At 42.8% G+C, this 57671-nt stretch carries 63 protein-coding genes and 1 riboswitch (2 of these 64 only partly in view); of the genes, 16 read left to right on the forward strand and 47 right to left on the reverse strand.

Going from position 1 to position 57671, the window contains the following annotated elements:
• Positions 1 to 330, reverse strand: the 5' portion of a protein-coding gene (locus MHH54_RS17595) for a GtrA family protein (RefSeq protein WP_223251280.1). It extends 54 nt beyond the left edge of the window; 330 of the gene's 384 nt are visible here — the first part of the coding sequence; its start codon is at positions 328 to 330; its stop codon lies off the left edge, out of view.
• 455 nt (positions 331 to 785) lie between these two features.
• Between MHH54_RS17595 and MHH54_RS17600 the strand changes: the two genes are divergently transcribed.
• The 5 genes from MHH54_RS17600 (at position 786) to MHH54_RS17620 (ending at position 4536) form a co-directional block, all read left to right on the forward strand.
• A complete protein-coding gene (locus tag MHH54_RS17600) occupies positions 786 to 926 on the forward strand; it encodes an anti-repressor SinI family protein (RefSeq protein ID WP_003215413.1) in 141 nt (46 codons plus the stop codon).
• Positions 927 to 1225: 299 nt separating this feature from the next.
• Positions 1226 to 1915, forward strand: coding sequence for a class I SAM-dependent methyltransferase (locus tag MHH54_RS17605; protein ID WP_106029471.1), 690 nt, complete (start codon positions 1226 to 1228; stop codon positions 1913 to 1915).
• Positions 1908 to 2576 carry a glycosyltransferase family protein gene (locus tag MHH54_RS17610; protein WP_106035726.1) on the forward strand — a complete coding sequence of 223 codons (669 nt, stop codon included), beginning with the start codon at positions 1908 to 1910 and terminating at the stop codon, positions 2574 to 2576. Before MHH54_RS17605 ends, MHH54_RS17610 begins: the two co-directional genes overlap by 8 nt.
• Before the next feature lie 107 nt (positions 2577 to 2683).
• On the forward strand, positions 2684 to 2998 hold the full coding sequence (locus MHH54_RS17615; protein WP_003215154.1) for a DUF485 domain-containing protein: 315 nt from the start codon (positions 2684 to 2686) through the stop codon (positions 2996 to 2998).
• Positions 2995 to 4536 (forward strand): cation acetate symporter, encoded by a 1542-nt coding sequence (locus MHH54_RS17620; protein WP_003214799.1) that lies wholly within the window; start codon positions 2995 to 2997, stop codon positions 4534 to 4536. The genes MHH54_RS17615 and MHH54_RS17620 overlap by 4 nt, the downstream gene beginning before the upstream one ends.
• A gap of 46 nt (positions 4537 to 4582) precedes the next feature.
• Here MHH54_RS17620 and MHH54_RS17625 read toward each other — a convergent pair whose 3' ends face one another.
• Positions 4583 to 4726: a hypothetical protein gene (locus MHH54_RS17625; protein ID WP_003215361.1), complete on the reverse strand. Its 144-nt coding sequence runs from the start codon at positions 4724 to 4726 to the stop codon at positions 4583 to 4585.
• Positions 4727 to 4877: 151 nt separating this feature from the next.
• Here MHH54_RS17625 and MHH54_RS17630 point away from each other — a divergent pair, with 151 nt between their 5' ends.
• Complete coding sequence (locus tag MHH54_RS17630; protein WP_342500489.1) at positions 4878 to 5216, forward strand: DUF4288 domain-containing protein; 339 nt, start codon at positions 4878 to 4880, stop codon at positions 5214 to 5216.
• 30 nt (positions 5217 to 5246) lie between these two features.
• Here MHH54_RS17630 and MHH54_RS17635 read toward each other — a convergent pair whose 3' ends face one another.
• From MHH54_RS17635 to MHH54_RS17650, 4 genes are all read right to left on the reverse strand, one after another.
• On the reverse strand, positions 5247 to 5621 hold the full coding sequence (locus MHH54_RS17635) for a nuclear transport factor 2 family protein (RefSeq protein ID WP_003215339.1): 375 nt from the start codon (positions 5619 to 5621) through the stop codon (positions 5247 to 5249).
• Between the two features lie 134 nt (positions 5622 to 5755).
• The gene (gene thiE, locus MHH54_RS17640; protein WP_003214635.1) at positions 5756 to 6424 is read right to left on the reverse strand and encodes a thiamine phosphate synthase; all 669 of its coding nucleotides are present in this window, start codon (positions 6422 to 6424) and stop codon (positions 5756 to 5758) included.
• Positions 6411 to 7235 (reverse strand): hydroxyethylthiazole kinase, encoded by an 825-nt coding sequence (thiM, locus tag MHH54_RS17645; RefSeq protein ID WP_342500490.1) that lies wholly within the window; start codon positions 7233 to 7235, stop codon positions 6411 to 6413. Before thiM ends, thiE begins: the two co-directional genes overlap by 14 nt.
• Before the next feature lie 17 nt (positions 7236 to 7252).
• The gene (locus MHH54_RS17650) at positions 7253 to 8140 is read right to left on the reverse strand and encodes a LysR family transcriptional regulator (protein ID WP_003214744.1); all 888 of its coding nucleotides are present in this window, start codon (positions 8138 to 8140) and stop codon (positions 7253 to 7255) included.
• A 165-nt stretch (positions 8141 to 8305) separates the two neighbouring features.
• Between MHH54_RS17650 and MHH54_RS17655 the strand changes: the two genes are divergently transcribed.
• Entirely contained in the window at positions 8306 to 8689 is a 384-nt protein-coding gene (locus MHH54_RS17655; RefSeq protein WP_003215226.1) for a CidA/LrgA family holin-like protein, read from the forward strand.
• Positions 8683 to 9363 carry a CidB/LrgB family autolysis modulator gene (locus MHH54_RS17660; RefSeq protein ID WP_050944523.1) on the forward strand — a complete coding sequence of 227 codons (681 nt, stop codon included), beginning with the start codon at positions 8683 to 8685 and terminating at the stop codon, positions 9361 to 9363. Before MHH54_RS17655 ends, MHH54_RS17660 begins: the two co-directional genes overlap by 7 nt.
• A 37-nt stretch (positions 9364 to 9400) precedes the next feature.
• On the opposite strand, the gene MHH54_RS17665 is transcribed toward MHH54_RS17660, so the two are convergent.
• The gene (locus MHH54_RS17665; protein WP_003214788.1) at positions 9401 to 10582 is read right to left on the reverse strand and encodes a class I SAM-dependent rRNA methyltransferase; all 1182 of its coding nucleotides are present in this window, start codon (positions 10580 to 10582) and stop codon (positions 9401 to 9403) included.
• Positions 10583 to 10700: 118 nt separating this feature from the next.
• Here MHH54_RS17665 and MHH54_RS17670 point away from each other — a divergent pair, with 118 nt between their 5' ends.
• Entirely contained in the window at positions 10701 to 11084 is a 384-nt protein-coding gene (locus MHH54_RS17670; protein WP_003214664.1) for a VOC family protein, read from the forward strand.
• An 83-nt stretch (positions 11085 to 11167) separates the two neighbouring features.
• Here MHH54_RS17670 and MHH54_RS17675 read toward each other — a convergent pair whose 3' ends face one another.
• From MHH54_RS17675 to MHH54_RS17685, 3 genes are all read right to left on the reverse strand, one after another.
• Positions 11168 to 11896: an amino acid ABC transporter ATP-binding protein gene (locus MHH54_RS17675; RefSeq protein ID WP_003215369.1), complete on the reverse strand. Its 729-nt coding sequence runs from the start codon at positions 11894 to 11896 to the stop codon at positions 11168 to 11170.
• Positions 11893 to 12537, reverse strand: a complete 645-nt coding sequence (locus tag MHH54_RS17680; protein ID WP_003215015.1) for an amino acid ABC transporter permease — start codon at positions 12535 to 12537, stop codon at positions 11893 to 11895. Before MHH54_RS17680 ends, MHH54_RS17675 begins: the two co-directional genes overlap by 4 nt.
• A gap of 69 nt (positions 12538 to 12606) precedes the next feature.
• Complete coding sequence (locus MHH54_RS17685) at positions 12607 to 13371, reverse strand: transporter substrate-binding domain-containing protein (RefSeq protein ID WP_034620276.1); 765 nt, start codon at positions 13369 to 13371, stop codon at positions 12607 to 12609.
• Between the two features lie 527 nt (positions 13372 to 13898).
• On the opposite strand from MHH54_RS17685, the gene MHH54_RS17690 reads away from it, so the two are divergent.
• Positions 13899 to 14984 carry a Rap family tetratricopeptide repeat protein gene (locus MHH54_RS17690; RefSeq protein WP_342500491.1) on the forward strand — a complete coding sequence of 362 codons (1086 nt, stop codon included), beginning with the start codon at positions 13899 to 13901 and terminating at the stop codon, positions 14982 to 14984.
• Positions 14985 to 15003: 19 nt separating this feature from the next.
• On the forward strand, positions 15004 to 15144 hold the full coding sequence (locus MHH54_RS17695; protein ID WP_169901775.1) for a hypothetical protein: 141 nt from the start codon (positions 15004 to 15006) through the stop codon (positions 15142 to 15144).
• A 48-nt stretch (positions 15145 to 15192) separates the two neighbouring features.
• On the opposite strand, the gene MHH54_RS17700 is transcribed toward MHH54_RS17695, so the two are convergent.
• The 5 genes from MHH54_RS17700 to MHH54_RS17720 form a co-directional block, all read right to left on the reverse strand.
• The gene (locus MHH54_RS17700; protein ID WP_003215004.1) at positions 15193 to 15825 is read right to left on the reverse strand and encodes a GTP pyrophosphokinase family protein; all 633 of its coding nucleotides are present in this window, start codon (positions 15823 to 15825) and stop codon (positions 15193 to 15195) included.
• A gap of 94 nt (positions 15826 to 15919) precedes the next feature.
• Positions 15920 to 16933, reverse strand: coding sequence for an ABC transporter permease (locus MHH54_RS17705; protein WP_003214920.1), 1014 nt, complete (start codon positions 16931 to 16933; stop codon positions 15920 to 15922).
• Entirely contained in the window at positions 16930 to 18426 is a 1497-nt protein-coding gene (locus MHH54_RS17710; protein WP_003214731.1) for a sugar ABC transporter ATP-binding protein, read from the reverse strand. Before MHH54_RS17710 ends, MHH54_RS17705 begins: the two co-directional genes overlap by 4 nt.
• 69 nt (positions 18427 to 18495) lie before the next feature.
• Positions 18496 to 19614, reverse strand: a complete 1119-nt coding sequence (locus MHH54_RS17715) for a sugar ABC transporter substrate-binding protein (protein ID WP_003215324.1) — start codon at positions 19612 to 19614, stop codon at positions 18496 to 18498.
• A 168-nt stretch (positions 19615 to 19782) separates the two neighbouring features.
• Positions 19783 to 19892: riboswitch (SAM riboswitch) on the reverse strand.
• 116 nt (positions 19893 to 20008) lie between these two features.
• Entirely contained in the window at positions 20009 to 21436 is a 1428-nt protein-coding gene (locus tag MHH54_RS17720) for a right-handed parallel beta-helix repeat-containing protein (RefSeq protein WP_342500492.1), read from the reverse strand.
• A 368-nt stretch (positions 21437 to 21804) separates the two neighbouring features.
• Here MHH54_RS17720 and MHH54_RS17725 point away from each other — a divergent pair, with 368 nt between their 5' ends.
• On the forward strand, positions 21805 to 22896 hold the full coding sequence (locus MHH54_RS17725) for a branched-chain amino acid aminotransferase (RefSeq protein ID WP_003215056.1): 1092 nt from the start codon (positions 21805 to 21807) through the stop codon (positions 22894 to 22896).
• Between the two features lie 313 nt (positions 22897 to 23209).
• On the opposite strand, the gene MHH54_RS17730 is transcribed toward MHH54_RS17725, so the two are convergent.
• From MHH54_RS17730 to sigY, 13 genes are all read right to left on the reverse strand, one after another.
• A complete protein-coding gene (locus MHH54_RS17730; RefSeq protein WP_342500493.1) occupies positions 23210 to 23608 on the reverse strand; it encodes a hypothetical protein in 399 nt (132 codons plus the stop codon).
• A 119-nt stretch (positions 23609 to 23727) separates the two neighbouring features.
• Positions 23728 to 25056: a 6-phospho-beta-glucosidase gene (locus MHH54_RS17735; protein ID WP_106032057.1), complete on the reverse strand. Its 1329-nt coding sequence runs from the start codon at positions 25054 to 25056 to the stop codon at positions 23728 to 23730.
• A complete protein-coding gene (locus MHH54_RS17740; RefSeq protein WP_003215078.1) occupies positions 25053 to 25379 on the reverse strand; it encodes a PTS lactose/cellobiose transporter subunit IIA in 327 nt (108 codons plus the stop codon). The genes MHH54_RS17735 and MHH54_RS17740 overlap by 4 nt, the downstream gene beginning before the upstream one ends.
• Before the next feature lie 26 nt (positions 25380 to 25405).
• Positions 25406 to 26755 carry a PTS cellobiose transporter subunit IIC gene (celB, locus tag MHH54_RS17745; RefSeq protein ID WP_003214998.1) on the reverse strand — a complete coding sequence of 450 codons (1350 nt, stop codon included), beginning with the start codon at positions 26753 to 26755 and terminating at the stop codon, positions 25406 to 25408.
• A gap of 14 nt (positions 26756 to 26769) precedes the next feature.
• The gene (locus MHH54_RS17750) at positions 26770 to 27075 is read right to left on the reverse strand and encodes a PTS sugar transporter subunit IIB (protein WP_003214824.1); all 306 of its coding nucleotides are present in this window, start codon (positions 27073 to 27075) and stop codon (positions 26770 to 26772) included.
• A 122-nt stretch (positions 27076 to 27197) separates the two neighbouring features.
• Complete coding sequence (locus tag MHH54_RS17755) at positions 27198 to 29141, reverse strand: BglG family transcription antiterminator (RefSeq protein WP_137054198.1); 1944 nt, start codon at positions 29139 to 29141, stop codon at positions 27198 to 27200.
• A gap of 236 nt (positions 29142 to 29377) precedes the next feature.
• Entirely contained in the window at positions 29378 to 29992 is a 615-nt protein-coding gene (locus tag MHH54_RS17760) for a sortase (RefSeq protein ID WP_342500494.1), read from the reverse strand.
• Positions 29993 to 30064: 72 nt separating this feature from the next.
• Positions 30065 to 31447, reverse strand: a complete 1383-nt coding sequence (locus MHH54_RS17765) for a copper amine oxidase (protein ID WP_339160728.1) — start codon at positions 31445 to 31447, stop codon at positions 30065 to 30067.
• Positions 31448 to 31573: 126 nt separating this feature from the next.
• The gene (locus tag MHH54_RS17770; RefSeq protein WP_003214702.1) at positions 31574 to 31687 is read right to left on the reverse strand and encodes a hypothetical protein; all 114 of its coding nucleotides are present in this window, start codon (positions 31685 to 31687) and stop codon (positions 31574 to 31576) included.
• Positions 31688 to 31770: 83 nt separating this feature from the next.
• Positions 31771 to 33141, reverse strand: coding sequence for an NADP-specific glutamate dehydrogenase (gdhA, locus tag MHH54_RS17775; protein ID WP_003214886.1), 1371 nt, complete (start codon positions 33139 to 33141; stop codon positions 31771 to 31773).
• Positions 33142 to 33453: 312 nt separating this feature from the next.
• The gene (locus MHH54_RS17780; RefSeq protein WP_003214995.1) at positions 33454 to 33666 is read right to left on the reverse strand and encodes a hypothetical protein; all 213 of its coding nucleotides are present in this window, start codon (positions 33664 to 33666) and stop codon (positions 33454 to 33456) included.
• Complete coding sequence (locus MHH54_RS17785) at positions 33663 to 33974, reverse strand: YxlC family protein (RefSeq protein ID WP_003215253.1); 312 nt, start codon at positions 33972 to 33974, stop codon at positions 33663 to 33665. The genes MHH54_RS17780 and MHH54_RS17785 overlap by 4 nt, the downstream gene beginning before the upstream one ends.
• Positions 33971 to 34504 (reverse strand): RNA polymerase sigma factor SigY, encoded by a 534-nt coding sequence (sigY, locus tag MHH54_RS17790; RefSeq protein WP_226804431.1) that lies wholly within the window; start codon positions 34502 to 34504, stop codon positions 33971 to 33973. Before sigY ends, MHH54_RS17785 begins: the two co-directional genes overlap by 4 nt.
• A gap of 474 nt (positions 34505 to 34978) precedes the next feature.
• On the opposite strand from sigY, the gene MHH54_RS17795 reads away from it, so the two are divergent.
• On the forward strand, positions 34979 to 36016 hold the full coding sequence (locus MHH54_RS17795; protein WP_226804433.1) for a pectate lyase: 1038 nt from the start codon (positions 34979 to 34981) through the stop codon (positions 36014 to 36016).
• 57 nt (positions 36017 to 36073) lie between these two features.
• Here the strand turns inward: MHH54_RS17795 and cydC are convergent, their stop codons facing one another.
• From cydC to MHH54_RS17870, 15 genes are all read right to left on the reverse strand, one after another.
• Complete coding sequence (gene cydC, locus MHH54_RS17800) at positions 36074 to 37807, reverse strand: thiol reductant ABC exporter subunit CydC (protein ID WP_342500926.1); 1734 nt, start codon at positions 37805 to 37807, stop codon at positions 36074 to 36076.
• A complete protein-coding gene (gene cydD / locus MHH54_RS17805; RefSeq protein ID WP_342500495.1) occupies positions 37797 to 39533 on the reverse strand; it encodes a thiol reductant ABC exporter subunit CydD in 1737 nt (578 codons plus the stop codon). Before cydD ends, cydC begins: the two co-directional genes overlap by 11 nt.
• Positions 39533 to 40549: a cytochrome d ubiquinol oxidase subunit II gene (cydB, locus tag MHH54_RS17810; RefSeq protein WP_003215337.1), complete on the reverse strand. Its 1017-nt coding sequence runs from the start codon at positions 40547 to 40549 to the stop codon at positions 39533 to 39535. Before cydB ends, cydD begins: the two co-directional genes overlap by 1 nt.
• Entirely contained in the window at positions 40536 to 41951 is a 1416-nt protein-coding gene (locus MHH54_RS17815; protein WP_003214979.1) for a cytochrome ubiquinol oxidase subunit I, read from the reverse strand. Before MHH54_RS17815 ends, cydB begins: the two co-directional genes overlap by 14 nt.
• A 321-nt stretch (positions 41952 to 42272) precedes the next feature.
• A complete protein-coding gene (gene isdG, locus MHH54_RS17820) occupies positions 42273 to 43394 on the reverse strand; it encodes a heme oxygenase (protein ID WP_342500496.1) in 1122 nt (373 codons plus the stop codon).
• A 1-nt stretch (position 43395) separates the two neighbouring features.
• Positions 43396 to 44409 (reverse strand): iron ABC transporter permease, encoded by a 1014-nt coding sequence (locus MHH54_RS17825; protein WP_050944543.1) that lies wholly within the window; start codon positions 44407 to 44409, stop codon positions 43396 to 43398.
• Positions 44406 to 45344, reverse strand: a complete 939-nt coding sequence (locus MHH54_RS17830; RefSeq protein WP_342500497.1) for an ABC transporter substrate-binding protein — start codon at positions 45342 to 45344, stop codon at positions 44406 to 44408. The genes MHH54_RS17825 and MHH54_RS17830 overlap by 4 nt, the downstream gene beginning before the upstream one ends.
• Before the next feature lie 18 nt (positions 45345 to 45362).
• Positions 45363 to 46115: a class B sortase gene (gene srtB / locus MHH54_RS17835; RefSeq protein WP_342500498.1), complete on the reverse strand. Its 753-nt coding sequence runs from the start codon at positions 46113 to 46115 to the stop codon at positions 45363 to 45365.
• 26 nt (positions 46116 to 46141) lie between these two features.
• Entirely contained in the window at positions 46142 to 46912 is a 771-nt protein-coding gene (locus MHH54_RS17840) for an ABC transporter ATP-binding protein (RefSeq protein WP_342500499.1), read from the reverse strand.
• The gene (locus MHH54_RS17845; protein ID WP_340990417.1) at positions 46899 to 47885 is read right to left on the reverse strand and encodes an iron ABC transporter permease; all 987 of its coding nucleotides are present in this window, start codon (positions 47883 to 47885) and stop codon (positions 46899 to 46901) included. The genes MHH54_RS17840 and MHH54_RS17845 overlap by 14 nt, the downstream gene beginning before the upstream one ends.
• A 33-nt stretch (positions 47886 to 47918) precedes the next feature.
• Positions 47919 to 48806: a heme ABC transporter substrate-binding protein IsdE gene (isdE, locus tag MHH54_RS17850; protein WP_342500500.1), complete on the reverse strand. Its 888-nt coding sequence runs from the start codon at positions 48804 to 48806 to the stop codon at positions 47919 to 47921.
• Positions 48807 to 48881: 75 nt separating this feature from the next.
• Positions 48882 to 50699 (reverse strand): NEAT domain-containing protein, encoded by a 1818-nt coding sequence (locus MHH54_RS17855; protein WP_342500501.1) that lies wholly within the window; start codon positions 50697 to 50699, stop codon positions 48882 to 48884.
• A gap of 18 nt (positions 50700 to 50717) precedes the next feature.
• Complete coding sequence (gene isdC / locus MHH54_RS17860) at positions 50718 to 51371, reverse strand: heme uptake protein IsdC (protein ID WP_342500502.1); 654 nt, start codon at positions 51369 to 51371, stop codon at positions 50718 to 50720.
• 20 nt (positions 51372 to 51391) lie between these two features.
• On the reverse strand, positions 51392 to 51850 hold the full coding sequence (locus MHH54_RS17865) for an NEAT domain-containing protein (RefSeq protein ID WP_034620280.1): 459 nt from the start codon (positions 51848 to 51850) through the stop codon (positions 51392 to 51394).
• A 370-nt stretch (positions 51851 to 52220) separates the two neighbouring features.
• Positions 52221 to 52553 carry a helix-turn-helix domain-containing protein gene (locus tag MHH54_RS17870; protein ID WP_050944548.1) on the reverse strand — a complete coding sequence of 111 codons (333 nt, stop codon included), beginning with the start codon at positions 52551 to 52553 and terminating at the stop codon, positions 52221 to 52223.
• 176 nt (positions 52554 to 52729) lie between these two features.
• Here MHH54_RS17870 and MHH54_RS17875 point away from each other — a divergent pair, with 176 nt between their 5' ends.
• From MHH54_RS17875 to ribD, 3 genes are read left to right on the forward strand one after another with little or no spacing between them, the layout of a single operon-like run.
• A complete protein-coding gene (locus tag MHH54_RS17875; RefSeq protein WP_106035738.1) occupies positions 52730 to 53623 on the forward strand; it encodes a VOC family protein in 894 nt (297 codons plus the stop codon).
• On the forward strand, positions 53601 to 54362 hold the full coding sequence (locus tag MHH54_RS17880; protein ID WP_003215082.1) for a GTP cyclohydrolase II: 762 nt from the start codon (positions 53601 to 53603) through the stop codon (positions 54360 to 54362). The genes MHH54_RS17875 and MHH54_RS17880 overlap by 23 nt, the downstream gene beginning before the upstream one ends.
• The gene (gene ribD, locus MHH54_RS17885; RefSeq protein ID WP_034620282.1) at positions 54349 to 55440 is read left to right on the forward strand and encodes a bifunctional diaminohydroxyphosphoribosylaminopyrimidine deaminase/5-amino-6-(5-phosphoribosylamino)uracil reductase RibD; all 1092 of its coding nucleotides are present in this window, start codon (positions 54349 to 54351) and stop codon (positions 55438 to 55440) included. Before MHH54_RS17880 ends, ribD begins: the two co-directional genes overlap by 14 nt.
• A 64-nt stretch (positions 55441 to 55504) precedes the next feature.
• Here the strand turns inward: ribD and MHH54_RS17890 are convergent, their stop codons facing one another.
• From MHH54_RS17890 to MHH54_RS17905, 4 genes are all read right to left on the reverse strand, one after another.
• Positions 55505 to 55873 (reverse strand): VOC family protein, encoded by a 369-nt coding sequence (locus MHH54_RS17890; RefSeq protein ID WP_106029449.1) that lies wholly within the window; start codon positions 55871 to 55873, stop codon positions 55505 to 55507.
• Positions 55874 to 56115: 242 nt separating this feature from the next.
• Positions 56116 to 56910 carry a polysaccharide deacetylase family protein gene (locus tag MHH54_RS17895; protein WP_223251279.1) on the reverse strand — a complete coding sequence of 265 codons (795 nt, stop codon included), beginning with the start codon at positions 56908 to 56910 and terminating at the stop codon, positions 56116 to 56118.
• A 125-nt stretch (positions 56911 to 57035) separates the two neighbouring features.
• Positions 57036 to 57365, reverse strand: coding sequence for a PTS lactose/cellobiose transporter subunit IIA (locus tag MHH54_RS17900; RefSeq protein ID WP_003215418.1), 330 nt, complete (start codon positions 57363 to 57365; stop codon positions 57036 to 57038).
• Between the two features lie 19 nt (positions 57366 to 57384).
• Positions 57385 to 57671, reverse strand: the 3' portion of a protein-coding gene (locus MHH54_RS17905) for a PTS sugar transporter subunit IIB (RefSeq protein WP_050944552.1). Its footprint extends 37 nt past the window's final position; the window shows 287 of its 324 coding nt (coding positions 38-324); its start codon lies beyond the right edge, outside the window; it ends in the stop codon at positions 57385 to 57387.

Consider the following 57671-nt stretch of genomic DNA (forward strand, 5'->3'; position numbering starts at 1 on the left):
ATTCACGACCACAATCACAAAGTTGACAAGAATTTTTGCGACAGTTTCATTGAGCGCCATTTGGGTCACAAATAAAATCATCAGCCCTAGATCTACACCTAGAGACATGAGACGAACACTAAAAAATGAAGAAAGCTCACGCATAAGGCTTTTCGTATCATGGGCCTTTTGCTTGAAGACATACTTCTTATTGGTGATATAAGCAAAGAGAACAGCAAATACCCATGAAACAACTGTAGCTGTTTTATAATCCATGGAAAACATCTCAACGAATAAGTAGAAGCTGACTATGTTGACGATGGTTGTACACACACCCATCACAAGATACATGACAACTTCTTGATACTTTTGAAAAAGGCTATACATGTCTTTCTTCATTCCTTCTTGGTGGTTTCTGTTTCTTTTAGAATATCATCTTGAGAAGAACTTCCCAAACGAACAATATGTACGTCCTGCACAGATGAAATTTGTTCTACTCGATGGCATATGTCACCTAATTGGTTTATATAAGCCAAATGTTTTAGGTCTTTTTCATTATTTTAATTTATAATCTTTTAACTGACTTTACAATTGTTTATTATTAGAAGTAAGAAATCAATATTTATGGGTTTTTTAGTCATTTTTTTAGGAACGTGGTAGGTGATAGATTTTACAAAATAGGTTAAATGTCATCATTTTTCGACAAAATCTATTTTGCGCTGTTTTCATCCACACGTACAGTTACTAGACGGTTTGTTCAAGTCATTGGTTGCAGATGAATATGTCTTATTGAACTGGAGGATATTATGGATACGCAAGTGAAAAGAAGAGTTGACGAAGAGTGGGTTTATTTGATTCAGGAAGCGAAAAAAATTGGACTAGCCATCGAAGAAATACAAGCTTTTTTAACATCCAACGGTGATCAGAAGATGATAAACAAACCGTAAATCAACGCCGTTATCCTTTGTCTTTCAGACTGCTTTGGCTAAAAGTTCTGACTTGTCAATTGACCTTTTAAAAATCCTTTCATGACGATACGCTACAGTAGAACACCCCTTCATACCAATCCCTTCCACTCATGGGGTTCTGTCTTTCTATATTAGGAGGACAGTCCGTTTCCCGTTCTTTATATGATCCCTTTTTTAGCTACTATTCATAAAAATTGTTCTTCTCTCGTTATAAAACCAAGCTCCCCACCCATATATTAAGCATGAAAACAATGAGAAAGCAGAAAGGTGGGTAGAGCGTGAGTTCAGATTCCCTTTCCTATTATCACCAAAAAAAGGATCAGTATTATCATGGCGTGAACCCGGTCATTGTCAGCCGTATTCGTGAGGAATGGACGTCTTTATTGGATATCGGATGCGGCACAGGCAAGCTTGGAAAAGTCCTGAAACAAAAGGGCCGGACCATTTATGGAATTGAATCGTTTGAGAATGCAGCAAAAGAGGCTGAGCAAGAGCTAGATCATGTGCTATGCGGAAATATTGAACAGATGACGCTCCCTTACGAACAGGAACAATTTGACTGCATTATATTCGGAGATGTCCTTGAACATTTATTGGACCCGTGGGCCGTTTTAAAGAAGGTCAAACCTTTCCTTAAAAAAGAAGGAGCCATCCTGTCATCCATTCCAAATATCGGTCACATATCAACCGTTTTAGAATTATTAGCCGGCAGATTCACTTATACAGATGCAGGATTAATGGATCAAACTCATTTACGTTTCTTCACTCTTCATGAAATTCATGCACTCTTTCATTCAGCAGGCTTTCGTATTCGCGAACTCGAAACCATTCGCGTACAGCATCCTTCCTACGCGAGCGTAATGAGTGATTTACATGAATTACTCATGAAGCATGGCATTCGTTCAGATTTTCATGAGGCCGCTACCGCCTATCAGTATGTGGTTGAGGCGGTTCAGCTTCATGAGTAACCCCACCATCCTGTTTGTTTTATGTGTAAATGATGAGTCTATGTTTCAGGCTTGCTTTCGGCAGCTCGCTTCACTTCCTGCTCCCCATGGATATCATGTGGAGGTTTTGCCGATTAGACATGCATCCAGTATGACCTCTGCTTATAATGAAGCCATCACTCATCCAGCTCAGTTTAAAATTTATCTTCATCAAGATACCTTGATTGTCAAACAGCATATGCTGCTTGAGTTGATCCCGCTTTTTTTACAAAATCCATCACTTGGGATGATTGGGGTCATAGGTGCAGAAAGCGTGCCTGACAATGGAATCTGGTGGGAAAGTCCTGATTGCAGGGGGAAAGTCATTGAATATCGTCACGACACCTATCAGCTGCTTTCGTTTGAAAGTGGTCGTCAACAGGCAGAAACGCAAGATTATATGAACGCTTCGGCGATTGATGGTCTTTTCATGGCGACGCAATATGATGTGAAGTGGCGTGAGGACCTCTTTGATGGCTTTCATTTTTATGATGTTTCGCAATCCTTTGAATTCATGCAACAGGGCTATGAGGTTGGCATTGCGAAACAAGAAGAGCCTTGGTGCATCCACAAATGCGGAGATCATTTTGATGCGGAAGCATATGAAAAAGCGAGACAAACATTTCTTGCAAATTATCGATAGAAAGCACCCTTTTCGGGTGCCTTTTTTATGATATACTGTCATAAACAGCCAGATCGTCTCATATGCATTGGAGTACCTTGTCCCTAATTCGTACAAAGGAGGAAACAATGGCAGACAAAAAAGTTCATTATAAGAAGGTTGCCGCTTCAGAGGATTTTCGAAAACTTCTCGAGGAAAAACGCAGATTTATCGTACCGATGACGATTTTCTTTTTTCTCTTTTACTTTTCACTTCCGGTTGCTACATCCTACTTCACCTTTTTGAACACGCCGGCAATTGGCGCGATCTCATGGGCGTGGTTATTCGCCCTCACACAATTTGTGATGACTTGGGTATTATGTGGACTTTATGCGAGGAAAGCAGCTCAGTTCGACAAATATGTAAGCGCTTTAAAAATTGAATCAAGAGGTGATGACGAATGAGCATGACCGCTTTTATTTTATTCATAGCGATCGTAGGGCTCACATTGGTCATCACGTATTTTGCTGCGAAAAAAACGAGCAATGCGAGCGATTTTTACACAGCAGGTGGAGGTCTGACTGGATTTCAAAACGGACTTGCCATCGCTGGGGACTATATGTCTGCCGCATCATTTTTAGGAATCGCTGGAATGATCGCGTTAAATGGATTTGATGGCTTTTTCTATAGCATTGGCTTTCTAGTGGCGTATCTTGTCGTACTTTACGTTGTAGCCGAACCGCTTCGAAATCTAGGAAAATATACGATGGCCGATATGATTGCTGCACGATTTAAGCGTCCTGCCATTCGAGGAGTTGCTGCGTTTAACACAATCACAGTCTCTACTTTTTATATGATTGCACAGCTTGTTGGGGCAGGTGCATTAATCAAGCTGCTTCTTGGCATTGATTACTGGATTGCGGTACTGATCGTCGGTGTCTTAATGACCATTTATGTCGTGTTTGGTGGCATGATCGCAACCAGCTGGGTACAGATTACAAAGGCTGTGCTTCTCATGCTTGGGACACTGATTATTTCACTGCTTGTATTTGCAAAGTTTGATTTTAGCCTGCTGAAGATGTTTGAGGAGATGAAAACAGCGACCCCGCTCGGTGGGGCATTTCTTCACCCGGGAAATAAATATGATGTGCCTTTAGAGACCCTGTCTTTGAACCTTGCTCTAGTGCTTGGGACAGCAGGTTTGCCGCATATTTTGATCCGGTTTTATACGGTGAAGGATGCCATTTCTGCGCGTAAATCTGTTCTATCCGCTACGTGGATCATCGGTATTTTTTATCTAATGACAGTTTTCCTTGGCTTCGGTGCTGCTGCCTTTGTTGGAACAGAAGCGATCACAGCAGCAGATGCAGCAGGAAATATGGCCGCTCCACTGCTCGCCCAAGCCCTTGGAGGAGATTTGCTATTTGCCTTTGTTTCCGCTATTGCCTTTGCGACCATTTTGGCGGTCGTAACTGGTCTCGTCCTATCCGCCGCGTCTGCCTTTGCGCATGACTTTTATAGTCAGATCATCCGCAAAGGGAAAGCGAGTGAACGGGAACAGGTAAAAGCGGCACGCTTTGCTTCCATCGGCGTGGCCATTCTTTCTATCATTCTCGCATTATTTGCCCAATCGTTAAACGTTGCTTTCCTTGTGTCACTTGCCTTCGCAGTGGCAGCAAGTGCAAATTTACCATTGATTATCTTCACTGTTTTTTGGAAACGATTTAATTCTACGGGTGCCATTGCAGGGAGCTTAGTAGGACTGCTGAGCGCACTGATTATCGTCTCGCTCAGCCCAAGCGTCTGGGACCCATCGGGAGCAGCCATCTTTACAGGAGACCCACTCATCCCGCTGTCGAACCCTGGAATTATCTCGATCCCGCTTGGATTCCTTGCCGCTTACTTAGGCACGATCTTCTCCTCTGAAAAAGCAGATGAAGACACCTTTACAGAAATTCAAGTAAAGGCACATACAGGGATGCATATGGATACTGATTCATAAGGAAGAGCCGGCTGATGAGCCGGCTTTCTTTGTGTTGTTCTTTTCCTTAGTAAGGTATAAATTGACCTTTTAACTTATTTTTATACTTCTCTAATCTGGCAAACCTTCTACGTGTGATCAAAGAGCAGCATGTGACGAGGATCAACAAAATTTCATGCTCTTCCCCTCTATTATCAATCACACTTTTCATCCCTATCACCTCCTTTTTATGTGTGTTCAAACATCCTCCTACACAACATCATTCATATGTTATCATTTTATACACATACTGGAAATCATTTCACATGTTGAGAAACTCTCATTTGAACAAAAAAAGCTGCAAGAAAGAAGTGACATTACTTATGCGTCAGATATATTCTGCCAAGTTATTATTCGAATCCATCTCATCACCAAGCAGTATACCCGATAAAATATTTGAAGAACGAATCATTTTGGTGCGAGCAAAAAACCATTGTAAAGTAAAGGATATTGTCAAAAAAAACTTTCCAGAAGAAACCTTTGAGAATGCTGAAGGCGGACAAACGACCATTAAATTAGCAGCCATATTAGATGTCTTTGAGCTTGTAGATGACTTAGATCAAGAACCACTGCATTTAAGTGAGGTGTACAGCCGCCACCTTATTTTTGATAAAGAAACATCAGCGAAAGAAGCCATCGAGGCTTATTCTTTAGACAAATAAAAGAAGCCGGCTGATGAGCCGGCTTTTTATTTAATAGCGCTGAAATAACTCTGGATTTTTCGGAACGTTTTCTAAATAAACGATTTTTCCTTTGTCGTCCAGTTGTGCAATATCAATTCCTTCTGCTGTATAAACACGGCCATCCGAAAGTTTTCCACAAACGGCCCAGTTGGTTTCATACTTTCCGTCTTCTCTTTTTTTCCATCCATCCCACATATGCTTGATGTCTTCATGCACGTGGAAAAATGTGTTTAAAAACTGTGTAAACGCTTGGATCCCAGGCTTCTCTGCACCATTTAAGACAATCATGACATCGTCAGAAAACAATGCGAGCAATTCATCCATTTGCTCCTGCCCTTTTCCAGCTTCATCGTAGCGGCGAAAATACGTATCGAGCACTTCCATTGTTCATTCTCCTTTATTTACCTGTCATTTCGACAATAATCGAACAATTTGATTGTACACAATTGTTTCTCACCTGTCTATTTTCCCCGAAATCAGAAAAGACATGAATTGAGTCAATCCATGTCTCCTCCAGATTAAAGAGATACTTTTTCTGATGCAACAAGTGCTTTCAATTCTTCTGCTGCTTTTTTAGGATCAGCGCTCTGGCTAATGGCGCTGATGATGCTAATACCATCTGCCCCTGCTTGTATGACTGGTGCTGCATTGCCATATGTGATACCCCCGATGCCAACAATCGGAATATGAAGACCATGATGACGCACTTCAGTGATCAATGATACCCCTTGAACACTGCGTGTATCCTTTTTCGTTTCTGTTGGATAAACTGGGCCCATGCCGACATAATCTGCGCCGTCCTTCATGGCTTGTTTTACTTCATCTAGGTTATGCGTAGACACTCCTAATATTTTATTCCCGATTTTTTGTCTAACGTCTTCTGCATTTGTATCTTCCTGGCCAACATGTACGCCATCTGCATCAAGATCTATCGCTAGCTGCACATCATCATTCACAATAAAAGGAACATTCGCTTCTTGGCAAAGTACTTGAAGTTGGCGAGCCAATTGTTTCTTCTCTTCTCCTTGCAAGGCTCCCTCGCCCTTTTCTCGAAATTGAAACATGGTGATTCCGCCTTGAATCGCCTCTTTCAAAACATCAAGCGGTTGCCGGCTTGTATTCGCTGTTCCCATAATAAAATAAACCGATAATTGCTGTTTGATTTGCTGTTGATCAGTCTTTGTCATGTGACATTCCCCCTATTTTCCCTAGCGTCAACACATCTTTGCCAGTTGTGTGTGAGAGTGCATTGAGCAATTCCATTTGAAACGTACCTGGCCCTTTATTCTCGGTGTACTGAGCTGCCTTTTCAGCTGCGACACCATAAAACAATAGAGCAGCTGCCGATGCGTGAAGCGGCCTTTCACCTGCTGCACAAAATGCCCCGATGACAGACGTCAGTAAACAGCCTGTTCCCGTCACCTTGGTGAGCCATTCATGTCCATTATGAATAGACAACACATCCTCTCCATTTGAAACTACATCGACTTCCCCTGTGATCACCACAACTGTCTGAAGTGTCTTCGCTGCTTGTTTGACTAGTGCCGATACATCTCCGTTCGCTGCTTTCGCATCCACGCCTTTTGACTCCCAGCCATCCACTTCAAGTAAATGAGCAATTTCTGCAGCGTTCCCTCTGACAACTGTCATGTTCACTTGCTCTAACAGCTGTTTTGCCGCTTTCATTCGAAACGCTGTCGCACCAACGCCGACAGGATCTAATAGAACAGGTATCCCCTTTTTATTGGCAGATTGTCCAGCCAGAATCATGGCCTCCACCGTCTCCTTGGTCAGTGTGCCAATGTTCAGCACAAGCGCATCGGCTAATTGCGCCATTTCAGCCACTTCTTCTTTGGCATTTGCCATGACCGGCGAAGCGCCTAAAGCAAGCAGACCATTCGCTGTAAAGTTCGTCACGACTTGATTGGTGATATTATGAACAAGTGGATTTTCCGCTCGAACCTTTTCCAATAAATGAGATGCGATGCTTGTTTTCATCTGTATCGTCCTCCCTTTTACTCTGCTCCCCATACATAGGATTTCGTATGCTTTAACCATTCTCTTGCCGCAAACGACAAATAGCGATCCTTTCGCCAAATGACTCCTAAATGCCATGGGATCGACGTATTTAAGGAAATGACTTTCACCTTTTCAGGATCAAGATCACGGCAGATCCGCTCAGGCAGAAGGCCAATTCCCAAGTTCTCGGCTACCATCTCACTAATGAAATCCCATTGAGACGTTTCATAAATGACATTGGGCCGGAAGCCCGCATTCATACATTCATTCAATATCCGGCTATGCAGAACAAAGTCTTCTCGAAAGAAAATAAAGGACTCTTCCTTTAAATCAGCTAAATCAACCTTATCTCGACCTGCCATCGGATGTGATGGATGCGTCACGAGCTTCATGTCCTCTTTAATAATGGTGTACGTATGAAAGATTTTATCATTTGCAGGCAGAACAATGACACCAATATCTAACGAACCATCTTCGACCCCTTCCTCTACTTTAATAGAGCCGTGCTCCACTAATTGAAATGTGACATCAGGATACTGCTGACGAAATTCTCCCATGACATTCGGGAAAAAACTCGATCCAATCATCGGCGGCAGCCCGATGCGAATATGCCCTTTTTTGACATTCATTAGATCATTTAGCTCGCTCGTTAAATTTTGAAATGATTGTGTGATTTCACTCGCCTGGGTATACATCGTTTGTCCAGCATCTGTCATTTCAACCTGCCGGCCATTCCGATAAAACAACTGCACCCCCAGCTCATCCTCGAGATTTTTGACCATCTTGGAAATGGTAGGCTGCGACACATAAAGAGATTGTGATGCTTTTGTGAAGCTTTTTAACCTCGCCACTTCTAAGAAATATGTTAAATGTCTAATGTCCACATGACTCACCCTTCCTATAGACAAAAGGAATACTAATTATTCGATATATGTATTTTACCTATAACTGAACGTGCTGTACACTTTAAAGTAAGCTAATCAATTGGAACGTTGTCATGTTTTTGTGAAACAGTGAACAATTTATATAGAAAAAGGAGTGAACAGAAAGTGAAATTGCTCAAAACGCCGCTGATTGCTGTCCTTCAGATTATGGCTTTGTTTGTTTTTGCGAAATTGATGAATGTGCTCGCGGCCTTTTTGCATTTAAGAATACCGGGTACGATTTTAGGCATTCTGGTCATTTTCTTATTACTTCATTTTAAAATCATTCAATTAAAATGGATTGAACTTGGTGCCGTATGGCTGCTCGGAGAACTGCTGCTATTCTTTATCCCATCAGCCGTTGGTGTCATTGATTATGGAACATTGATTTCTCAATCTGGTACAAGTATTGTCCTTGTCGTCTTACTGAGTACCTTTGTCGTCATGCTCTCGACTGGTATCATGACGCAAATGATTGCGAAAAGAAAGGAGCGGAAAAAGCTATGTTAGTTGGCGCACTATTTCTGATCTTAACGGTTCTTTTATATCTCGGATCAAAAGCGGTGTATAAACGGCATCCGAAGGTCTATGTCTCACCATTACTTGTGACACCGCTTGTCCTTGTCGTCTTTCTGTTAATCGTCAACATTCCTTACGATGCATACAATCAAGGCGGGAAATGGCTCACGAATATGCTTCAGCCTGCGACTGTTGCTTTTGCCATTCCTTTATATAAGTATTTTCACATTCTGAAGAAGCATGCAGTGGAAATTATTTTGAATGTGGCTTGCGGTTCTGTCATTGCGATTCTATCTACGGCATTTATCGCGAAGTTGTTTCATTTGGATACAGGCCTTATTGAAAGTCTTGTTCCAAGGTCGGTCACAACACCAGTGGCGATGAGTGTGTCAGAAATGATTGGCGGGATGCCGTCCGTTACGGCAGTATTCGTCATTTTAACCGCACTGTTTGGGTCAATCATCGGTCCAATGATCATTCGTTATTTCCGTATTGATAATGACATTGCCATGGGCGTCCTGCTTGGTACTGGTGCACACGGGGCAGGAACATCGAAGGCATTTGAAATGAGCTCCGTCTCAGGGACGATCTCAAGTGTGTCAATGATTCTTTCAGCCATAATTACATTATGTGCAGCACCTCTCCTCATGTCGTTTGCCTTATAAAAAAAGCCATTTCCTTTATCAGAAAATGGCTTTTTTCTTATGCTTGTATGAAGACAACCTTTAAATAATTTCCTTCTGGATAATTCTTCGTCGTACGGAAATCCTCAGGAAGTGTATATTCTTCAAGGATACGATAGGTTTGTCCTGATTCTTTAAAGGCCTGCGCAATAAATCCTTTGAATTTCTTCATACCAAATGCACTGCTATTCGTTGATGCCACAATGACGCCGTTCTCAGCTGTGATTTGGATAGCTTCTTTTAATAGCTTCTTATAATCCTTCGCCGCACTGAATGTGTGCTTTTTCGTGCGTGCAAAGGATGGCGGATCTAAGATGACAAGATCATAGGTCCATCCTTTTTTCGCAGCAAACGGAAAGTACTTAAAGACGTCCATGACTTTAATATCCTGCCCGTCCACAACTATATCGTTGACTTCAAACTGTTCAGATGTTTTTTTCAAACTGCGGTTTGCGACATCTACACTTGTCGTCCTGCTCGCTCCGCCAAGCGCTGCTGCCACGGAGAAAGCACCTGTGTAAGAAAATGTATTGAGCACGGTCTTTCCTTTTGCATAGCGATCTCGAATTGCTTTTCTCACATGACGTTGATCAAGAAAAATGCCTGTCATCGCACCATCATTTAAGTAAACCGCTACGTTCATGCCATTTTCTTTCACGATGAGAGGAAATTGACCTTTCTCCCCTTTTACAAAATCATCATCTTCTATATACTGTCCCGACGTATCAAATCGTTTCTTTTCATAAATGCCTTTATAGTCTGGATATACATGCTCAAGTGCAGCCAATACTTCCGCCTTGAATGTATAAACTCCTTCGCTATACCACTGGATGAGATAGAAGCCGTCATAATGATCAATCGTGAGCCCGCCAATGCCATCTCCCTCTCCGTTGAACACACGGAAAGCAGTCGTCTGTGCATCATGAAATAAATGCGTTCTGCTTTTCGCTGCCTGCTCAAGCTTGGAGACAAAAAAGGCATGGTCTATTTTTTCGTTGGCATCAAAGGTGAGTACCCAGCCGATCCCTTTATTTTGCACACCATAATACCCTTTTCCTAAAAAGGTGCCTCGCTCATCCACCCATTCAATCAGCTCGCCTTCTTTCATACCGTTTACATGCGATACAGCATCTTTAGAAATGAGCGGGTATCCCTTTTTCACTTGTTCTGCAAATGTTTGTTTTAATGAGATTTTTTTCATTCGTGTCATCCTTATCCTAAATTGACTCTCTCTATCCTATCATATGAATGTATACGTTACTTCTATTATGATAAGATGAGGAGAAAAATATCAACACACCATAGAGGAGGCTCTTTTTTTGACGACATTACGATTAGATCATACAGGTATTATGGTTTCAAATATTGATACGTCCATTGATTTTTATGAAAAAGTCGTGGGCATGAAATTAAAGGATCGCATCACTCATACAAACGGAATCATTGAGCTTGCATTTCTCGGCTTTAAAGATGAGGCAGAAACGGAAATTGAGCTCATCCAAGGGTACAGCAGCGATCTGCCATCTGAAGGAAAGGTTCACCATCTTGCCTTTACAACTGACAATATTCATGCTGAATTCAATCGTATTCAAAAGCTGCAAATCGAATTAATTGATGAAGAAATTACGACGCTACCAAATGGATACTGCTACTTCTTTTTCAGAGGGCCAGACCAAGAATGGATCGAATTCTTCCAGCGCTAATATTTCCTAGGAAATGTGGCCAGTTCCCTTTAGGCTCCGTAAAAGAAAAAGAGTAAGAGCATCCATATGCCCTTACTCTTTTTTTATAACACCTTACTAAGAAATGATTTTGTACGCTCATGCTGCGGATTTCCAAAGAGAGCCTCCGGTTTGTCTTCTTCGACAATATATCCGCCATCCATAAAGATCACGCGGTCTCCTACCTCTCTCGCAAAGCCCATTTCATGTGTGACCACAATCATTGTCATGCCTTCGACGGCTAATTGTTTCATAACTGCTAATACATCCCCGACGACTTCAGGGTCAAGAGCAGATGTCGGTTCATCGAATAATAACACTTTCGGGTCCATTGCCAAGGCTCTTGCGATGGCGACACGCTGTTTTTGTCCACCAGATAATTGGTTAGGGTAGCTTTTGGCTTTGTCTTTTAAGCCGACCTTTTCAAGCAGGTCCATCGCTTTATCGACTGCCGCCTTCTTGTCGGTACCTTTTACCTTCATCGGTGCGATCGTGATGTTTTCTAAAACGGTTTTATGAGGAAATAAATTAAAGTGCTGAAACACCATCCCCACTTCTTGTCGTACTTTATTGATATTCACCTTTGGATCTGTAATCGTATGTCCGTGGACAACGACTTCACCAGCCGTAATATCTTCTAATTTATTGAGACATCTTAGAAACGTGCTTTTGCCTGATCCAGAAGGACCAATCACACACACTACTTCCTTTTCTTCGATGACTGCATTAATATCCTTTAACACTTCGTGATCGCCAAAGGATTTCTTTAAATTTTTCACCGTAATCATACTCATTTGATATCAAATCTCCTTTCTGCGTAGCTAGCCAGTAGAGAAAGTAAATAAATGATCACGAAATAAATGATACCGACAATGAGCCAGACATTCAAAGGATCAAATGTTGCCGATGCCTGTACTTGTCCTCGCTGCATAATATCGGCAATTCCGATAATTGATAAGAGAGACGTGTCCTTCAAGCTGATGATGGCTTGGTTTGTAATTGCTGGAAGCATGCGGCGAAATGCCTGTGGAAGGACGATAAAGCGCATGTTTTGTCCCCCTGTAAAACCTAAGGAACGCGCAGCTTCTGTTTGTCCTTTATCAATGGACTGAATCCCAGCACGAATAATTTCTGAGAAATAAGCTCCTGCATTAATCGCTACTGTAATAATCCCTGCCGGCACTCGATCAAGCGATATGAATTCAAGTGTATTCAAACCAAAGTAAATGAAGAATAGCTGTACGATAAATGGTGTGCCTCGGATGGCATTGACAAAGACAAGTGCGATGAAATTTAAGATTTTAAAAGGTGACAGACGGAATAATGCCACTATTAAACCGATGATAAATCCTAAAATGATGGCAACAACAAAGATATATAAAGTGGTTTGCAAACCATCCATTAAATACGGAAATGCATTAATAATCGTGTCCATGTTTCTCCCTCCCTAATTCACATACGACGCATCATAAAGAAAGCGCGCTCGGAGCGCGCCTCGCTTGTATTATGACTTCAAATATTTATCAATAATTTTGTCATATTCACCATTTTTCTTTAGGTTCTCTAGACCTTTATTGATCTTTTTCAATAGGTCTTGGTTTTTCCCCTTCATCACAGAGATACCATACTGGTCTCCATTCAATCGGTCTCCAACTGTTTTCAATTTTAAATCTTGCTGTGCAATTGCATACGTAATGACAGGATAATCCTCAATTAAGGCATCTGCATTTCCGTTTGAAACTTCTTGGAACATCGATGGGCTGTCATTAAATTGAACCACTTCATACCCATATTTATCTGCGTTATCTGATGCAAATTTTGCACCCGTCGTCCCATTTTTAACAGCTAGCTTTTTCCCCTTTAAATCATCAATTGATTTGATGCTACTGTCCTTTTTCACAACAACTGTCAATCCAGCGTCGAAGTACGGATCTGAGAAATCTACCTTCTTCTTACGCTCATCTGTAATGCTCATTCCGCCCATCCCTACATCAAGCTGACCTGCCTGCATTGCCGGGATAATGCCTGAGAAGTCCATCGCTTCAAGTTTCACTTTGAAGTCTTGGTCTTTCGCGATGGCGTTAATCAGATCAACGTCGATTCCTTCAGTTTTACCGCCCTTTTCAAATTCAAATGGCGGATATGTTACATCTATCCCAATTTTATATGTGCCTTTGCCTTCTCCCGAACCGCTGTCCGATTTTGATCCACAGGCTGCCATGACGAGCACAACTATGAGTCCCATGATCAGCAACATCGATTTTTTCATAAAACACGCCCCCCTATTGTCAGTTTTGTCTAAATATTCGCAATACCAATAATACTATACCACGCTAAAGCTATAGTGTGTGATACTTTTTATCAATACCAAAGATCCATACAATCCTAGATCAATAATCTCTTTAAATTTTACTTTTTTGCGAATAACTCATTTTATTCTAAAAGAAAAGCAATTCACAATCATGATGTGAGATAATCTCACAAAAAACGAGATATCACCTTGAAAACTGCCGTTTTTTCTAACATGCGAAGATAGACGCTTGAATGACCTTCTTCTCTCTATTGATATTGCAATATATTTTTTCTAATATCCTCTTTTTACCTAAAAATATGTAAGCGTATACAAAAAGACACCTAATCCCTATTTCTTTCACAACTGGTTGAATTTACATCAAAAAACATGTTTTACAAATTGCGAGAGAGCGCTTAAAATATAAGAAGATACTGAATATGGAAAGTGAATTCAGATGAACGGAAATCGAACTAGAGTGATAGATGAAGAAAGGAGGATATAAATTGTCAGAAACAGGTGTTTTGTCGTCCGTTGATGTAGCGAATATGTTAAATGACTGGTATGTCATGATGAAAAAAAGAGAAATACAAGGTGCGATCCAGCTAAAAGAAGAGATTCTTCAAGCGTTTGATCGCATGGAAGAGAATCAAGACGTCTTACTTTACTATCAATTGCTAGAGTACCGTTTTAAGGATCTCATTGAAGATACAGCCTCGTTGGATCATAGTCTTTTTGTTGATGAAAATGCAATCCGTACAGATGACATGCTCAGCTACTATTTCTATTTCTTTAAAGGGATGTATGAAATGCGCAGAGGCAATCAGGATACGGCATTTCACCTTTTAAAATTGGCAGAGGATAAATTAGATCTCGTCCACGATGACATTGAAAAAGCAGAATTTCATTATAAAACAGGGTGTCTTTACTATAATATAAGATCCACGCTCCTCTCCATACACCACTTGAAAATGGCTTCATCTATTTATGACGCAGATCCATGTTATGTGAAAAAATCAATCAGCTGTCAAATGATGCTCGCTTTGAATTATGCTGATCAATCAAAATATGATGAGGCAGAGTCATTATTTGAAGAAGTGATTCATTCACTAGAACAAATGGAAGACCCAGATTTACTTGGTCATGCGTATTGCAATGCAGCTTTTATTAAAAGTCTTAGAAATGAATACAGTGAAGCTGTGCCGCTCCTAGAAAAAGCTTTATTGATCGAGACATTTGAAACGTCTTCTCCAGGCGGCTACTTACTAGCCATGTATGCCTACACAAAAGCACTATTCAAGCTGAAAAAGCCTGGTTTGTTCCACTATTATGTACAGCTTTCACTTCAAAAAGCAGAAACTTTAAAGCAACGAAATATTTCACTTAAATTATCTATTTTAGAAACGCTTATGCTTCAGCAAGACAACATGATAGAGCAAATCAAGTCTTATTGTGATCAATTAGAATCTATGAATTTTCTTGTCGATCTTGAAGCCATCTGTCAGGATGCAGCTGCTTACTTAACAGATATTGGACTTCATGAAGAATCCACTTATTTCTGGAACAAGGCGTTGTCCTTAAAAACTTGTTAAGAATATGGAGTGATGTATGATGAAAAAATGGCTTATCACAACTGCGATTTTGACACTCTTGATAACAGGTGTTTCTATTGGCGCTTCTATCCAAAAAGAGAGCCAATCTGCACAATCTCAAGATATCATTCAAAAGAGAGACCGCGGCACCAATCCTTAAACAAGAAAAAGAGTAGCTGTGAATATCGCAGCTGCTCTTTTTTATACGTTAATCGATTTCTCGTTTAATATTTTGCATTTTTTCATCTAAGTAATGGGCGATATCTGCCGCTTCCTTTAATTCATCGGTTAGCTGATGAGGGACATCGTTTTGCAGTTTATAATAGATTTTATGTTCAAGGCTCGCCCAAAAATCCATCGCTATGGTCCGCACCTGAATCTCAACCTTTACATGCTCCACACGATTCGTTAAGTACACAGGGATTTCCACAATTAAATGCAGACTTCTGTAGCCATTTGGTTTTGGATGTTGAATGTAATCCTTCACTTCAAGGATTTTTAGATCCTCTCTTTGCCTCAATACATCCATAATATTATAGATATCTTGAATAAAGGAGCAGATGATACGGACACCTGCGATATCATGAATATACTCCTTGGCACATTGTGTTGTGATGTCGCATCCTTTTCTTGCTAATTTATTTACAATGCTTTCAAAGGATTTGATCCGTGATTTTGTATGCTCTATTGGATTGTGGCCATGGATTAAATTATATTCCTGGCTAATGATTGAAAACTTCGTATCCATTTCATCTAATGCAAATTTATATACTAATAATTCATTTTTCCAGTCTTCCATGACGTTCTTCAAATCTTCTACATGAGTTGCTGACATATTCATTTCTTTTTGTCATCTCCTTTTGGGAAACGGCGGCAGCACCGCTTTCCGTTTACTAGACGGAGACGGGACTCGAAAGGTTTTAAAAAATACGTCGTCAGCCTCGCTGTTTATAATATGTCAACGCCAGCGCAAGGGCGAGTACAGAGCCTTTCACAATATCCATCGCATAATAAGGGACAGACATCATCACAAGTCCATTTTGCAAAATACCGATGAGCACAGCCCCAATAAAAGTACCAAATGCATTTGGTTTTCCTGCTCCCATGACGGAAAAACCGATAAAAGCTGCCGCTACGCCATCCATTAAATATGGTGTGCCCGCATTTATTTCCGCTGTCATTACCCTTGATGCCAGCACAATACCGCCGATTGCTGCAAATAAAGCCGAAAGCAGATATGCCGCGATTTTATATTTATTCACATGAATACCGGACAATCGAGCTGCTTCCTTATTCCCTCCAATGATGTACATATATCGTCCGTGCTTTGTGTAGGTCATGAAAACATGTGCAAATAGCACAATCACTGCCATTAAGAGAATGATATATGGCACCTGTCCGATTTTGCTGAAAAAGGCAGGGATTGTACCCGTTGAGAATGTACCATCAGGCAGCACCATGTTTTCAGAAATGGTCGCCCCTTTCGTATACGTCTGAGCCAGCCCTTGAATAATAAACATCATGGCTAATGTCATGAGCATATCTGGAATTTTCATTTTGACAATCATCAAGGCATTGAGTAAACCAACAATAAGGGCAGCCGCTAGCGCAGAGAGGATCGCAATCAGCGGGTTTTGCGAAAACCACACAAACATAGAAATCACAATTGCATTCGATAACGTTGCGACTGATCCGACCGATAAATCAAAGCCGTTGACTGCCAAGGAGATGGTAAGGCCCACCGCAATAATGGTCACAATGGAGATAGACCGTAAAATATTGATAATATTCCCTGATTGCAAAAACGCTGGATTCGCTGCCGCAAATACCACAATCAATACAGCAATGGTTAAGATCGTGCCATATCGATAAAAGAAATCAAATAGATGAAAGGATGGCCGCTGTTTTTTCGTTTGCTGCACAGGGGCTGGAATTTGTTGTTCACTCATGATTGTCCTCCTGTTGAATGATATAAAAGCTCTTCCTCAGTCGTTGGGGCAGTCATTTCCCGGGCAATGCTGCCATCATACAGCACATAGACTCGGTCTGCGATCCCTGCAATCTCCGACAGCTCACTTGACGCATAAATCACAGATTTCCCGCGGGCGGCAAGCTCTGCAATCAGCGTGAAAATATCTTTTTTCGCTCCAACGTCAACACCTTTAGTTGGTTCATCAAAGAGATAGACATCCGCTTCAGCCAGCAGCCATTTTCCGATAGCAATCTTCTGTTGATTTCCACCGGATAGATGCTTCACCTTTGCTTCAAGAGATGGGGTTTTGACACCTAGTCGTTTGACGATTTCGTTTGCTTTCCGCTTTTCCTTCGAACGATGTAAAAAGCTGAACACGCTTGAGAATGAACGAAGACTTGCGGCCGTTAAGTTCCACCCCACGCTCTCTTCTGTCAGAATCCCTTCCTTTCTCCGTTCTTCTGGCACAAGGGCCATTCCAGCTCTCACGGCTTGATGAGGCGATGTGATGCGAACGGTTTGACCATGAAGCTTCACAGTCCCTGTCGTTTTTTCTGAGGCGCCGAAAAGGGCTTTACACAATTCCGTTTTTCCAGCACCGACAAGGCCCGCAATTCCGAGAATTTCACCCTTTTTCACATGAAGATGAATATTGCGTAATTTATGCTGGTCGTTTAGCTGCTTCACTTCAAGGGCAATAGGTGCATCCTTCAACGGTGTACGGAGCGGGAATTGCTCCTCTAATGGCGCACCTAGCATTTCTTCAATGATCTGCTGCGGATTTGTATTTTGAACAAGATGAGCTGCGACATCGGTTCCATTTCGCATCACTGTCAGTTCATCACAAATGGTGAAAATTTCAGGCATGCGATGAGAGATAAACACAATGCCCGTTCCATTCTGTTTCAGCCGGTCAATCATTGAAAATAATTTGTTTGTTTCTGTATGACTTAGCGGAGCTGTTGGTTCATCTAAAATTAAAATGCTACATTTGATTGAAACGGCTTTGGCGATGAGCACCATCTGTTTTTCCGCAAGGGTCAGATCACTTACAAGGCGTTTTGTGGAGATGTCGATGTCCAGTTCTTTTAATCGTTGAGCTGCCTTACGGTGCAGCTCTTTCCATTCGACAAATGTTTTTTTCTCAATCTGATGCATCATCATATTCTCACCAACACTTAAGTAGGGAACGAGAGCTGTATCCACTTCTTGATGAACCGTCTGCACACCATATGAGGCCGCATCCTTTGGGGTTTGAATCGATGCCGCCTGACCATTGATTTGGATGCTTCCTTCATAGTGCGAATGAGCGCCAGAAAGAACTTTCATTAACGTGGACTTCCCAGCACCATTCGCTCCAATCAGTGCATGAACTGTCCCTTTTTTTAATGTGAAATTCACTTGATCTAACGCTTTTACTCCTGGGAATTCAATCGAAATATGTTTCATACAAACTAACGGCGAAGTCATAGATGTCCTCCTTCTCATGATCATCATCTGAAAAACGAAACACCCTCTATAGAAGAGAGTGCACGGCGTTTATTTTGAATAATGCTTCTTCAAGGTCTTCATCCAATCTTCTTCAAAGGCAGTAGATGAACCGAACCCCTTCACTTCGTCTGCAAGATTGACCATATTGATGGCCTTTCCTGATTGTTGAAGCTGTTTTTGTGAGATGAGAGAGGCCTCAAGGTCATAGGAAGACGGGGTTTTCTCACCCGCAATTTTCTTCGCAAGAATTCTCACGTCAACTGCGCCAATGAGCTTCGGATCAACCGCTGCTGTGTACTTCCATGGACTGTCTTTTGCTGTCATTTCTTGAAGATCCGCATTTGACACATCAATCCCATAAATCTTCACTTCTGTTCTTCCTGCTTCCTTTAGCGCTCTTGCTGCGCCAATGGCAAAGGCATCCCACGTAGCAAAAATAGCGTCAAGTTTGCCCTTTGGATATTTATTCAGCATCGCTGCCACTGCATTTTGTGTTTGAACAGACGTATCAGAGGAGGCAATACCAAAGCGGTCAAGTTCCTTGATCCCTGCATGTTGTTTGAGCGTTTCTTGATAGACCTTGTTCCGTCTCACCATTGGCGGGAATCCATCTACCCAGAGGTACGCAATATTTGCTGTTCCTTTAAAGTCAGACACGAGTGCGTCTAGTGATTTTTCCGCTAATTGTTCGTCATCTTGAGACGTCACTGTGACCCCTTTGATGTCCTTCAGCTTAGGATTTGAATCGAACGCTACGACTGGAATACCCTTCGCTGTGATCTTTTTCACGTCAGCGACGGTCGCCTCGTCGTCCCCATGAGAGATGATAAAGCCATCATAATTTTCTTCCAGCGCCTGAGAGATCGCGTCATGGAACTTCGCTGTATCTCCATTTGCGGTGTAGACATCTACCGTAAAGCCAAGCGCTTCACCTTCTGCCTTCGTCCCAGCTAAAAACTGCGCTGTATGATCATCTCCTCCAATTTTACGAATGACTTTAATTTTTGCTCCCTGTCCCTTTGCAAATCGCTTCGGTACATTGTCAAAGGAGACCTTTTCGTTCGCATTTGTCTTTGAGCCTGCACTTGATCCAGTGCCGCAGCCTGTTAATAGGACGGTCAATACCGTTAATAATATAAGACAAGATGTAAAATAGTTACGCTTCATTGCTGTTCCTCCTCAAGTTGTTTTTATTTTTCACATCGGAAAACTAGGTAAAAATGTGGGAAAACGCCAGTAAACTGTTCTTTCATTTGAAAAAGAGACGAAAAAAAGCCTCTCTTGGAAAGAGAGGCTTGATCACCGTTGCATGAAACATGTATCGGGATTCTTCCTCTCTTATCTGTCAAAGCTGTAACAGCTTTGCAGGAATTAGCACCAATTTCTATAGTAGAAACGGTTGCCGGGCGTCATAGGGCCAGTCCCTCTGCCTCTCTTGATAAGAGATCCGTTATGAAATTTTGTTTTCGTTGAAATGTCTTCTTTACTTTAATGTGATGTCACATCAATGTCAATGATTTTTTTGAAAATTTAAAACAATGAGTTTGCGATTCAGACTTGCTTAATTTCCGATGATTTTCTTAGCAGGTGATGACTTCTTCAGGCGAAAATCATATTTTTTCTCATTCATAAATTGTGGATTGAGATGTGCTGATCCTTTATCTTGACCGCTTTTAGAGAGATACGTTTTGTAGCCTTCCATCCATTTCCCGCGCCATACCCACTGTGATGCTTTTGCACCTTTGCGGTCGTCATATACGTTCTTCTGGAAGATATTCTTTTGATTTACTCCATAAAGATTCACGACTAAGTAATGCGAGGCACTCGCTGTCATGATATTGCTCGTGATTCGATTGTTCACAGCTTGATATTGCATCAACAATTGACCGCCTTCTAAGCCGGCTGTGTCATTTTTGTATAAAATATTATTTGAGATCGTCGTATTTGTTGTTCCGCCTCGCTTTTTATCATAGCCGCCAATTGAAATGCCTGTATAACGGTTCAAATACACTTGATTGTGTTCGATGCGAATGCGATCTGCCATTTTTCCTTTATGTTCACTTGTGACTTCAATCCCAAGATCGTTGTGATGTGTAATGTTATGATCAATCACAATGTCCTTCCCGCCATCCACATAAATGCCACCAGCGGAGATGTCTTTACCATAGGCAGGATTCCCTACACTCGTGATTTCGTACACTTTGTTTCTTGATACAACACCATTTCTGACTTGATCGTACTTTTTAGAAGGTGCTACGTTCTCAAAACCGATTAAATCAATGCCTATATTATCAGTGTGGCGAACCGTGTTATGTGTCACACGGAACTTGTTGACGTTCCCATTGAGCACAAGCGCTTCACTGAAGCCAAGCTTTAATTTTTCAACAGTGTTTCCTTTGATTTCAATGTCTTCAATGGCTGCAGGAGCTTTTGTTCCATAGACCGCAATACCGTGCGCATTCCCATTTTTGTGTGTCGTCTGAATGTCATACACTCGGTTGTTGAGAAGTTTGACGCCTTTCCCGCTTCCTTTGATGAAAATACCGACTGGGGTCAGATCTTCCTTATTCGTCTTGAGATGTCCCACCGTCAGACCTTTTAAGGTAATGTAACTTTTTTGATCGATCGTGACAAGACCGCCATCTGCTTGATTTCCTTTGAGTGAGGCCCCGCTAATAACAGGTTTTTCTTTTCCGTAAGCTTGAAAGATAACAGGTGCTTTCTTTGTCCCTGAATGGCGGACAATCAATTTCTCTTTGTATGTGCCGCCTCTCACGTAAATGGTTGCCCCGGCTTTCGCCATACTTGCCGCTTTTTTCAGCGTGCGAAAAGGTTTTTGCTTCGTTCCTTGGTTTTTGTCGTTTCCGTTTGTCGCCACGTAATAGGCAGTTCCCTGCTTGGCGCCAGCCTCCTCCGTCATCGCTTGACAGCCGAAGCTGATCACGGTCATGAATAAAATAAGTAAAATGCCTGGTATCGCTCGTTTCATCTTGTTGTTTGCTCCTTTCACTTCTCTTCTTTCTTTATCGGTTAAAAAAAAGAGGATTAAAATATGACAATGCCCCTTGCAATGTACTGGTCAAAAGGTGTATGGTTGAAAGAATATCTTACAGGAAATTTATCCGCTTTTAAATTGTCAGATTAATCAGTTAATAATGTATTTGGATTTTATTTCTTTATTAAAAAGGGGTGACATGAGGCAGACTGACGGCAGAGAGAAGGAAAGCGCTTTAACAGATTTTTCTTGTCTGAATTCCAGAAAACCTATTGCTAATATTTTGTGAAGGTATAGAATAGAATCATAATTATTTCATATTATTAGAATTTTCAAATAATCAAACAGCAAGGAGATTTACGATGCCAAAACAACCCATCCGCGTTGAACTTAGTTCAACAAAAAAACCAAAACCTCAATCTGATCAACTTGAATTCGGAAAAATCTTCACAGATCACATGTTTGTGATGGATTATTCCATTGATCAAGGCTGGTATGATCCAAGAATTATCCCTTATCAGGCCATTCCAATGGACCCAGCTTCGATGGTCTACCATTATGGGCAATCTGTTTTTGAAGGCTTGAAGGCTTATGTTTCTGAGGATCAGAAAATTCTCTTATTCCGTCCGGAAAAGAATATGGAACGCTTAAACAGATCCAATGACCGCCTGTGTATCCCGCAAATTGATACGGAAACGGTTTTAGAGGGCTTAAATGAACTCATTCGCATTGATAAGGATTGGGTACCTGATGCAGAAGGCACTTCCTTGTATATCCGTCCATTCATTATTTCCACTGAGCCGTATTTAGGCGTTGCGCCGTCAAGCACATATAAGCTGCTCATTATCCTATCTCCAGTGGGGTCTTACTATAAAGAAGGCATCCATCCTGTCAAAATTGCCGTTGAAAACGAATTTGTCCGTGCCGTTAAAGGCGGAACAGGAAATGCCAAAACAGCTGGAAACTACGCCTCAAGCCTCAAGGCACAGCAAGTGGCTGAAACGAAAGGTTTTTCACAAGTTCTTTGGCTTGATGGAGTTGAGAAAAAGTACATTGAAGAAGTCGGGAGTATGAATATTTTCTTTAAAATCAATGGAGAAATCGTGACGCCTGAATTGAACGGCAGCATTTTAGAAGGCATCACACGTAACTCTGTACTTGAGCTATTAAAACACTGGGGAATTCCAGTGACAGAGCGTAAAATTTCGATTGATGAGTTAATTGAAGCACATCAATCAGGTGAGCTTGAAGAAATCTTTGGAACTGGAACAGCGGCCGTCATCTCTCCTGTCGGGGAATTAATTTATCACGATCAGCCATATGTGATTCAAGATGGTCAAACAGGTGAAGTATCGAAGAAATTGTATGAAGCCATTACGGGTATTCAAAAAGGAACACAACCAGATATCTTCGGCTGGACAGTAGAAGTCGATTCGGTCGTCAAACAAGCTTAAGCATGTAAAAGAACCTTTCAATCATGAAGGGTTCTTTTTTTGTTTATTTACCCCTCTGATATACCTTATAATGGTAATAACACGTTAAGGAGTGATGGTATGTTTTTTACTTATCTACTAGCGTTCTTTGGTATTTGCATCGGATCGATCATCATCGCTACAGGTTTCGACGATTCACCGTTCCACACCCGGTTTCTATTTAAGTTTCTCGGAATTTCTATCCTTGTTCTTTCTATTACTTTTGTAAAGGTTAGACGAAAAAGGTTACGCAACAAAAAGGCGAAATAGACTTAGATGTCCAGTCAGCCTTCCATCAAATCGTGCACCAAAACAAGACCGATACACCCACAACCGCCCCTATATATATCCACTGTTTCCCTTTGATGCTCCGCTTTCTTTCGATCAGTAAAAAAATCTCTGGTAAAAAAACGATGATGATTTCTATGATAAAGACAAGATAATAAACAAACGGCATCGGCTGAAAATCAAAGTCTCTTTCATCTCCACCAATTGTTGCGAAATACATCAACAGGTTGGTTGCTGGAATGGTAAAACAAACGAGTAGGCGAAGAACATAAATCCATACATACTGTCTATGACGAATAAGACCAATAAAAGAAGCGATGATGCCATACAAAAACAAGACCACTGTGCCATAACTCAACAGAGGTTGAACGATAAAGCCGTAAAGCATTAAACCAATTGCAACCATACTCAAACCGTCCTTTCTTTGAAGCCATACATGTTGTTTTTTACTATCATACACTTCTTTCTTGAATTTCCATATGGGGCAATGATAAAAAAACGACCCCATAAAGGGGCCATTTTGTTTTACGCTTTGACTGATTTGAAGAATTGCGGTAAATATTCACGATGTGCTTCGAGCATTTCATCTAAAATTTGCTTTGCAATTTCGTCAGAAGGGACAAGCGGATTGATCGTCATCGCTACAAGAGCCGTCTCGTAATCTCCTGTGACTGCCGCTTCTGCTGCCACACGCTCGAATGATTTGATTTGTTGAACGAGCCCTCTCACAGCTACAGGCAGATCACCCGTCGCGATTGGTTTTGGTCCGTCCTTCGTAATGATACAGTTCACTTCAACCGCTGATTCAGCCGGAATGCTGGCAATCGCCCCTCTGTTCACTGTATTGACTGGTTGGATGTCATGTTTATCATTATAGATGGAGCTGATTAAGTTACATGCCGCATCACTGTAGTACGCCCCGCCTCTTTTTTCGAGCTGCGGTGGTTTAATCGATAAATCAGGATCTTTATAGAGCTCAAATAATTCGTGCTCGACCTGCTGGACAACCTCTGCTCTTGTTCCTTTTTCTTGGGCCGCTTTTTGCTCTTCTTCCAGCATATCTTTTGTTTTATAGTAATAGCGATGATACGGACATGGGATCACTCCTAAGCCTTTTACAAAAGAAGGTTCCCAGTTTTTCGCTTCAATGTTCTTCATAGACCACTGACTATTCGGATTTCCTAATTCATCGAGTACTTGATCCATAATGCTGACCCCGTCTAAATACACGTCTAATCCATAGACCATGTGATTGAGTCCGGCAAACTGTACCTCGACCCGTTCAACATCCACATCAAGCGCCTTGGCAATCCCCATTTTCATCCCAATTGGGACATTACATAAACCGACTACTTTTTTTAGATTTGTGTAGCGCAGCACAGCTTCTGTGACCATGCCCGCCGGATTTGTAAAGTTCACAAGCCATGCATCCGGACAAAGTTCTTCCATATCCTTCACGATATCTAGAATGACTGGGATGGTTCGAAGGCCTTTAAATAAGCCGCCTGGTCCGTTCGTTTCCTGACCGATGACGCCATATTTAAGTGGGATTCTCTCATCCTTAGCCCGTGCTTCCAGCAGTCCTACACGAAATTGTGTTGTCACGAAATCTGCGTCCTTCAGGGCTTCCCGGCGGTCAAGCGTCAGGTGTACCTCAATCGGCAGACCGGCTTTTTCGACCATGCGTTTCGCGAGAGCACCCACGATGTTTAACTTTTCCTGACCCGCTTCAATATCCACGAGCCATAATTCCTTTATAGGCAATTCATGATATCGTTTGATAAATCCTTCGACAAGCTCAGGCGTATAGCTTGATCCTCCGCCTATTGTGACAATTTTGATTCTATCTTTCATGAATTGACACCTCCGAGTTGCTTCATTTTTTCATGGAGCTCGATGATTTCCGCCGCAAGCTCCTTGACGGTCATTGCGTTCATGAGATGATCCTGTGCATGGATCATTAAGAGGCTAATATCGGTCTTTTCTCCTCTAATTTCTCCTTGGATCAGCTCTGTCTGTGCGTGATGCGCCTCATTTAACGCGTCTTGTGCTTCCTGCAATTTTTGCTTCGCCTCATCAAAATTCCCTTGCTTTGCACATGTAATGGCCTCCATCGCAGAGCTTCTGCCATTCCCGCCGTGTAAGATGAGTTGAAACACAATTTGTTCCATTTCCATCGGCCGCATCCCCCTTGTTTCCTCTATTACATGCTGACGACATTTTCATCAGTTGTTGCATTTGTTTCTAGTTCACTTTCTTCTTTTAATTTCTGCTTATCCCACATTCTAAAGAATGGGTAGTATAAAGCGAATGACAACGCTAGGTTAATCAGCTGCATGACAGCACCTGAGATTTTGCCTCCTGTGGCGAGATAGCCTGAAATGATAGGCGGCATCGTCCATGGGACCGCAATCCCCGCCGGTTTTGCGACAAGCCCTGTGCTCATTCCGATATATGTCGTGATGATCATCATGATAGGCGTAAGGATAAACGGAATCAGAAGCATTGGATTCATAACAATCGGCATTCCAAAGATGATCGGTTCGTTGATGTTAAAGATGGCTGGCCCAATGGCAAGTCGGCCAAGCTGTTTCATTTGTTTACTTCTGGCACGTAAGATCATCGTCAGCACCAAGGCAAGCGTTGCACCGCTACCGCCGACATTGATGAAGATTTCAAAGAACTGCGCTGTGAAGATATTTGGCAGCACTTCTCCTGCTTGGAATGCGAGACGGTTCTCATCCATCGCACCGAGCCAAATTGGGCCCATGACGCCGCCGACAATGGTTGCTCCGTGAATACCACATGCCCAGAGGAGCATTTGTACACCAATGGCGACAATACTTCCACCTAAGCTTCCACCAAGAATGGAAAGCGGTGTGCCAATTAAGACCGTGATGATATTATGAATACTCTCAAATGGTGTCATCTCAATCAAAAGTCTAGCGACCCAGATCAGCGTGATGACCACAAAACCTGGAATAAGTGCGATAAACGATTTACTCACTGCTGGCGGTACACCATCAGGCATCCTAATGACGATATTCCGCTGGACAATGAATCGGTAAATTTCAGTTGAAAGCATGGCAATAATCATGGCAACGAATAACCCTTTACTGCCCATCAATGTAACTGGAATTCCCCCACCTACTAAGATGGCTTCTGTTGAGCCTTCAGGTGTGAAAGGAACTTGATATGGTGTTGCCAAAAGGAAAGCTGCAACAGCGATCGCACCAGATGATAGGGCATCCACTGCATACTTTTCAGCAAGCCTGTAGGCAATCCCGAAGGTTGCAACAAGTGCCATAATGTCAAAGGTCGCATTAACAGGATAGGATAGTTTCGTGGCCCATTCTGCTCCGAAGATACTTGCCATAAAATCGCTGTATCCTGGGATCGGAAGGTTGGCTAAAATGAGAAACAGTGAACCGACAATAATGAGAGGCATGGTTAAAACAATTCCGTCACGCAATGCTTGTAAATGTCTTTGAGCGGCAATCTTCCCTGCAAACGGCATGACCTTCTCTTCTAGAAATCGGTTGAATCCATTCATCCCTTCCGCCCCCTTTATCCGTTCACTAACTGTTCAGCAGATTTTAAAACCTCAGCCCCATTACATACGCCGTAATGCACGGTATTGATGACGTCGACTGGAATCCCTTTTTCTTCTCCGAGCTTTTTCATTTGTGGTAATAAATATCGAACCTGTGGTCCTAATAAAAGCACATCGGCTTGATCAATATGATTTTTTGCTGAATCTCCAGATACTGCCCAAATACGATAGTCTTTTCCTTGTTCTTGTGCGCTTTTCTCCATTTTTGTGACTAGTAAGCTTGTTGACATACCTGCTGCACAAACCAATAAGATGTTCATGTGTAAACGCCCCCTTTTGAAAGTGTGTAGCTTTTCTTTACACATTCATCATATTATGAAACCGCTTTCATAAACACCTATACTTTTTCCTTTAGGAAGCGGAAAAAGTTAAGATCACATTGTTAGCTCTTGTACGAAGGGGCCTTTTTATACATGATATCGAGCATGTCTTCAAATGTATCACAGGCGATGAGATGCTGAATGAATTTCACATTGTGCACAAGCTCGCCCAGCAGACGATACATCCCTTTTAAATCTTTGGCATTCTCTTTTTCGACACAAAGCAAGCAAACAAATTGAACTTTTTTCTCTCCCCATATGATCGGTTTTTCTAATGAACAGATCGCCCAAAATGTCTCTTCTGTCAGCGGCGTCATAGGGTGCGGAATGGCTGTATAATGCCCGAAGGATGTCGGTGCAGCCTCTTCTCTTTCCATCACAGAAGGTGTAAGTTCTGCTGGTGCTAATCCCATATCGATGACTTTTTTCGTGAGAAAAGTGATGACCTCTTCCTTTGTTTGAAAGGCGCGTTTTGTAAAGACCAATTCCTTTTTCATATATTGAGAGGCCAATGTCACCCTTGTTTCACTCGTCAGGGCTTCTTCAATTTTTAAAAAGTCGCCGCCTCCCAAAATGGTGTTCACTTGTATGACTGGAATCGGTAAATCCATCTGAATCGGGACCGTTGTAATAATCAAATCCATGGCATGTAAAGAGACATGCGGAAGCGAATAAAGCTCTGCTGTTCCTAAAATGGTCAGCTTCGACCCAAATTGTGACCGCAGACGATCTTGAAGCAGTCTTGCACTTCCTGCACCAGACGCACAGACGATGAGACATCGCTTCGGCGGAATCTCCATTTTCCTCCGCTCTAAAGCCGCACCAAAATGAAGCGCCATATATCCGATTTCATTCTCATGAATACTCAGCCCCTCCTCTTCTTCAAGGACCCTGCTGGCGATAATTCCTGCTTCAAAGGCAAGTGGATACCCCGCCTTTATTTCATCAAGCATTGGATTTCTTAAGTTCATCCCATATTTACACCGGGTCATGGCTGGCTTTAAGTGCAGACTCAGCCCAATCATTAATTCCGCATCACCGGCTAAATCAAGCTGCAGCTTTTGATCAACGGCTTGGAGCATCAGCTGGACAAGACGGCTCGTGTCATCATCCACAATTTGTTTTTGAGCGCTCGATGAAAAGGACTGCACCATTTTGGCTGTTCCTAATAAATGAATGGCGATATAGACGATCTCTTCTTGTGGAAAAGAGACGTCCAGCAGTCCTTCAAGGCATTCCACCATTTTTTTAGCAACCTCGTATTCCTTTGCTCGTGGAATCTCATTGATTTCCTCTGGCAAAACAGATACATAGTTTCCGTGTCTAATTCGTTTGCAGGCAATCGCGACATGAACGATTAAATTATTCATGCAAATGTCTGATAGATTCATTCGTTCTTCATTGATATAATCAATGATTGTTTTCTGAATCAATTCCAGTTCATGTTTTGGCAAAATGGTGACTGCCGTGTTCAGCATCGTTTGGCAGGATCGGCGTTCACTGAATAAATATTCTGACATACAATAACGAATTTTCATCTCCGATCCTTTGATCCGGCAGCCTTTATTCGGCTTCGCTTCCAGCTTCAGATCAAAGGGCTCAAGCTTGCGTTTGACCCATTTCATATCGTTACTCATCGTCGATTTACTAATAAACAGCAGCTGCTGTAAGTCTTCCAATTTCACATAAGACTCTGCGAGAAGCAGCTTTTTTAAAATAAACCGAACGCGCTCCTCTGGCAGAACAGCCAGCGGCTCTTCCTGTTCGACCTCCTCTTTCATAAAACGGCGAAAGGCATTCTCATCGTTGATCAACAGCTCATAACCAGCTCCTCGAACAGCTGTTACAGCCGCTTGATAAGGAGCAAGACAGTCGTTCAGTTCCTTGATGTCTGTACGAATGGTGCGGCTTGTTACTTGTAAACTGACAGAAAGCGCAGCGCTTGTGAGCGGGGTCTCCGCTGCCATGAGCTGACTTAAGATGTGCGCCAGTCTTTTACTCAGCATCAGATCGGCCTCCTTATGTAAGGGTGGAGAATCTGCCTTGTCTGGACAAGGTGTATACGCTTGCAGTTCTCTTCATTACTCATATTCTACTGAAAAGAAATAAAAATTGCCATCTCATTTATATGACAAACGCCCCTATTTATACAACAAACCCTATCCAATGACCTATGAATCTTTTGGTAGGACCGTTGGGAAACCATGAAAAAAGGCGATACACCTTCGTATCATCGCCTTTTTTATGAAGAAATCAGCTGAGTAAAGACAACCAATCTTTTTTCATGAGTCCCTGCTGCATGATCAAATGTCCCTGTACACGTGATTAAATTGAGATTCCGTGTAAAAGCATACCCGAAAAACGCATTTGGTTTTTCTTCACGCGGATAGCTTTGCACTTTGACGACTTCAAAGGTTCGCTTTTTACCTGATATGGATGTCACGATTACCTTGTTTCCCTTTTTCAGTTCCTTCAATCGATAAAAAACAGAAGGTCCCCACTTATTATCAACATGACCATTCATAACGGCTTTTCCTTTATCTCCTGGCTTTGGACCATCCTTAAACCAAGCTGTGTTGTCCGTATTTTTTGGAACCCCCATACTGCCATCCTTTGATAAAGTGGTTTTCTCTATTTTTGCTTTGACATCAATCGCCGGAATCGCAATTTCAGCCGGGACAATACCGGACGGTTCGTCTTTTAACATGGCTTTTGAATGAGACTGTTTTGCGGCTTGGTTTGTTGTCATTTTTTCAGGAGATGAGGTTGTTTTAGCGGATGACGAATCATCCATCGATTTTGATGCACAGCCCGTGATGACAAGAAGCATCAGAAGACCAAACAGCCACCTTTTCAAGTCAGTCTGCCTCCTTTTAAAGAAAGGAACGGCACGATTGTGCACGCTCCCCCCTTTTGTTTTGATATGAGCTTAATTTGATGTCTTACGACGAATTAGGAAGAACGCACCCATTGCACCGCCAGCTAGGATCAAGCTTGCGATTAATCCCGCAAATGCTTCATATGACATACCTAAAGGACCGGCTGTGCCTCCCATACCTGTTTTCGGCATTTCGTTAGGCATGTTAGATTTGAACAGTTCAGGATGCTGATCAACAATCGCTGCTGCGACATCTTGACCGACCATGAACATATGACCGTATGCTTCTCTCACTGTTGGATAAAGCTGATCATATTCGCCATTATGGTAAGACGTATATGTTTTGATCAGCTCATCAATATGCATTTTTAAGCCAGCTTCTAAATCCGCCGCCTTTAAACGGCCATCTGTCGCTTGATCTAGAAATTTCGCTTGCTTCATCCGATATGCATCCAAGTTTTTCACAGCTTTTTCTTTCGCTTCTTTGTCTCCTGATGCATCCGCTTTGACATAATCAACTAAGTAACCAATATGGCTTGACCAAATGGATTTGAATTGTTTGCCTGCATCCTTACCATAAACAGATGCAATCGCATTAGATAAATCATTTGTATTCTCGTTCAAAGCTGCTGCTGCTTGATCAAAGTCCTTGCTGCCATCATTTCCTTTTTGCATGGCAACGACCGCAAGTGCCAAATGCTCTGAGAACAAGTAGTTTAAATCTTCACGAAGATCTGCGGCTGGTGTATCGACAGATTTATGATCAAATTTCCCAGGAAATTGATCTGTGATCGCCCACGATACGCCTTTGCCTACTTCAAACATATGATGAATGGATTTTCTAACAGTCTCATAGGTCGTATCAAAATCCTTTTCTGTGTAGCTGTCAAACGCTTTTAATAGTTCGTTCACATGCATCTTCAAGCCTTCTTCAAGCTCACTTGCTTTCAACCTGCCGTCTGTTGCTTGATCGAGCATGTCGGCTTGTTTCATACGATATTGGTCAAGCTGCTTGACTGCTTTCTTTTTACCTGCTTCATCTTTCTTTGCGGTTGCTTGTACATAATCCACAAAGTAGCCGATATGGCTTGACCAAATGTCTTTGAATTGTTTCCCTGCTTTTTTTCCGTACACAGAAGCGATGGCTTCCGATAAGTCATTTGTGTTGTCATTTAGCGCTGCCGCTGCTTGTTTAAAATCTTTGCTGCCGTCAATTCCCTTTTGCATTGTGATGACTGCTAAGTAGGCATGCTCCGAAAATAACTGGTCTAGTGCTGCTCGAAGATCGGTTGCTTTGTTTGACACCTCTTGTGACGAAGATGTCTTCTTTGCCTCTCCATGCATATGTCCTTCGTGTGCACTTGCGCTATGGGCTGCCGGAAATAGTAATGCTGCGCTAAGCGGAATGGTTAAAATCGCTTTTTTCATGTTCATCTGTTTTTCCTCCTCTTTCCGTTTGTTATGTACTTAACGGAAAGAAGCATGAAATGGATCATTCAAATCTATCATCTTTTTTGTTTAGCGCACAATTCGGTCATGCTTGCATAAAAAAAAGCCGGATTATCCGGCTGATACGTTACGACGTTTAGATGCTTTCCGCTCTTTATATATTTTTCTCACCACTGGATAAATCACAGGTGCCCATTTAAAAATTTGTTTCAGCCATTTTTTCATTTCTCCCGCGCCTCCTTATTGTCATTCTTACAAGGAAGATTCCCCATCTTGTCATGAAATAAACAGGTGCGGGAGAGCAGGAGTTAAATCACGCCTTGTGCGATCATCGCATCTGCCACTTTGCGAAATCCTGCAATATTTGCTCCTACTATTAAGTTTCCAGAGTGTCCATATTCGTCTGCTGTCTCTGTACACTGACGATAAATCGTCTGCATCATTTGTTTCAGCTGATCATCTACTTCCTCAAATGTCCAAGACATTCTTGCACTATTTTGCGCCATTTCCAGCGCTGAGACACCTACCCCGCCTGCATTCGCCGCTTTTGCCGGCGCGAATAGAATATCATTCTGTTCAAAAACTTTGACTGCCTTTAGAGTAGAAGGCATATTCGCTCCTTCTCCTACCGCAATGACACCATTTTCCACGAGTTGCTGTGCCTGCATCTCAGATATTTCATTTTGCGTTGCACATGGAAGCGCAATGTCACAAGGAACAGACCAAATTTGTTCGCAATCTTCAATTAATTCAGCATGCGGGTGAATGTCTATGTATGCCCCAATCCGTTGATTGCTTACTTCCTTCAGCTGCTTCACTGTTTCAAGTGAAATGCCTTGTGGATCATAAATCGCTCCGCTTGAATCACTGCACGCAACGACCTTACCACCTAGCTCTATGACCTTTTCCATCGCATAAATAGACACATTCCCTGAGCCGGACACGACAACTGAACGTCCTTCAAATTGAAGTCCATGTGCTTTTAACATTTCTTCCATAAAGTACACCAATCCATAGCCTGTCGCTTCTTTTCTCGCTAAGCTGCCTCCAAATCCAGGGCTTTTCCCTGTGAGCACACCTGCTTCATAAGCACCACGCATTTTCTTGTACTGCCCAAACATATAACCAATTTCGCGTGCCCCTACGCCAATATCACCTGCTGGCACATCTTGATCAGGTCCAATATATCGGCTGAGCTCACTCATAAAGCTTTGAACGAAACGCATGATTTCTCCATCCGATTTCCCTTTAGGATCAAAATCTGATCCACCTTTTCCTCCACCGATCGGCATACCAGTCAGTGCGTTTTTAAAGATTTGTTCAAATCCTAAAAACTTAATAATGCTTGCATTGACAGATGGGTGGAAACGAATGCCTCCTTTATAAGGACCGATGGCACTGTTGAATTGAACCCTAAATCCCCGATTAACTTGTACTTTCCCCTCATCATCTACCCATGGTACGCGAAATACCACAAGCCGTTCAGGCTCGATGAGTCGTTCTAAAATGCCTTGTTTTTCATACTCTGGATGCTTTGCAAAAACGGGAACGAGTGATTCGAGAATTTCTCTTACGGCTTGCTGAAATTCCTCCTCACCAGGATTTCGTTTTTCCACCTCTTCTAACACACGGTCGATGTAGCTTTGTGCTGTTTGTGCTGCTCGATCTAAGGTCAACATGTCTCATCTGCCTCCTTTGTATATCTTCACACATTTATCCTGTTAGATTTTCTAACGCATATTGAGATTAATTTAACACCATTTGTAAAAACTGATCAATACTGATAACAGATGAAAATGATGCCGATTTGAGATGGATCAAGCAGCCGCCGCAATCGTTTTTAGAAAGTATCCCTTACAGAATGACTATTGAGCTAGAAATCATGATTTAGACGTTATATATCCCGCACTCTTTGACAATTAGATGAACCATGAATGATTTCTAGTTGATCTTCAACAAGAAAAAAGGCCTAAAGTTTTATAGGCCTCTGCTCAATCTTTTCGGATCTCCTTCTCTTTTTTTCGATCAGGGTACACGACACAAAGCCAATATAAAATAGAAGACGATGGGAAGTTAATTAAACCGACAATGCCCCAAAACCACTTATAACGTCCTCTTTTTTTGGCATCCATAAATAAAAGAAGGCCCTGCGCAAATAGTAACGGCAATGCGCACAATAAGATGATCATCTCCGACTGACTCATAAGGAAGACCCTCCTTTACTATGTTGATATTCCTTGATGCCGACAACAACGCAGAGCGGCACACTCACTACTTGAAGAAGAATGAAGATGATAGGCAAATGGGTGATGGCAGCGACAAATAGTGTGAGAATGGTCAGACTGATGAGAACGTACGCCAGTACTTCTTGTTTAAAACGCCTTTTCTCTTGTTCCTTCGCCTGCTTCAGCATCATCATGACAGCCTGTTCACTTGGCTCTTTCACTTCGATTTGATCATCTAGTTGCTGTAACTCTTCCTTTAAACGTTCGGTGAACTGATCTTCCTTCATTGAGACCACTCCTTTCGAATTTTCTTTAATCCATGATGAACCCTCGACTTCACAGTGCCTTCTCTCATCCCGAGCATTGAAGCAATCTCTGGGTAAGTAAAGCCATAATAATAGTGCAAAATAATCGGCGCTCTCTCCTGAGCCTTCAATTCGTTAAGAGCATCCCACATCTCATGCCATGTATGTCCCTTTTGCTGAATCTCCCATTTAAAACGGCGTATCGTCTCTTGATTCGCCTTTCCTTCCCTCAATTGTTCACGTTTTCTTTTCTTCTGGTGATCCAAAAATTGTCTAGATGCAATGGATATGAGCCATGTTGAAAATAAGGAATCTCCTCTAAAAGAAGAGAGTTTCATGTACGCTTTCAGCATCGTTTCTTGCATGATTTCTTCTGCAAGCTCTTGTTGAAGGGTGAGCTTCATTATATAACGGTAAAGAAAGGAATAATGATGGCGATAAAGAGCTGTAAATGCAGCATCATCCCCCTGCTTTGCCTGCTGAATCAATAATGTCTCTTCTGTCTGCTCCAAACACACCCCTCCTTCCTTTTTCTTCTCTTATTCATGAGACGACACGTATGACGATATCGTTCAAAATAGATTTTATTTTTTTAGCTTGTCTGCTTTTCTCCCTGTTGATCCAGTAATTGAAGCGTTAAATATCCAGTTTTTTCTTATGTAATGATTATGACATTCCTTCATCTCTAACAAAATGATGCGTTCTGATTTTCTATCAAGCGGAGATGCTCTCCCCCATAATCACTAGGTCATCCCAATACCTATCGTCAATGATCCTTGTCTCATTTAGATGAAAATAAAATAATCATGGCCTTAGTTTTCTAGAAAATCATGGAATACAAAGCGCCAATTCTTAGCCGATGATACCTTTTTGCATGCTATGCTCTTCCTACATTCCGAAAAAGGCAATACTGGCGAAGAAAGGAGGAGCAGTTGAATTGCAGCTTATTTTTGGAAACGTTTACATTAAAACAAAAATGAATGGAGATGTTGACTTTGAAGAAAAAAGTTCCAATGTTAGCTGGTGTGTTAGCGGTTGGTCTCGTGACTTCATTATTTGCACCTAATGGGGAGGCAAAGGCGGCAGTAAAGTATCCCGAAAGCCCTTCTATTATGGCCAATTTTAATCAACAAGGATTCTCCACATTAAATGGCGGCACAACAGGCGGTGAAGGCGGTAAAACCGTCACAGTCAAAACTGGAAATGAGCTATTGGCTGCCCTCAAAAGTAAAGGAACAAACGAAAAATTAAAAATTGTTGTCGACGGGACGATTACCCCTTCTAATACATCTGCCAATAAAATCGATGTGAAAGATACAAACAATGTCTCAATCGTCGGCAAAGGCACAAAAGGTGAATTTAATGGAATTGGCATTAAAGTATGGCGTGCCAATAACATCATCATCCGCAACCTGAAAATCCATCACAGCAAAATCGGTGATAAGGATGCCATCGGAATCGAAGGCGCTTCTAAAAACGTATGGGTCGATCATAATGAACTGTACAATACATTAAACTCTGGTAAAGATGATTATGATGGATTATTCGATGTGAAAAATGACTCCGATTATATTACCTTCTCATGGAACTATGTTCATGACAGCTGGAAAACGATGCTCATGGGCAGCTCTGATAACGACAACTACAACCGAAAAATCACATTCCACAACAACCGTTTCGAAAACCTGAATTCTCGTGTACCATCTATGCGCTTTGGGGAAGGACATGTCTATAACAACTATTACAAAGGCATCCTGACAACTGCAATTAACTCTCGTATGGGCGCAAAAATGAGAATTGAGCACAACGTATTTGAAAATACAAAAAATGCGATCGGCAGCTGGGACAGCCGTCAAGTCGGTACATGGCATGTCATCAACAACTCATTTATTAACAGCACAGGCAGTCTGCCAACGTCTTCTACAGGTACGTACAACCCTCCTTATAACTACTCCTTGCTTAACGTGAACAATGTCAAATCAGAAGTTGTATCAAATGCTGGTGTTGGAAAGGTAAATCCTTAAAACCACAAAACGTTCGAGCAGAAATCTCTGTCCGAACGTTCTTGTCATTTCATCTATTTATATTGTAGAAAACGGACGATCCATCTCATACAATTTTTGATAGCGCGGGTTTTCTTTCAGTAAATCCTGATGCTCCCCCTGCATCTCAATTTGTCCATCTTCAATAAACATAATGCGGTCACATGCCTCACAGCCAGTGAGATGATGGGTAATCCAAATGACCGTTTTTTCTTTTAACACATGGAAAATGGTTTCAAGCAGCTCACGCTCTGTGCGTGGGTCAAGTCCGACGGTGGGCTCATCTAATACAACAATCGGGGTGTTTTGCAGCAAAATCCGGGCTAACGCCATCCGTTGTCTTTCTCCACCTGAGAAACGAATTCCTGTCTCCTGCACACCGGTGTGATAGCCCTCTGGCAAAGATTCGATGGTATCGTGCAGCTGCACTTGTCTCGCTGCTTCTTTTACTTGCTCCTCTGTCGCATTTGGAGAGCCTAAGCGAATATTGTTTAAAACAGAGGTATCGAATAAATACGGCTGTTGATTGAGTACTGACACATAGGTGGACACGTTCTCTCGAATGCTTTCGACCGGTTTCCCTTGGATACTGACAGCTCCTTGGTTTGGCACGACAGCTCCTTCTAACAATTTCAAAATAGTCGATTTTCCTGCACCACTTTTTCCCAAGAGAGCAAGCGATTCTCCTTGCTTCAATGAAAATGACAGATGCTTTAGCACGTGTTGGTGCGAATCATACCCAAAGGACACTTGATCAAAAGAAACAGCTTCATCTTGAGAAACAGCTGACTGATCCACTGTCTTGCGCTCAGATTCTCCTTCATACGAAAGCTTTTCATAATGATGTAATCTGCTGACAGCATGCTGATAGACTGGAATATCACCTGCTGCATCTGAGAGTGGAAGAAAGGCTTCTGTTAACGGAAATAGCACAAGCACGAAGGCTGCAATCAGGGTGTGTGACATCGAGCCTGACTGGACGACGGAACCGCTCCAATACACGACAAGCACGACAGCTCCTCCAATGATAAGCTGTGCAAAAAACTGGCGCAGACGGATAAATCGGTGCTTTGCTGCTTCAAGCGCTAACAGCTGCGCTTCTTTCTGTTCATATTCATCAACAAAATCTTTCTGCCTACCGCTAAACAACCAGTCACTCACGCCCATGACGGCATCTGTTAAATGGCTGTACAGTTCATTTCTGCCTTTTTTCATTTGAATTTGTCTCGCCCGGTTCACTAGCACTGTGACGTATGGGAAAACAAATACGAGAAGTGCCATATAAAGCAGCATCAAGCCAGCAAAAGGCCATGAGAATAGGCCAAGTGCCCCAATCGATGCGGCATATAAAAGCAGCGCACCGATAGATGGAAAGATGGTTTTTAAATAGGCATCCTGCAGTCTCTCAACATCATCTGACAAGAGCCCCAGCATTTCACCTGTACCCAGCTTTGTCTGTTTCGCACTTCGTTCAGCCATGTCATATAGGCGGACACGCATTTTTTCGATCATGGTCAAAATGAGCTGGTGGCTCGCCAATCTTTCTGCATAGCGGGCAGCTGAGCGTGAAATACCAAAGGTACGGACAGCTACAATTGGGACGTAGACCATAAGTATATTCTCAGGTCTTGTGGCAGCTTTTGAAATGAGAAATCCTGACGTATACATCAGCATAGAAGCAGAGAATACTGCAATTGCCCCTAGAAATAAAACCAGCGCAAACAGCTTTTGATTCTCCTTGATATAAGGTATAAACCAGCCTTTACTCACAATGTGTGACCGCCCCCATTTGCTCCTGTACCAATTGATAATACACGCCTTTTCTTTGCATCAATGATTCATGTGTACCCATTTCCGCAATCGTTCCTTGATCCATGACAATGATCTCATCCATGTCTGGCATCCAATGAAGCCTATGTGTCGCTAAGAACACAAGTTTATCTTCAAACAGCGGAAGCATTGTTTTCTTCAATTCATACTCTGTCTCAATATCGAGATGTGCCGTTGGTTCATCTAACAGCATAATGGACCGCTTGCCCAGCACCGTTCGCGCAAGCGCAATTCTTTGTGCCTGTCCGCCGCTTAGCCCTCTTCCCTGTTCTCCAATGACCTCATCAAGACCATTTGGCAGCTGCGTCACGAGCTGAGATAAGCCAGCTTCACTGGTAGCTCTTTCCACTTCTTCATCTGTTGCATGTGGTTCATAAAAACGAATGTTTTCTCTTAATGTCATGTGAAATAAATAAGGGTGCTGCGGCATATAGACGACTTCTTTTTGCCATTCCTTCATCTGTAAATGAACAAGCGGCTGGCCGTTTAGTGTGATTTGACCTGAGGTCGGTTCAACAAAGCCGCCGAGCACATCGGTTAATGTCGATTTCCCTGAACCACTGGCACCAATGATTCCGATTTTTTTCTTCCCTTTCACAGTGAGATCTACATCCTGAATCGAATAAGGGGCATGTTCGTCATGCTGGACACTCACATCTTGCAGGGTGAGCGCAGACTGTTCATTCCACTCGTTCAACTGCACTGATTGTGTTTCCTGCGCGCGGTAGCCCTTTTCTTCTAAAATGACCTGCATCGCCTCATTCGCTTCTTTTCCATTTAGCGTGGCATGATAATCATTTCCCACTTCACGTACTGGCAGGAAATATTCCGGTGCCAGCATGAGCGCCGTCAAAGCCGGCAATAACAGAAGCTCTCCTTCAATTAATCGCAAGCCAAGAAAGACAGCGACGGTTGCAATCGACAGCATGGAAAAGAAATCAAGCGCAAATGATGAAAGAAATGCGACCTTCAGCGTGCTCATGGTCGCCTTTCGATATCGCTTTGACACTTCCCCGATATTGCGGGAATGTTTTTTGCTAATCCCTAAATAACGAAGCGTTTCAAGGCCGCGGAGAGAGTCAGTAAAATGATTGGATAATTTCTCATACGATCTCCATTGTTTGGCCGCTTTACGCTGAGCGACAAGACCTAGCAAAATCATAAAGATAATTAAAATCGGCAGCGTCACGATTAAAATGACGGCAGATGTTTCGTCTAATGTCCAAACATAGATGAGGACCATTGCCGGTATCACAGCCATGTTCACCATCTTCGGTAAAAATAGCTGTAAATACTGACGATATTGAGCAATTCCCTCCATCGCTAATGTGACAAGCTTTCCTGTACCCTTTTTCTTTGTAAAAGCTGGACCTAAACGAAAGAGTTGGTCTAACAGCTGTTTTCTGACGTCTGCTCCAATTCGGGAAGAGTAGGTAAACATGACCTTCTCCCGAATCAAGGTGAGACCGTGCCGCACCAGAAAGGCAGCAAGAAACAGCAGGACATAAGGCGTTGCCTGCGAAAGGCTTTTCCCGTCAAACAGCGTAGTAATGGCATGTGCCAGCCACTGTGCTTGGAAAATAATACTTGCTCCTTGGATGAGTGACACAATACCTAAGAGGGCAAGAAGCCCTCTCATTCCTTTTAATTGAAGCAAACGTTTATCCATTAGTAGGTCATTGGCTCCTTACCGCTTACACGTTTACGGAAGACGTAATAGCTCCAAATTTGATACCCAAGCACAAAGGGCAGCAAAGAAATGGCAACAATCGTCATCACCGTCAGTGAATAAGATCCAGATGCAGCGTTTTGAATGGTCAGATCAAACGTATGGTTGATTGAGCTAATCATGACGCGCGGGAACAATGCAGTGAACAGCATCGTTACTGTCACCATGATGCCCGCACCTGTGAATAGGAATGTCCAGCCATCACGTTCTTTTTTCATAAAGAATAGCGCCGCTACGTAACAAACCACAATGAGGACAGTTAACGGAATGGTGATGATCGGGCGTACCGTATAAATGTCTGTTTCCATGATAGATACACCAACAAATAGGAAAAGAACTGGTAGCGCAATAAGCAGGACACGTTTGCCAAGCTTTCTCGCACGATCTCTTAAATCTCCCTCTGTACGAAGTGTGACGAAAATCAATCCGTGCAGAAGGCAAAGAACCGTCACAGCTAACCCGCCAATCACTGAATAAAGATTCACAAAATCCGTAAAACCAGCGTACATGTTCATGTCTTGATCAATTGGCATCCCGCGTAAAATACTTGTGAATAGCACACCGAGTAAAAACGGCGGCAACAGACTGCCAAAGAAGATCACCCAGTCCCATGCTTTGATCCAAGAGGCTTTCTCAACCTTCCCTCGGAATTCAAAGGCGACTCCGCGCCCGATAAGTGCTAAGAGGAGAACCGCAAACGGTATATAGTATCCACTGAACATCGTGGCATACCAGTTAGGGAAAGCAGCGAAAATAGCGCCCCCAGCTGTAATCAGCCAGACCTCATTCGCATCCCAGAAAGGACCAATCGTGTTAATTAAAATGCGGCGTTCGTGCGCATCCTTTCCAAGCAGCTGCATGGACATCCCAACACCAAAATCAAATCCTTCTAAGAAGAAAAATCCAACAAATAATACTGCGACAAGAATAAACCAAATCTCGTTAAGATATGCCATGATATGCGCCTCCATCAAATGGATCTGTAGACAGGTCCGTTTCATCCTTTTGATCTGTATCCTCTTCCGAATGTGCACCCTTTTTAATTTCTCGAATGAATAGGTAGGCAAGCAAGATGGCAAGAATCAGATACATCGTCGTAAAGCTAATGACTGAGAATAACAGCATGCCATACGATACGTTTGGCGAAATCGATTGAGCCGTCGTCATCATACCAAAGACCGTCCACGGCTGACGCCCAATTTCAGTCATGATCCAGCCAGCTGAGTTCGCAATAAATGGGAAGGCAATCATCCCTACCATGAAGCGTAAAAACCATTTGTTCGTTTCGAGTTTCTTTCTAAAGCTCAAGTACAAGCCAATCATACTGGCAAAAATCATCAGCATGCCGGCACCAACCATGATTCTAAAGCTCCAGAAGGTTGTTTTTACTGGCGGAATGTAGTCTCCAGGACCAAACTTTGCTTCATATTCTTTTTGAAGGGTCAGCATGCCTGGCACATCTCCACTAAACTTCGAATAAGCCAAGTAACTTAAAGCAAACGGAATATTGATCTCCGCAGAGTTTTCTTTTTTATCTGTATCAATATTGGCAAATAGTGTCCAAGCCGCTGGATCTCCACTATCCTTCCAAAGGGCTTCACTTGCTGCCATCTTCATTGGCTGTGATTCCATTAAGTGCTTCGCTTGATCATGTCCAGAGAATGCCACACCTAAGCCAGAAATTAAAGCGAGAACCATGGCAATCTGGAATGATTTTTTGAAAAAGGCGATTTCTTGTTTTTTGATCATTTTATAGGCACTAACTCCTGCAATAAAGAATGCACCTGTAGCCAGCGCACCAAACAGAACGTGCGGGAATTCAACCCAAAGCTGCGGGTTCGTTACAAGAGCGCCAAAGTCATTCATTTCTGCACGGCCATTTTTAATGACAAATCCAACTGGCTCTTGCATAAATGAGTTGGCGAGTAAAATCCAAAACGCCGAAAAGATCGTACCAAGGGAAACAAGCCAAATACACAATAAATGAATCTTCTTCGGCAGACGATCCCAGCCGAATATCCAAAGTCCAATAAATGTAGATTCAAGGAAAAAGGCGAGCAGTGCTTCAATGGCAAGCGGTGCACCAAATACATCACCGACAAACCTTGAATAATCTGACCAGTTCATCCCAAACTGGAATTCCTGGAGAATCCCTGTCACCACACCTACTGCAAAATTGAGTAAGAATAGATGACCCCAAAACTTCGCCATCTTTTTATAAATCTCTTTTTTCTTGACGACATAAAGGGTCTGCATCAATGCAACGATAAACACCAAACCTATTGACATAGGAACAAAAATAAAATGAAATAATGTCGTTGAAGCAAATTGAAATCTTGCTAAAAACAGCTCACTCACAGCCTTACATCCTCCCTTACTTTCACATGCCGAATGATTCGAAATGTCTATGCTCACCATTTCACAAAATGTTCACTATTTGTTCAATGATTCACAAATAATAGCCTGTTTGAAATGATTTACTCGGTGAAATTTTACTCTTGCTTTTCATTCGGTTAGTTATTTATACCTGTACTTTACACCCATACGCTTCAAAAATAAAGTAAATTTTACCTAAAAACTGGATGGTATTGTGTCAGTTGTTTGAATACTTTGTCAAAAATATGTGACAGAAAGTAAAAAAATAGCGCTGCACGTGAGCTGCAGCGCTGTGTTTCTTTTTTAGGCTTTTTTCTGTAAAGCTGGTCTAGTGACTTGCACTTCATAGTACGTAATTTTGTTTTTTAATAGACCTTCAGGTTTCGCTTTTCCATGAGCGTGCGCATCACCAAATGCCTGAGATTTTGTCCAATTCACAAAGTCTTCTTTTCGATTCCAGCGTGTATGAATGGTCACTTCATCGTAATCGGTTGTCTGCTGTGTGACCCATACTTCCATGCCTAAAAATCCTTCCATGACTTCTACTTGTCCCTGCTTGTTAAAACGCTTGACGAGGTGGTCGGCACTGCCTTTTTCTACTCTTACCTGGTTGTTGACAATGATCATGTTTTGTTCATCTCCCTTTTGTTGTTGGATCGAAGCGATTGGAATAATAAGCGGATGCTCACCGTCTAAGTGAACCTCAGCCTGAATCCCAAAGACCTCTTTGAAAAAGCTTTCTGTTAATACTTCTTTTGGTGTCCCTATTTGATAAATCTGACCACGCTTCATCGCAATAAGGCGGTCACAATATTTTGCTGCCTGCTGCAGGTCGTGAAGAACCATTAAAATGGTGATTCCATGCGTCTTATTCAGCTGTTTGAGCAGCTCTAGTAAATCAAGCTGATGCGCAATATCTAAGTAAGTTGTCGGCTCATCCAGAATAATCGTCTCTGTCTTCTGAGCGAGCGCCATCGCAATATACGCTTTTTGCCTTTCTCCACCAGACAATGTATGCAGCATTCTATTTTCATTGATCCGGCTATTGGTCACATCAAGCGCCCACTCAATCGCTTCTTGATCTGTCTTCGAGCTTTTTTTCCAGATCGAACGATGCGGACTGCGTCCAAGTGCGACCAGCTCCCGTACGGTCATAGATGGAATGGCTGTTCTCGTCTGCATGAGAACGGCGATTTCCTTTGCGATCTCCTGAGCTGTCATCTCTTTTTGCGGTATATCGTGAATGTATATCGTGCCGCTTTCGATTGACGTAAGACGTGCGGCTGCTTTAATAAAAGTCGACTTCCCTGATCCATTCGGTCCAATAATTCCTGTCACGCTTCCTTTAGGAACAGCTGCTGAAATAGATGACAGCTGAAAGCCTCCTTGACTGAGACTCACGTCATCCATAGCTATCACATCCAACTTAACCCCTCCCTTTCTTTTTTAATAAATAGAGGAAGAAAGGTGCACCGATGCAGGCAAGCAGGATACCGACAGGCAGTTCAACTGGCGTAAACCATACCCTTGCGGCTGTATCTGCAAAAACCACAAGCACGCCTCCGCCCAGCATCGAGATCGGCAGCAGATACCGGTAGTCATCTCCAATTAAAAGACGGATAAAATGAGGAACGACTAGTCCGACAAATCCAATTAAGCCGCTCACACTTACTGCTGCACCAGCTAAAAGTGCCGCCAGTGCAATTAAGAAAAACCGGGTGCGCTCTACTCTGAGACCTAGCAGCTGAGCCGATTCATCGCCAAGCAAAAGAAGATTTGCCGGCTTGATGGCAAAAAAACAAAGGCACAACCCAGCGAGCGCATATGGCGACACGAAGGTTAGATGATGCCAGCTTCGTCCATTTAATCCTCCTGATAAAAAGGGCAGGACAGCCTGTACACGCTCACTATAAAGCACCATAAACCCATTCATCACCGCCCCAAGCAGGGCATTGACTGCCACTCCCGCCAAAATCAGCTTCAGCGGTGAAACCCCTTGATCAAATGAGAGCATATACACCACAAGTGCCGCTAATAAAGCGCCAAGGAAAGCAGCGGCTGGCAGCAAATACGTGAATTGCGGAAACACAATCATGCTAAGCACAGCAGCCAATCCGCCGCCAGCCGTCACACCGATGATGCCAGGGTCAGCGAGTGGATTTCGGACGACTCCTTGTAAAATCGCCCCTGATGCTGCGAGACATGCCCCAACGATGAAACCGATGAGAACGCGCGGTAGGCGTAAATCCATCACAATTTTCTCATGAACAGGCTGACCTGATCCCGTCAAAGCAGCGAGTAAATCTTGCAGTGATAATTGAACAGAACCTAATGCAAGCCCTAGGCATGCGCCTACAACTAACGAGATGAATAGTCCGGGTATCAGCCATCTTCGCCTCGACTGTCTTTTTTGAAAATCTAATTCTGCATTCATTTTCATGATGACAATCGCTTCAATCTTTTCTCTAGCTCATCAATCGCTCTCATCACGTCTGCGCCTGGATTCGTCCCAAATAGATCACTAGGCAGAATCTCGACGTGTCCATGTTTGACAGCTGATACATCGTGCCATGCGGCATTCTGTTTCATTTCACTCATAAAGCCCGCTTTCACATCTTCAGGATTGCTGTGGGTCATAAGCAGGATAAGATCAGGATCAGCTTCGATGACCTTTTCTGCATTGATTTGAGCGTATTGAGGGAATTTTTCGAGTGCCGGTTCATTCTCAGCAATGTTCGTCCCTCCAGCGATGTGCAGTAAATCTCCGCTTAAGGATTGAGGAAGTGCCGCCATATATGTGCCAGGTGCCCCGTATACAACGAGTGTCTTCACTTTTTTCTGAGGCTGTTTGACCTGCTTTTTCCGCTGATCGATTTGCTTGTTAAGCGCTTTTGCTTTTTGCTGCTTCCCTAGCAAATCTCCGAATAACGTAATTTGACGCTGGATGTCCTTCACTGAATTGGCACTTGTCAAAAGAAGCTGTGAACCAATTCCTTCTATTGTAGTGATGTCCTTGCTGTTTAATTGTTCATTCCCAAGTACAACATCGGGCTTTAAGCTTGTGATGAGCTCTACATCAAATTGATGTGTGGTACCAATTGTTTGGACTGATGTAGCCTGTTGTAAGCTCTCTGGTAATTCGGCGGCCGGACGACCGACCACCTCACCGCCTAAGGCATATAGGATGCTCATGTCTCCAGTCGATAATGAGACAATACGCTGAGGGGAGTCCTCAAACGACAGCGTTCTGCCGGCAAAGTCCTTTATCTTCAGCGCACCTTGTCCGCTCCCTTTCTCTACAGGTGCTGCCTGACTGCATCCGCCGAGGAGAAGCATCAAGACAAGTCCCACGAAGATCACATGTGAAAATTTCAACCGCCTGTCTCTCCTTTTCTAGTAAACTTTCTTTAGCTTTGCCTGTACCACGAGACGCCCGTTTTTCGGTGCAAGCACATGATCACAGGTCGATAGAGTGAGAATGAGGTCATCAGTGGACACGTCTGTCTTCGTTTGATAGATTGATTTTTTTCGCACAGCTTGCAAGTAGTGCGCATATTCGCCAAGATCTTGAAAATCGGTTTGAATATAATCGAAGTCCACCGTTGTTTCATACACGGCAAAAATCTCCGCTTCATAGCTTTGATACAGCGTATCGTACTGAAATGTCCGATGCTCATCGAAGAAATCCTTTTTTAAATAGTTTGTGAGTCCAGCGAACATGGACCCATCCCTCATCCGATGTCCGTACACCACAGTATTCGGGCTTTCATGCAAGACGTCATTGCGATAATCCATAAAAATACTGCCTGCCCTGGTGTCATTTTTTAAGTAATTACGGGTTAAGTAGAACGCATTATCGCGAGATTGGACGATTGGGTACTGTATCATTGTGTCCTTCATATTGATCCAGCCGACAATATCGTCGTTTACCTTCCGCAGTTCATCAAATGACGTGCGAATGGTTCCCGGCTCCCGGCTTTCATTCATTCCTTGCTCATGTCCATACATCGTCTGAGCCTTTGCAAGCACCTGACGATTTTGATAATAGCCGAACAGCTCTAAGCCAATGGCCGAACCGCTATAAATGAATACACCTAAACAGACGATTGTCAGCACCCGTTGCCATACCCGTTTTCCTCTTTTCACACTATCTCACCTGCTTTTTGCACAGCTTATATACCAACAGGCACGATATACATCCCTGTTTCTGCATCCTGTTTAATCGTGACGGACACATCATAAATGTGCCGCACATTTTCTTCTGTTAACACATCGTTTGGCTGTCCTTCACTCATAATCCGGCCATTCTTCATCGCAATGATGACATCACTGTAGCGGACAGCCTGATTCATGTCATGCAGCACCATAACGATTGTTAGTCCATGTACGACATTGAGCTCACGGATCAGCTCAAGAATGTCAAATTGATAATAGATATCCAAATAGGTTGTCGGTTCATCTAAGAAAAGGATCGACGTTTTTTGCGCAAGTGCCATCGCAATCCATACTCGCTGCCGCTCACCGCCTGACAGTGAGGCGAGCGGCACCTTTCGTTTTTCCGTTAGCTTTGTACTGGAAAGCGCCCACTCTATCGCTCTCTCATCCTCTTCCTTGTCTCCTCCGCGCATCGTTTGGTACGGCGTTCTGCCGAATGCCACGACCCTCTCGATCGTTAAATCAAGCGGCGCTTCATTTTGCTGATGGACGACAGCCAGCTTTTTTGCCAGCTCCTTTGGCTTAAACGCATTCAGTGCTTGGCCGTCTAAGTGAATTTTCCCTTTGTTTGGAGCATGGTTATTCGCCATTAATGAAAGCAGTGTGGATTTCCCTGAGCCATTCGGACCGATAATGGTTGTGATTTTCCCTTTTTCAATGTGTGTTGTGACCGTTTGAACGATGTCCTTCTGTTGGTCATATGAGAATGACACCTCACGAATGTCCATGGAGACGGTCCCCCCTTCTTAGTAAAAAGATCAGAAATGGCCCGCCAATCACTGCCATGATCGTAGAAGCAGGAATTTCATTTGGCGCGACAAGCGTCCTGCCGAGCGTATCAGCCGTCAGAATCAGCAAAGCCCCGCTTAACGCAGAAAATGGAATGAGTACCCGATGATCCGAGCCGACAAGTCTTCTTGAAATGTGAGGGATAAGCAAACCGACAAACGCAATCACTCCTGCGACCGCTGCTGTCACCGCCGCAAGCAACACAGCTGTGATGGAAATCAAAAGGCGCATTCTGGTCACACGCAATCCTAAATTTTTCGCTGTCTTGTCCTGAAGAGCCAAGAGGTTACACCATCTGCTAAAGAAAAGGGCTACGACAAGGCCGACGACGCCATAGACTCCGATTAAGCGAACATCTCCCCACGTTTTCATCGTGAGATTCGACTGTCCTGATTGATTGATCGTGATATTGAAATAGCTGCAAATGGTCACAAATGCTTCAGCCATTCCAGTAAACATGGCATTGATGGCGATCCCAACCAAAATCATGCGGATGGGACTTAATCCACCCTTCCAAGACAGAACATACACGAGGAGACACGCAATGGCTCCACCTAACACCGAAAATAAAGGAGAGTAGAAATAAAATTGAGGAAGTGCTGTTATTGCCATTAAAGAAAAGAAGCTGGCTCCTGATGAAATCCCAATGACGCCGGCATCAGCTAATGGATTCCTCATGACCGACTGCAGCAGTACACCGGAGACTGATAAGGCGGCCCCTGTAAACATGGCAATGAGCATGCGAGGAATTCTGAGATCTTTAATGATTTCTACCTGTGCATGTTGACCGGTGATGAGCCCTTCCAATAATTCAATCGGGGTGACATGAATGCTCCCCGTAATGGCGGAATAAATAAACACGCACACTAGTAAGACACTGACTGTCAGAAATAAAATCCCTGTTTTTTTCATCTTAAACGTCCTTTTATCATTCAAATTCGCCGCTTATGACGGATACAGCATACGCGTTAGTTCATCTAGTGCTTCTGCTGCCTTTAAATTGCCCGTTGTCCCGAATAAGCTTTCTTCGAGGTCATACACCCGGTCTTGCTTGACTGCATGAAAATGCTTCCAGATGTCATTTGTTTTAAATTCTTGATCAAACATGCGGACGACTTCATCTGGCATCCCATGTGCGGCCCGGAGGATGATATCTGGATTGGCTTTTTGTAAATACTCCGTATTGGAAGCCAAATACTCCATTTTCTCACCTTTGACAATGTTCTTTCCACCTGCGATACGCACAAGATCACCAATATATGAATGCTCTGTCGCCACCAAATAACTGCCTGGTACACCAAGCAAAATCAGAACGGATGGCTTTCGTTTTCCCTTCGTCTTCTCTTGTATGTCTTTCTTTTTTTGCTCAAAGTCAGACACAATGCGCTCGGCTTGTTTCTTTCTGTCATACTGAGCTCCAAGCTTCGTAATCGCCTTCTCCATGTTAGCCATGCTCTCGAGATTTAAGTATGTGGCTGGGACACCTGCTTGTTGAAAGGGTGTCTCTAAATCATATCGAAGGGTTGTAACGGACAGGACATCTGTCGGTTGAAGTGATTGGATGATTTCCATGTCTGGGCTCATTGGATTGCCGACTTCTGGCAGTCCTTTATAACGAGCTGGCAAGGTTTTTTGGCTTGTTGGCACCCCAACAAGATCGATCTCTAAGGCATCCATGATCTCCACAGCAGCTACAGTTGTTGCCACAATGCGCGCATTTGAATCTGCGCTTTTTTTGCCTTTTGCTGAGCTTTCAGCTGACTGTGAGCAGCCCGATAAGATCACGCACACACTAAGGGCAGCGATCAAGGTACATAACATTCGATGCTTCAAAAACAGAAGCCCCCTTTCGAAAAAAGAGAGTGGATGCGTCGATGATCTCGGCGCATCTCACTTCAACTAAACCATCTATCTTGTTCTTGTTTGATACTTTCTGACGAGTACGAATAATGACCCGCCGAATAAAAGAATATACACCCAAAGAAGAGAGGTATCTCCTGTTTTTGGATTCAGCTGTCCAGTCTCAGACTTGGTTTGGTCATCTGATGGAGTAAATGTTAGCTGCTCTGCACCTGTTTCCTCTGGCGCTAAATTCTCAAGTTGATTTGGTTGATTTGATTGAGAATCGCGATCATTTGGATTTTTGACAAAGCCGATACTCTCATCGTCTCCGATGATCGATCGAATCCCGCTTCCTTCACCAAGAGCAATTCCTTTTGTGTCATAGATAAGTTTGACATCGTACTGCTCATGATAATTCGCAGCTGGAATATCAATTTTTACGCGTGCTGCCTGAGCCGTGCTTAAGCTTTTGGCTTCGTATTGAATCACTCGTGTATCTGATTTTTGATCTGTTTTTGCAACAAGCGTCTCCTCAAACTTGCCACCTGTTCCTACTTGGAAGGACGTGATGGCTGAGCTATTCTTCACTGTATATGAAACGAAATGGCGGCCATTTTTCACAACCAATGTCGCAGGGCTCACGACGTAATCGTTCATACGAGAAAGCTCATCCTTGTCTGCTTTCTTCATTGAGAAAGGAAGCTTGTATACACCATCTTTAAGCTGAGCCGTCTCTTGAGCAACTCCGCCGTTATTTGTTTCTGGTGATGGTGTGTTTGGTTTTGGTGTTTCTGGTGCAGCAGGTGTTTCTTCCTCTACCTGTCCGCCTTTAAGTGGCGCGATACTCTTTGCATCGAATTGAAAACGAATATCGTAAGTTTGGTCATAGTGGGCGGCCGCTACTACAATGTGAACTTTTCCTTTGACCGCTTTTTTCAAATCAGCGACATCAAATGACACCACTCTTGTGTTCTTTGCTTGATCTGTGCTGACGGTCTTCACTTCTTGATAAGAGCCGTTTTTCTCTATTTTCAAAGAAGCAACAGACGTATTGTCCTTCACCGTAAAGGAAATGGTTTGCTTTCCGTTTTTGACGGTTAAGGATGCAGGATGTGAGAAGTATTGGTTCATCCGAGATGCCTCGTCCTCATCCCCTTTGAGCACACTGTAATTGATGCGGTACTCGCCATCTTTCAGTTGGTTTTGCGCGGAATCTACTGGCTTTGTACCATTGTTATTGTCTGGTGTTGTCTGCTGATCGTCTGGCTTTGTGCCATTTTGATCATCCGGCTTTGTTTCGTTATCGTCTGGCTTTGTGCCATTTTGGTCATCCGGCTTTGTTTCGTTATCGTCTGGCTTTGTGCCATTTTGGTCATCTGGTTTTGTTTCGTTATCGTCTGGCTTTGCAGGTGTAACGAGCGTTAGGCTGCTTTGATCGAATGCAAGCTGTACGTCATATGCTTCGTCATAAATAAAGCCGCCTAAATCCCAGTAAATTTTCACCCAGCCGTTTAATTTGGCTGATAGGTCGGCAACATCAAACTTGATCACACGTGTATTGGCAGTTGCATCCTCACTGACAGTTTCAGTGGTGACAAGAGCGCCATTTTGTTCGACCTTGAAATCTGTAATCTCTTTGCTTTGCTTCAGTGTGACATAGGCAGTCGTCTTGCCATTTTCCACAATCAGCTTAGCTGGCTTTTCTGTATACATATCCATCATGGACGCTTCTGTGCTGCCATTTTTTAAAACAGTGAATCCGACCGTGTATTCACCATCAACAAATGATGCAGCTTGAGCCGTTCCTTGAGGAATCTGAAATGCAGTCAATAAACTGAATAAAACGAGCAGAATGGCTGCCTTTAGATGAAAAAGACGTTTCAAATGGTGACACTTCCTTCCTTAATGCTTAATGATCCACTTTCTTGCTAAAAATCCGCCTGAGCATAGAGCAAGCACAAGGAGCCACCCTGTCTGGTTTGTATCACCAGTTTGAGGATTCTCTTCTTGTTTTGTCGTGGATGGATCAGATGTTTTCGTTGATTCTTTTGATGGCTGCTGCTTTTCTGCTTCACCCGCTGATTTGTTTGTGCTGTTAGACGAAAGTGATTTCATGCTGCTCTCATCAAATTTCAGCTGAATGGTATAATCATGATCATAATCAGCAGATTTTACAGTGACATGAATTTTTGATTTGATTGGTTTAGACAAGCTCTGAGCTTGGAACTGAACAATCCTTGTGTTGGCTTTTTTATTGGTTGAGAGAACCGTTGTATCGACATAGCCGCCATTTCCGGGGACTTTAAATTCCGTCACCCAGCTGCTATTTTTAATGGTCATTTGTACTGTCAGCTTCCCATTTTTTGCAATCACTTTTGCTGGCTTCAGCCAGTAGTCATTTGCCATAGAGACCGCATTTCCTTCAGCCTTGAGCACAGTATAGTTGACGGAGTATGTACCATCCTTTAACGTGGCAGCCTGTGCGTTTGAAAAAGGCAGCATGAGTGCCAATAATAAAGCGGTCATGAAGACTGATAGCCTCATCATTTTTTTCATCAAGCGAATTTCCTCCCTTTTTACTGAACAGATGCTGCATCAAACTTGATACGGATGTCGTAATTACCTGTATATCCGATGACCGGTACAGTCACGCTCACTTTTGCTGGTACGACTTCTGTCAGGCTGTTCACGTTGAATTCTACTGTTCTCTTATTCGCAGCTGTGTTTGTACTGATCACCTTCGCATCTTTGTAGACACCTTGTTCAAGTGTTTTAAAGCTAGTGATCCAAGAACTATTCGTTAACGTGACTTGTGCTTTGATTTTTCCATCCTTCACGACAAGCTTGGCTGGTTTTTCAAAATACGTATTCGCTGTTGAAGTCGAATCGCTATCTGCCTTCCATACCACATATTGTGCTGAATGTTGACCATCTGCTAAGCCTGCTGCTGAGGCTGAGCTAATCGGGGCTAGAGCAAATAATAGAACAAAGCTAAAGAACAATAATACGTGTGATGTTGAACGAATGGCTTTCATGTGAACCCTCCTAAATGATATTGATAATTATTCTCAACGGATAATAAAAAAAATAACCTTCATAAGCGCTTGATCACACTTATAGATGATTATGATAATCATTATCAATTGAGTTGAAAAAATAAATCTTTGCTTCCTAAAAGCCAAAGATGTCTGTTTCTAAATGATGGTTTGACACGTGTTTTAGGCAATCTGTCCCATTCATGATACCATGGCATGACCTCCATTCCATTACAGGGAAAAGAACCCTCTTCTTCTTGATCTTATATGATGAGTGAATTTATTGTCAACATCATTTTTCATACTATTGACTTAGATTTCTGGAAAATCGCACAAAAAAATTTCGATCAGACAGACTGATCGAAATCGATTAGGAAGGAACATGTTCCCCTTTTTTGCTGTTTTTACGTTCTAAAGACCAAGCATACATTTCACGAATAATCGGCTCTATTTTCTTCCCTTGCGCTGTTAATTCGTATTCAATCCGTACTGGAATGTCAGGGTATACGTTTTTCTCAACGAGTCCTTCAGCCTCTAAATCCTTCAGCCTTTCAGATAATAATCTGCCGCTGATGTTCATTTCATTTTCAAGCTGACAGAAACGCTTAGGGCCTGTCAGAAGCTGATTGATGATGAGAATGACCCACTTCTTGCCTAGAATCTCCATGGCATCTGTGATTGGGCAGCCATCTACTTGAGCCATACCTTACTCCCTCCCGCTTTTCTCTCTTTTTTTCATTATAACATAATTAATTACTTGAAATAAGTTACTAACTATTATATAGTTTAGTTACTTTAAGTAACAAGGTATTCATTTTTATATATTTTCAAAAACATTTAAACATGCCGATGCATATATCATGAAGGAGATGACCGAGCTTGAAGACAATTGAGGAGCTAAGATTGGGTGTAACAGAGTTACATGTATCCAGCTTTGAGCGTTCTTTACCTTTTTATACAGATATTTTAGGATTTTCTATATTAGAAAAGACAGATTCCACAGTGACACTTGGCAGCAATGCAAAGGAACCAATCCTTTTGTTAAAAGAAGATGCACAGCTAAAAGAGAAACCTGATCACGAGCCAGGACTTTATCATTTTGCTGTTTTATTACCTACCAGAAAAAACCTGGGCACATGGCTGGCACATGTGATCAAAAAAGGCTATCCTTTAATTGGAGCAAGCGATCACTTTTTCAGTGAAGCCATTTATTTAAGTGACCCTGACGGCATAGGCGTAGAAATATATGCTGATCGCCCTGAGGACGTTTGGGTAGGTGAGAATGGAGAACTGAAAGGTGGCGGAAATGCACCTCTTGATGGAGATGGTCTCCTGCAAGAAGCCGCTGATACGACGTGGGAAGGACTTCCGGCTGGCACAGTAATGGGACACTTACATTTCCATCTGAACCCAGAAGAAGCTGATTCCTTTTATGTCAATACGCTCGGTTTTCATATCCGAATGGCTCCACCAGCAAGCGTATTTATCGCCGCTGGTGTGTACCACCATCACCTTGCCTTTAATGCATGGGGACGCGGACGAAAAGGAGCCATTGATCCACGTTTTTCAGGAATTAGAAGCTATACACTCGTATTCCCACAAGAAGCAGACAGACAGTCCGTCGTTGAGCGCCTAACAAAAGCAGGCACTCAAGTGAAAACAATAGGGGAAAGTAACGAATTTGTTGATCCATTTGGCGTTCTCGTTCGTTTACAGATTGAAGAAACAGACAAAAAAGAAGGTGCAGAATATGGACAAACACACAGATCTTAAAACAGCCATTTTAAAAGATAAAATCAAACGAGTACAGCAAGAAGACGGGTATATATATATCACTGGACCCATTAAATTGCCAGTGAATTTAGACGGCAGAACGGTGATGTTCAACTGGTATTCATGGTTAAAAGACGACGGATTAGAGCCATTGTCAGATGAAGCTTTAATCGAAAGCCTCTCGTCCCGCCAGCTTGCCGATCATCAGCAGTCAAGCGTACTAGTGTATGGAGATTTCGAGCACGCTGACGAAGCTCTTATCCGCATGCATTCCATTTGTCACACTGGTGATATTTTCGGAAGCAAGCGCTGCGACTGCGGATTCCAATTGAAGCAGTCCATGCGAATGATTGAGGACAATGGTGCAGGTGCCCTGTTTTATTTAGCCAACCATGAAGGCCGCGGTATTGGACTTTTCACGAAAGCCATGGCTTATATCCTTCAAGAAAACGGCTACGATACAGTAGAAGCGAACGAAGCACTCGGCTTTGAAGATGACACGCGTCAATATGAAGAAGCCATCGCGGTTCTTCAAACACTTCGTACAAAGCCAGTCAGACTCATTACCAATAATCCGAAAAAGACAGATGCCATCAGCCATGCAGGTTTATCTCTTTCTGGACGTATTCCGCTTTGGGGTGATGTCTCAGAGTTTAATGAAAAATACTTGCAGACAAAAATCAACCGCTCAGGTCACATGAAGGCGGAGCAAGAGGTGCGTACGATTGCCACATCATGAGCGATATATGAATCTATCCCTAGAAAATGCACGGGCAATGAAAGGCCAGACATCACCGAACCCGCTCGTCGGGGCTGTGATTGTGCGCGATAATGAAATTGTTGGAGTCGGTGCTCATATGAAAGCCGGTGAACCACATGCTGAAATTCATGCACTTAAAATGGCTGGAGACAAGGCAAAAGGAGCCACTATTTATGTGACCCTCGAGCCTTGTTCCCACCATGGCCGTACAGGTCCTTGTGCGGAGGCACTTGTGAAAGCAGGCGTCGAAACCGTTGTCGTGGCAGCACTTGACCCGAACCCGCTTGTCGCTGGCCGCGGAATCGCCATTTTACAAGATGCTGGCATCCAAGTGATTACAGGCGTACTTGAGCAGGAATCCATTCTCATGAATGAAGTGTTTAATCATTTTATTACGAAAAAAACACCTTTCGTGACGCTCAAGGCAGGTATTACCTTAGACGGAAAAATTGCGTCTGCTACGTCTGACAGCAAATGGATTACATCTGAGACATCCCGTTATGATGCTCATCATATCCGCAGCATCAATGATGCGATTTTGGTCGGTGCTCAAACTGTTATTCATGACGATCCTTCACTAACTGCACGGATTCCAAATGGGCATCATCCGATTCGAATTGTTTTAGACTCTAGGCTCTCAACACCGCTGACAGCAAAGATCGTCACTGATCAGATGGCACCAACATGGATCTTTACAACAAAGCAAGCCGATGAGGAAAAACGAGCCGCTTTAGAAGCAGCCGGCGTCAGCGTCTTTGTAACAGACAGCGAGACGCGGGTGCCCCTGCAAGAAGTACTTCAAATGCTGGGAGAAAGAAATGTCTCCTCCCTCATGATTGAAGGCGGCGGCCAGATCAATGCTTCATTTTTAGAACAGCAGCTTGTAGATAAATTGGTCATTTATATGGCACCTAAACTCATTGGCGGAAGACTTTCTCCTTCCTTTTTCGGAGGCGAAGGCATACGTCTCATGAGTGATGCCATTGAATTGGATCAGCTCTCAGTAGAAACACTTGGGAAAGATATTAAAATAACGGGCTATCCCGTTTATCAATAACAAAAACAAGGCGGCTGTTTAGATCTCCTCAACAGCCGCCTTGTTTTTAAAAATCTAGTTTTTTTTAGTCTGTTCTCTCTAAAAATTCAATTCGATTCCCAAAGGGATCTTCTACATAGAACCGGATGGCTCCTTCCAATGGCTCATCTTCTCTGATGCTAATGTGGTGATTCAATAATGCCTTTTTTAATTCCGATAGACTCTTTACAAGAAAAGCTGGATGGGCTTTCTTTGCAGCTTGGAAATGATCCTGTATTCCAATGTGAAGCTGATGATGACCGCATTGAAACCAGACACCTCCACGTTTAACTAAATTACTAGGCTTGGGTATTTCCTCCATTCCTAAAATTCCGCCAAAAAACAAACGTGCTTTCTCTTCACTACCTTTTGGGGCAGCTAATTGAACATGATCGATTCCAACAAAATTTGACATAATCCTCTCTTCCTTTCTTTTCTCAATTGGTTTTTCTATGAAGTGTTTCATACGATGTAGAGTTTGATTGATTTCATCTAAATGACCGTGCAAAATTTTTTCAAAAACAGAACTCCCATTGTAATGAAAGTTCTGTCCATCTAAGTGTCTCTTGTAATGACATTTGAAACCAAGACATATCATGTGTAGTGATTCATTTTGGTGAAACTTGTCGTAAAATGTTTCATGTGAAACATTTATAGTTAATTCCCTTCTACCAGCCTGCCAAAGCTTTCGGGTGAAAGTCCCGGTGACACTCGAACACGGTGCAAGGACATCATGCCCTGTTCCTTCTTCGCATGTCCTGGTTCAGTGGTGACGGCCATTTGATAACCGGCTTGCTTCGCCAGTTTTAGCGTGTCTTCGTTATAGCGCCCGACAGGATAGCTGACCATTCTCGTACGCTGAGAAAAACGTTGATCAAAGAATGCCTTTGATCCTTTTAATTCCTCTTTCTGCTGCTCCTTTGATAAACGATTGAGCTCTAAATGATGAATGGTATGACTCTCAATTGATAGCCCATTTGCTATCATTTCATCCATTTGTTCATCCGTTAAGTGGTTCGGACGGCCAATGGATTGCTCAATCATGAAAATCGTTGCCTTCATTCCATACTGCTTTAAAATCGGAAATGCCTTTGTATAGTTATCGGTATATCCATCATCGAATGTAATAAGGACACACTTTTCACTTGGCTTCGTATTTGTTGTGAAGACGTGGTACGCTTCTTCTGGCGACAGCGTGACATAGTCGTTGTCCTTCAGCCATTTCATATGAGCCGCAAACTCGCTCTTTGGTACACGAAGCGAGTTACCGCTGGAGATGCTGTGATACATCAAAATCGGAAGCTCTACCGGTTCCTTTTGCTTAATCCAGTTTTGTGTATCTATCTCTGCCTCTTCTTTCTGCTGAATCTGTTTTGTTTCTTTTGCTTGTAATTGACCCTTTTCCTCTTTGACTACTTGCTGGTTTCCTTCCGTTTGCTCCTTCGTTCCCATACAACCCGAAATGAGCAGCGCCACAAGACCAACCGCAATCAACATACATGTTTTTTTCATTCACCAATCCTGCTTTCTCTCTATCTATCGAATGATTATAACAGAAATTGGTTACTACCTGATATCTATTTTGACAGGGTGTTCATTTTTTTACACATTTCAATCATTTCGATGGCAAGCAGATGAATGGTCTCTGTTGTGAGCATTTGATCTTCTGCATGTATCAGCAGTAAAGAAAAGGGAAGCTGCTCACCTGCCGCCTCTTTTTGGATCAGCGACAAGTGCAGGTTGTGGATGCTTCGAAACGCTTCCTCCCCTTTTTCAATCAACTGCTGTGCTTTTTCAAAATCATCAGCTCTTGCTAGACGAATCGCTTCGACATAATAACTTCTTGCCTCGCCTGCATGAGCAATGATTTGAAAGGCTGCTCCCTGCATTTCCTCTAATACCGTCATCTGCTTCTCCTCCAATTACTTAAGATTCATTTGCTAGTTTCAGAGCATGCTCTAGTATTTTTTCTCCGTTCGCTGTTCCGTATAATCTCACATTGATGACATCAACAGGTATTTGGTAAGGTGCCGCTGTTTTTTCTGCTGCCTTTTTCATAAAGCTTACTTGCGGTCCAAGTAAAATCACCTGCACATCTTCTCCATGCTCTTCTAATTCATCCGCAATAGCCCCTTCAGGTATGGCGTATATCTCATAATCCAGCCCCTTCGCTTCTGCGGCTGCCTTCATTTTGGACACTACAATGGATGTCG

Origin of the sequence: Bacillus sp. FSL K6-4563 (assembly GCF_038630405.1) — a bacterium.
Lineage (GTDB): Bacteria > Bacillota > Bacilli > Bacillales > Bacillaceae > Bacillus > Bacillus pumilus.

Excerpts from the sequence above, each read along its gene's own strand:
- MHH54_RS17795 (WP_226804433.1), top strand. The coding sequence starts at position 34,979 with ATGTTGACTTTGAAGAAAAAAGTTCCAATGTTAGCTGGTGTGTTAGCG.
- MHH54_RS17895 (WP_223251279.1), bottom strand. The coding sequence starts at position 56,910 with ATGGGAACGAAGGAGCAAACGGAAGGAAACCAGCAAGTAGTCAAAGAG.
- MHH54_RS17730 (WP_342500493.1), bottom strand. The coding sequence starts at position 23,608 with ATGGTTGCAATTGGTTTAATGCTTTACGGCTTTATCGTTCAACCTCTG.
- MHH54_RS17740 (WP_003215078.1), bottom strand. The coding sequence starts at position 25,379 with ATGGAAATGGAACAAATTGTGTTTCAACTCATCTTACACGGCGGGAAT.
- MHH54_RS17700 (WP_003215004.1), bottom strand. The coding sequence starts at position 15,825 with ATGAATATGTCAGCAACTCATGTAGAAGATTTGAAGAACGTCATGGAA.
- MHH54_RS17880 (WP_003215082.1), top strand. The coding sequence starts at position 53,601 with ATGGACAAACACACAGATCTTAAAACAGCCATTTTAAAAGATAAAATC.
- MHH54_RS17695 (WP_169901775.1), top strand. The coding sequence starts at position 15,004 with ATGAAAAAATGGCTTATCACAACTGCGATTTTGACACTCTTGATAACA.
- MHH54_RS17660 (WP_050944523.1), top strand. The coding sequence starts at position 8,683 with ATGTTAGTTGGCGCACTATTTCTGATCTTAACGGTTCTTTTATATCTC.
- MHH54_RS17705 (WP_003214920.1), bottom strand. The coding sequence starts at position 16,933 with ATGAGTGAACAACAAATTCCAGCCCCTGTGCAGCAAACGAAAAAACAG.
- MHH54_RS17890 (WP_106029449.1), bottom strand. The coding sequence starts at position 55,873 with ATGTCAAATTTTGTTGGAATCGATCATGTTCAATTAGCTGCCCCAAAA.
- MHH54_RS17725 (WP_003215056.1), top strand. The coding sequence starts at position 21,805 with ATGCCAAAACAACCCATCCGCGTTGAACTTAGTTCAACAAAAAAACCA.
- MHH54_RS17900 (WP_003215418.1), bottom strand. The coding sequence starts at position 57,365 with ATGACGGTATTAGAGGAAATGCAGGGAGCAGCCTTTCAAATCATTGCT.
- MHH54_RS17630 (WP_342500489.1), top strand. The coding sequence starts at position 4,878 with ATGCGTCAGATATATTCTGCCAAGTTATTATTCGAATCCATCTCATCA.
- MHH54_RS17610 (WP_106035726.1), top strand. The coding sequence starts at position 1,908 with ATGAGTAACCCCACCATCCTGTTTGTTTTATGTGTAAATGATGAGTCT.
- MHH54_RS17665 (WP_003214788.1), bottom strand. The coding sequence starts at position 10,582 with ATGAAAAAAATCTCATTAAAACAAACATTTGCAGAACAAGTGAAAAAG.
- MHH54_RS17715 (WP_003215324.1), bottom strand. The coding sequence starts at position 19,614 with ATGAAGCGTAACTATTTTACATCTTGTCTTATATTATTAACGGTATTG.
- MHH54_RS17635 (WP_003215339.1), bottom strand. The coding sequence starts at position 5,621 with ATGGAAGTGCTCGATACGTATTTTCGCCGCTACGATGAAGCTGGAAAA.
- MHH54_RS17755 (WP_137054198.1), bottom strand. The coding sequence starts at position 29,141 with ATGCTGAGTAAAAGACTGGCGCACATCTTAAGTCAGCTCATGGCAGCG.
- thiE (WP_003214635.1), bottom strand. The coding sequence starts at position 6,424 with ATGACAAAGACTGATCAACAGCAAATCAAACAGCAATTATCGGTTTAT.
- MHH54_RS17620 (WP_003214799.1), top strand. The coding sequence starts at position 2,995 with ATGAGCATGACCGCTTTTATTTTATTCATAGCGATCGTAGGGCTCACA.
- MHH54_RS17845 (WP_340990417.1), bottom strand. The coding sequence starts at position 47,885 with ATGAAAAAAACAGGGATTTTATTTCTGACAGTCAGTGTCTTACTAGTG.
- MHH54_RS17785 (WP_003215253.1), bottom strand. The coding sequence starts at position 33,974 with ATGAAGGAAGATCAGTTCACCGAACGTTTAAAGGAAGAGTTACAGCAA.
- MHH54_RS17675 (WP_003215369.1), bottom strand. The coding sequence starts at position 11,896 with ATGAGTATGATTACGGTGAAAAATTTAAAGAAATCCTTTGGCGATCAC.
- MHH54_RS17710 (WP_003214731.1), bottom strand. The coding sequence starts at position 18,426 with ATGACTTCGCCGTTAGTTTGTATGAAACATATTTCGATTGAATTCCCA.
- cydD (WP_342500495.1), bottom strand. The coding sequence starts at position 39,533 with ATGGATAAACGTTTGCTTCAATTAAAAGGAATGAGAGGGCTTCTTGCC.
- gdhA (WP_003214886.1), bottom strand. The coding sequence starts at position 33,141 with ATGTTGACCTTAGATCGAGCAGCACAAACAGCACAAAGCTACATCGAC.
- thiM (WP_342500490.1), bottom strand. The coding sequence starts at position 7,235 with ATGAAAACAAGCATCGCATCTCATTTATTGGAAAAGGTTCGAGCGGAA.
- MHH54_RS17720 (WP_342500492.1), bottom strand. The coding sequence starts at position 21,436 with ATGAAACGAGCGATACCAGGCATTTTACTTATTTTATTCATGACCGTG.
- MHH54_RS17825 (WP_050944543.1), bottom strand. The coding sequence starts at position 44,409 with ATGAAAATGAATGCAGAATTAGATTTTCAAAAAAGACAGTCGAGGCGA.
- cydB (WP_003215337.1), bottom strand. The coding sequence starts at position 40,549 with ATGGCATATCTTAACGAGATTTGGTTTATTCTTGTCGCAGTATTATTT.
- MHH54_RS17600 (WP_003215413.1), top strand. The coding sequence starts at position 786 with ATGGATACGCAAGTGAAAAGAAGAGTTGACGAAGAGTGGGTTTATTTG.
- MHH54_RS17870 (WP_050944548.1), bottom strand. The coding sequence starts at position 52,553 with ATGGCTCAAGTAGATGGCTGCCCAATCACAGATGCCATGGAGATTCTA.
- MHH54_RS17770 (WP_003214702.1), bottom strand. The coding sequence starts at position 31,687 with ATGAAAAAATGGCTGAAACAAATTTTTAAATGGGCACCTGTGATTTAT.
- MHH54_RS17680 (WP_003215015.1), bottom strand. The coding sequence starts at position 12,537 with ATGGACACGATTATTAATGCATTTCCGTATTTAATGGATGGTTTGCAA.
- MHH54_RS17735 (WP_106032057.1), bottom strand. The coding sequence starts at position 25,056 with ATGAAAGATAGAATCAAAATTGTCACAATAGGCGGAGGATCAAGCTAT.
- MHH54_RS17685 (WP_034620276.1), bottom strand. The coding sequence starts at position 13,371 with ATGAAAAAATCGATGTTGCTGATCATGGGACTCATAGTTGTGCTCGTC.
- celB (WP_003214998.1), bottom strand. The coding sequence starts at position 26,755 with ATGAATGGATTCAACCGATTTCTAGAAGAGAAGGTCATGCCGTTTGCA.
- MHH54_RS17765 (WP_339160728.1), bottom strand. The coding sequence starts at position 31,447 with ATGAACATGAAAAAAGCGATTTTAACCATTCCGCTTAGCGCAGCATTA.
- MHH54_RS17750 (WP_003214824.1), bottom strand. The coding sequence starts at position 27,075 with ATGAACATCTTATTGGTTTGTGCAGCAGGTATGTCAACAAGCTTACTA.
- MHH54_RS17780 (WP_003214995.1), bottom strand. The coding sequence starts at position 33,666 with ATGAGTCAGTCGGAGATGATCATCTTATTGTGCGCATTGCCGTTACTA.
- MHH54_RS17615 (WP_003215154.1), top strand. The coding sequence starts at position 2,684 with ATGGCAGACAAAAAAGTTCATTATAAGAAGGTTGCCGCTTCAGAGGAT.
- MHH54_RS17625 (WP_003215361.1), bottom strand. The coding sequence starts at position 4,726 with ATGAAAAGTGTGATTGATAATAGAGGGGAAGAGCATGAAATTTTGTTG.
- MHH54_RS17840 (WP_342500499.1), bottom strand. The coding sequence starts at position 46,912 with ATGGACATTCGTGAGGTGTCATTCTCATATGACCAACAGAAGGACATC.
- isdC (WP_342500502.1), bottom strand. The coding sequence starts at position 51,371 with ATGAAAAAAATGATGAGGCTATCAGTCTTCATGACCGCTTTATTATTG.
- MHH54_RS17865 (WP_034620280.1), bottom strand. The coding sequence starts at position 51,850 with ATGAAAGCCATTCGTTCAACATCACACGTATTATTGTTCTTTAGCTTT.